Below are 48404 nucleotides of genomic sequence, written 5' to 3' on the forward strand. Positions count from 1 at the left end.
AGCCACAGGGAGCCGACTGAAAGCAAAATTCCGGCGGCGAAAATCAAATTCATCGGCCCTCGGTTGCCGTTAAACAATTTGTCCGAGCCCCAACCCGCTACCAGCGCACCGATAAATCCACCCAGTTCAAACATCGTCACTGCCGTATTCGCCGTGACCAGATCGACGCCCAGCGTCTCGGACATATACAAATTGCCCCAGTCGTTGATCGCCGCCCGGACCACATAGACCAGCACATAGCAAAACGAAAGCAGCCAGATATACGGATTCAGCAACACATATTTGGTGAGGATCTCTTTACGCGTCAGCCCTGCCCCTTCTTGTTGTTGAGCTATCTCCAGCGCGTCGTGTCGCCATTCACCGACCGCCGGTAAACCTAACGCCTGCGGGCGATCGCGCAGCCGCCAGCAGAGAAAAATTCCCACGACGATCGCCATACAACCAGCAATCATCATCCCGGCACGCCAGCCGTAATGTAGTGCAGCCGCTGCCATCACAATGGGAATGAGTGCGCCGCCGACGTTATGCGCCGTGTTCCATAATGCCCACCAACCGCCGCGCTCGGTACGAGAATACCAGGCGGTTAACAGACGCGCACACACCGGTGAACCCCAGCCCTGGAAAAAGGCGTTCAGCACCCAGAGTACGGCAAACGCCCATAGCGACGTCGAGAAGCCAAACAGAATGTTGATAATGCCCGTGGCGATAAGCCCTATCCCCATAAAATAACGGGCATTTGAGCGATCGCTGACAATGCCGGAGACAAACTTCGACACGCCATAGGTAATGTAAAACAGGGTCGCTAACAGGCCGATATCGCTACGGCTGAGCACGCCGTTAGCAAGGATTTCTGGTACCGCGGCGTTAAAACTTTTCCGCGTGAAGTAAAACAGCGCGTAACCCAGCCAGATGGTCAGCAGAATATGCCGACGCCAGTAGCGATAGCGGGCATCAATTTCATATTTATCAGTCATTAATGGCGCATCGGCAGGCGCTTTCAGAAACGGCAACATCATCAAACCTTAGACATAGCGTTGAGGTAGAGAAACGCTGACACGCGTGCCGTGCAGACAGGAAATGTGTAATGTGCCACCCAGCGCCGTTACGCGCTCGCGCATTCCGGTGAGGCCAAAACCTTGTTGCCCGGAACCCGGCGGCAAACCGCTGCCATCGTCTTCAATAACCAGCATCAACCGTTCATCCTGCTGCCAGCCTTGCAGCGTGACCGCGCTGGCATCAGCATGTTTCACAATGTTGTTCAGCCCTTCCTGGCAGACACGAAACAGCGTCACGCGCTGGTTTTCACTTAATGCTGATTCATCGATTCGCCATTCGAGATGGCTGACAATACCGCGCCCTTCCAGCTCCATTTCCCGCATCAGTGAGCGGATGGCCTGCTCCAGGGTGAGATCATCCAACTGGCGCGGACGTAACCGACCCAACAAACGGCGCACCGCGTCGTAAACGCCCAGCGATAGTTGTTCGATGAGCTGCCCGCTCTGCTTCACGCTGGCGTTATCTGCCGCCAGCCGCTGAACAATGCCCGCCTGAGTACGAATAGCAGTGATGGTCTGACCGATATCATCATGCAGCTCACGCGCCACATCACGACGCACGCTCTCTTCGGTTTCCAGCAACCGTTCAGCCAGATGCTGATTGCGCGCCAGTTCCTTTTGCAGCGACTGGTTAAGTTCACGCAACCGCTGGATGCCAGCGCCCAGTAACAACCCTGTCAGACTTTGCACCAGCAACGAGAGCAATAAATCCACCGGATGATCGCGCCAGGTTTGACTGGCGATCAGCGCGATGGCGTTCATCAACGTCGCGATCAGCGCCCCTTGCCAACCGTAGTGCCAGGCCAGCGCGATAATCGGCAGCGCCAGGCAGAATGGCGTAAAGCGCGACAGTTCGTCCGGCAATCCCAACTGGAGCCAGAGACTAATAACAAACAACAGCAAGTACCAGACCAGATGCCGCCCGCGCCAGTTGATCGGTTGAGAAACCAGTGACGGGCCGAGCGGCAGCCAGGTGTTATTGGCGAGATAGTGCCAGAACACCAGACATATCGGGGCCAGCGTCAGGCCGCCAGTTAAAGTCAGCAACAGCGCATTCCACGACTCTTTGCCGTGCCAAAGCCAGGGCAGCGACTGCAACAACGCCGCCGCCGTTAACGCCGCCCCCTGTAACAGCAAGGTGCGCCAGTCACGCTGATGGCGATAGCGCGAGATCAGCGCTACGGGCAGTAACGTCAGTAAACTACCGATCATCAATAACGGAAAATGGGTTAAACCGACCGCCTGCGTTAGCCAGTAAATCAGCAGCCATTCCGCACCCAGCAATACGGGCCAGTATCCGCGCGGGCATTGCAGCATTAGCCCTAGCCGCAGACCAAACGGAAATAACAGCACCGCCATATCAGGGCGCTCAACCAGGTGCAGGCTGATACTCCACAGGCAAAACCATGCGGCAGAGAAGATAAAAAAGCAGGCAATAACGGTAATTAAGCGGGAGAACAACGTCTTCATCACCAGCCATCAAACATGCGGCGCGCCAGTTCTACGTCGTTACTGACGCCCAGTTTTTCCATCAGATTGGCGCGATGGACGTGTACCGTTTTCGGTGACAAGCCCAGTTCGGCGGCAATCTCTTTCACCGCCATTCCTTGCGCCAGTTTTTCCGCCACCTGGCGTTCACGTTTGGTCAGCGGGTCCTGACGACCGGATGCCAGTTTAATGGCAATATCCGGCGTCAGATAACAGCCGCCCGTAGCAACCGTATGCACCGCCGCAATCAGTTCGTCAGGGCTACAGCGTTTGGAGAGAAAGCCGCGCGCCCCCGCGTTAAGCGCCTGCTCAACCAGCGCCGGACTGTCATGAACAGAGAGCATTATTGTCGCCATACCTTTCGGCAGCTGGCTTAGCAGTTCCAGACCGGAGATATCGGGCATGGAGATATCGCAAATACACACCTGCACACCGCGCCCCGGCAGCCCCGCCAGCGCCTCGCGCCCCGAACCAAACTCGGCAACTACCTGCAAATCAGGTTCCAGCCCCAGCAGCTGCGCAAAGCCGGAGCGGACGATGAGGTGATCGTCTATAAGGGCAACGGTGATCATGGTCTTGTCCTGGCGGGTAAAAAAAAACGCGCTTACCTTAACGATAAGCGCGATGTTGTTCAAGCCTTGAGCGGTTACTGAAAAAACACCGCGATCTTGTTAAACATCGTCGGATCGGACTGATTACGCTGCACTTTCACGACATCTTCCAGCTTATCGATTTGGCTTATCATCTGCTCCAGACGCTGGTCGTCATTGACCAGTAGCCAGATATGGCTTTTGTCGCTGTCCTGAATCGGCAGACAAAGAATGCCTTCAACGTTAAAAGCGCGGCGGGCAAAAAGGCCACAAACGTGGGTCATTACGCCCGGATGGTTGCGAACGGTGAGCTCCAGAATTACGTTGTTATGAGTTGTGTTTTGCATGGCTTATTCCCCCACCATTTCAGTATTCGCCGCACCTGGCGGCACCATCGGGTAAACTTTTTCTTCGGCATCAATGCGCACATGGATCAGCGCCGGGCCAGGGCGATTGATGATTTCCTGCAATGCAGCCTGCGGATCGGCTTCGTTATTCAAATCACAGGTTTCGAGGCCGAATCCGGCGGCAATCTGCATAAAGTTGATTTTGCCCGGATAGGTGGCGGCAAAAACGCCTTGCTCGTAGAACAGACTCTGTTGCTGATGCACCAGCCCCAGCGCTTCGTTGTTCATCAGAATGATTTTGACATCCAGCTGATTTTCACTGGCGGTCGCCATCTCCTGAATATTCATCATCAGGCTGCCGTCGCCGGAGAAACACAACACTTTGCGATCCGGGTTCGCCAGCGCCGCGCCAATCGCCGCAGGCAGGCCAAAACCCATCGTGCCCAGCCCACCGGAGGTCAGCCACTGGCGTGGGCGATTGAGCGGATAAGCTTGCGCGGTCCACATCTGATGCTGACCCACATCGGTGGTGATAATCGCATTGTCATCGACACAGGCGGCAACGGCGTTGATCAGGCCGTAATGGCTTAATGGATCGCACGCTTTCGGGATTGGACACGGGAATTCGCGCTGCAAATCCGCTACCAACTGGTGCCACTCTGCACGCGGTTGCGCTTCCACCTGCGGGATCAATTGCGCCAGCACGTCATCAACATCCGCCTGAATCGCCACATGCGGCTGCTTGATTTTACCCAGCTCTGCGCGATCGATATCGACATGAATAATTTTGGCATTCGGACAGAACTGCTCGGTTTTGCCAATCGCCCGGTCATCAAAACGCGCACCGAGCACTATCAACAAATCCGCCTCCTGCAAAATATAGTTGGTGCTGCGCACGCCGTGCATCCCCAGCATACCCAGCGACAACGGATGCGCTTTTGGCAACATGCCCAGCGCCATTAAAGTCATGGTGGTAGGCAGTTGCGCTTTCTCCGCCAGTTCACGCACCCGTGCGGGCGCATTGATCACACCGCCGCCCAGATAAAGCACCGGGCGTTTGGCAGCGTTAATCATCGCCGCTGCGTCACGAATGCTTTCTTCGCTAAAGGCGGGGGCGGCGGCTTTTTCTGCCATAGCGGGCTGTGTTTCAATCTCAAAAACTGCCGTTTGCACATCCTTAGGAATGTCTATCCACACCGGGCCTGGGCGGCCTGATTGCGCAATGCGGAAGGCATCGCTCATGACCTGCGGGAGTTCTTCGATATGTCTGACCAGATAGTTGTGTTTGGTGATGGGGATAGAGATGCCGTAGGTGTCCACTTCCTGGAAGGCGTCGGTGCCGATCATCGAGGCGGGAACCTGACCGGTGATGCAAATCAGCGGGATGGAGTCCAGCCGCGCATCGGCAATGGCGGTCACCAGGTTAGTCGCACCCGGTCCGCTACAGGCCATACAGACCGCCGGTTTACCGTCGGTGCGCGCCATCCCCTGAGCGATAAATCCCGCGCCCTGTTCATGACGGGCCAGAATATGGCGGATTTGCGTGCTTTGGCTTAAGGCATCGTAAACAGGCAGGATAGAACCGCCCGGAATGCCCGTCACAATCTTAATGCCCTGCTGTTCCAGGAAATGAACGATAAATTCTGCGCCGGTAAAGCGCTTACGCGTCGATGTTGTGCCCGAACTTGCCATGCTCCAGTCCTTTTCTTCTGGGCCGACTTTCCGGGAGGTGCTTAAACGAAAAACCCCGCCCGGTTTGCGCCGGCGGGGTTTTGGAATCGTGTGTTGTTCCAGTCCCTACGGCGCATTGCCGACGACCACCACCACACGCACGACGACCACTGCGGCGGATAGCGCAGTTGGTAGTAGTTTTGCGTTGAACATGGAAGTAGTCATTGGGGACCTTGTTGGTTTTGTGTTTAACAATATTTATACAAGCACAGCTTTACAGGGGAGACAATGGAAAATTTTTCAGCAAGGGAAAATTGAGGGGCTGATCACGTTTTGTACTGAATTGCAGGTAACAAAAAACCCCGCCGGAGCGAGGTTTCATCAGCCGCCTGCGGCTGGTAACCGCAAAGCACACTGTATTATGTCAACACTGAAAGTATACGTGTTCCGCGCAGAACGCGCAATTTCGGCACGAATTTTGACGTATTTAGGGCATAGTTGAGTATCGATCACAGTTTGCGTTTTGTCCAAATATTACTGTTTATTTATACAGTAAACTTCTATAATATCACTGTACGCAATGTGTTATGCGGGGGCCGCATCGTTACCCGGCGCACTAAGTCCTGGCTGAAACGGGTGGTGCCGTCAGCGCCTTAACCCCGCGTGAGCACACTGTGTTATGTCAACAAGCACAACGTTTCTCCTTAAGATACCGCGTGCACAACAGCTGGCAACAGGCAGCGGAAAGGTACGTCAGCTGGCAGTGCTCCTGAACCACAGGAGACGCGTATGAGCCTGGTGGATATCGCCATTCTTATCCTCAAACTCATTGTTGCAGCACTGCAACTGCTTGATGCTGTTCTGAAATACCTGAAGTAATTCAGATTCAAGTCGCACCAAAGGGGAGCGGGTAACCGCTCCCCTTTTATATTTAGCGTGCGGGTTGGAGTTGGGGGCTTCTTCTACCAGCAGAATGTTTGCACCTGCGCTGCCTGTGCCCCTCACCCTAGCCCTCTCCCCAAAGGGGCGAGGGGACCGTCCCGTGCAATGTTTAGCTCATTTTCTGAAAGGGAACGGTGGTTTCCCCCTCGCCCCTTTGGGGAGAGGGTTACAGTTCGCACGTAATCCCTCCCGGCAACATTTATTGCCGCTTTTGTTTACATATTCTGCCGCTAAACAATTCCCCATTCCTGGCGTATATCTGGCTAACATTCATCAATGTGATAGATTCCTCTCCCGCATTTATGGGAATGCGTAGTGACTTATTCTAGTTATTTTTATAAAAGCATCCGTGATAATGAAAAGGCAAAGAAACGTCAATTTGTTATTGATGTTGGTATTACTCGTGGCCGTCGGTCAGATGGCGCAAACCATTTATATTCCAGCTATTGCCGATATGGCGCGCGATCTCAACGTCCGTGAAGGGGCGGTGCAGAGCGTAATGGGCGCTTATCTGCTGACTTACGGTGTCTCACAGCTGTTTTATGGCCCGATTTCCGACCGCGTGGGCCGCCGACCGGTGATCCTCGTCGGAATGTCCATTTTTATGCTGGCAACGCTGGTCGCGGTCACGACCTCCAGTTTGACGGTGTTGATTGCCGCCAGCGCGATGCAGGGGATGGGCACCGGCGTTGGCGGCGTAATGGCGCGTACTTTGCCGCGAGATTTATATGAACGGACACAGTTGCGCCATGCTAACAGCCTGTTAAACATGGGGATTCTCGTCAGTCCGTTGCTCGCACCGCTAATCGGCGGTCTGCTGGATACGATGTGGAACTGGCGCGCCTGTTATCTCTTTTTGTTGGTTCTTTGTGCTGGTGTGACCTTCAGTATGGCCCGCTGGATGCCGGAAACGCGTCCGGTCGATGCACCGCGCACGCGCCTGCTTACCAGTTATAAAACGCTTTTCGGTAACAGCGGTTTTAACTGTTATTTGCTGATGCTGATTGGCGGTCTGGCCGGGATTGCCGCCTTTGAAGCCTGCTCCGGCGTGCTGATGGGCGCGGTGTTAGGGCTGAGCAGTATGACGGTCAGTATTTTGTTTATTCTGCCGATTCCGGCAGCGTTTTTTGGCGCATGGTTTGCCGGACGTCCCAATAAACGCTTCTCCACGTTAATGTGGCAGTCGGTTATCTGCTGCCTGCTGGCTGGCTTGCTGATGTGGATCCCCGACTGGTTTGGCGTGATGAATGTCTGGACGCTGCTCGTTCCCGCCGCGCTGTTCTTTTTCGGTGCCGGGATGCTGTTTCCGCTGGCGACCAGCGGCGCGATGGAGCCGTTCCCCTTCCTGGCGGGCACGGCTGGCGCGCTGGTCGGCGGTCTGCAAAACATTGGTTCCGGCGTGCTGGCGTCGCTCTCTGCGATGTTGCCGCAAACCGGTCAGGGCAGCCTGGGGTTGTTGATGACCTTAATGGGATTGTTGATCGTGCTGTGCTGGCTGCCGCTGGCGACGCGGATGTCGCATCAGGGGCAGCCCGTTTAAGCGCACGTCACCGCAGCATCGTCATCAGCTCCATGGGAGAACGATGCTGCTTTATCAGATCACGCATCACCCGCATATGCGGTGCGGAGTAAGAATAAAACGCCTGATAGCCCGCACAAAGCACGCTGTCTGGCGTCTCCTGGCGAGCGTGCGGGCACAGGCGATGCCAGTCGCACGCCTGGCAGTCACGGCGCGGTTGCGGGTTTTCGCTGCCACACCATTTTTGTAAGGTGGCGTCAAAAAGCTCAATCGAGATACGACTGATATCTGCCCGCACCCAACACTCGAACAGGGCAATTAAAAATTTCCCCCACAGCTCTGCTGTCACCGAAGCGGCCGTCAGATCGCCCCGGTCATCAAATTCAAGATAGGGAATGAGCTGTACGGAGCGGATGCCCCGCTGTTTGAAATTGTGATAAAAATCGGCAGGTTGCAGAGCATCCTTGTACTCTACAACCAGTTTATGCCTGTCCTCTTCAGCATCAATGACCTGACTTCCTGTCATGCGACTCTCTCAATAAATACGATAAGTTGATGTATATGCGTTACAGCAAACAGTATTGCGAGAGATAACACCGCGAGGGAGATCAAAAATTTGTCACGGACTACGTGAAATTGGGAAAAATCGCTATTCGTGACATCCATTAAATTGCGATTACGGGTGTAGTGCCAGAGGATCAGCGCCACGATGGCGAGAATGCCAATCGAAATCCAGAATAACATGCCCGCCTGGTGCCAGTTGTGTTTGATAGCCAACGCCATCAACGCGCCGTAGCCCAGCATGGTACGAAACCACGCCAGTGATGTGCGCTCCGGCTGCAGTCCTGGGTCGGCAATGCGTCTGGCTTTGCGGCTATCCGGCATACAACACCAGTCCCATAACGATCACCGCCACGACCATCAATATTAAGCTAATGATTAATAAGCTGTTGGTGTAGGGCAGGTCCTCTTTCAGACGCATCGCTTTTTCATTGCGTAACCAGCGCAGGTAGCCATACATCGCTAACCCGCCGGAAAACAGACACAACAACAACGCCAGCAGTTCACGAATGACGGGCGTGGCGAAATCTGGCGCAAGTTGATCAAGCCCAACCCCCGCCGCCAGAAATCCTAGTGCGGTACGGATCCACGCCAGAAAAGTACGCTCATTAGCCAGCGAGAAGCGGTAATCGGGCGCTTCTCCAAGGCGGGAAATTTTCATTGTTGCTCCTTTGCAATTTCACTAACGCTCTACCTTTAGCGGTTTTTTTTAAGAATTTCGTCCGCCCGTTTCCTGATATGCTTTCGCCATCCGCTACAAGGAGGTCAGATGGGTATCATAGCTCAAAATAAAATCAGTTCATTGGGCATGCTGTTCGGTGCCATCGCTTTAATGATGGGGATTATCCACTTTTCATTCGGCCCTTTTTCCGCACCACCGCCAACGTTTGAAAGCATCGTGGCGGACAAAACGGCTGAAATTAAAAGAGGTCTTCTCGCCGGAATAAAAGGCGAAAAATTACCACCGTGGAGAAAAAAGAGGACGTAGATGTCGATAAAATCCTCGATCAAAGCGGTATCGCACTGGCCATTGCTGCGCTACTTTGCGCATTTATTGGCGGTATGCGTAAGGAAAATCGCTGGGGCATTCGCGGCGCGCTGGTTTTTGGCGGCGGGACGCTGGCTTTCCATACCTTGCTTTTTGGTATCGGCATCGTGTGCAGCATTTTGCTGATATTCCTGATTTTTTCCTTCCTGACCGGCGGTTCACTGGTTTAAGCAGCCTGAATAATGCCCGCCGGGTGTTCATCAGCGGGCATTATCGTCAGAACTTCTGTTTTTTCTCTTCCACTTTCACTCCTTGCGTCGGTAGGCCGGTGTCATAGTCACGTACCACCGGCGAATAGCCATCTTGTGGGCGTGGACGAAATGCCCCCATCCAGCGCGGCAGTGCATCTTTACGCCACGGACGCAGGCTCCATTGGTAACTGCGGAACGGATCGCGAATTTTGTCCATGTAATCCAATAAGGCGTCATGCATTTTGCTGCGAACGTCTGCAAAACGGATATCATCGATCAGGTTATGCATTTCATTTGGGTCATTACGGCGATCGTAAAGTTCATCACTGGTGAAGAGGTTGAGTACCAGTTTAAAGTCATCCGTCACCCAGCAACGCACCGGAATAAAACCGCCAAAGCTGTCATGCTCAATCTCGTAGCGGTTAAATTCCACCATTACACCGCGTGGCTCTTTCACGGCAAGGATATTTTCCCCCGGCAGAATCTCTGGTTTTTCAATATCTGCCAGCGCCATCATTGTCGGCAGTAAATCGATATGACTGACTGGCGTATCGACCTGTCGCCGCTCCCCTTGCGGCGAACGGATGATCAGCGGAATACGGGTGATGTCGTCATACATCGCCGCTCCTTTACTGATCAGCTTATGTGCGCCCATCATTTCGCCGTGATCGGAAGTATAAATGACCCACGTATTTTCACGTTGCTCTGGCGTTAAGGCATTGATGACCCGTCCGATTTGGTCATCAACAAAGTCATTACAGGCAAAATAGAGCGGATGGTGATAAAGCCCGTCATCACCGACTGGCGATGGCATCGCCTGCGCCCATAAGCGGTGATGTTCCGGTTTGTTCGCCAGGTCATCCTGAGCTTTCTCGCCCAGATCGTAGTAAAAATCAGCGTATTTCTCTAAATACTCCACCGGACAGGTGAACGGGTGATGCGGCTCATCATACGAAACCACCATCAGGAAGGGTTCCTCGGCGCGCGCGGGCTGTTGCAGAAAATCTACCGCCCGATTGCTGATGCGGTGCGCCCAGGTGAAGGTTTCGTCGATATGGTTCGCCTGTAAATCCTCAACGCTGTTTAGGCCATTGCGCCACAGGCTGATCTCTTTTTCCGTCAGTTCGCTAAGGTAGTTCGCCCCATCGAACCAGTAATCAGCGTCCCACTCCGGCGGACACTCGCCAGTGCCGAAATAGTCATGACCGTCGAGATGCCATTTGCCGATGTAACAGGTGTGATAGCCGGCATCCTTAAAGTAGCGCCCCATAGTGGAGATGTTTTTGCCTGGCGCGACGTTGTTGGTCCACGGGCCGGACTGGTTAGCGTAGATACCGGTAAATAGTCCGGCGCGTGCAGGCGTACAAACCGGTGAACAGGTGTAGGCGGAATTAAAGCGAATACCTTCCGCCGCCAGACTATCAATATTTTGCGTATTCAGCGGTTTACCGCTATAGCAACCGACCATATTGGTGGCCTGGGTATCGGTCATGATGAACAGAAAATTGGGGCGTTTCATAGGCTATCCTTCGCGTCGGGAGTAAAGGTTACGGCTGGGTCGTGACGATGCCGCCAGCTGTCAAAAATCAGGTAGACAATCACTACGGCGGCAATGAAATAACTGATCATCGCTAACCAGCGCGTACCGTAGCCGCCGAATTCAGCCAGCCCGGCATAGACGCCAATCATCGCGAACAGGATGCCAATTGACGCGATCTTGACGTTTCTCCACGGTTTCATGTCCACCGCAAACGCATCTTTGAAGGTGAACGGCGTGGCGCGCGGTTTGATAAAACCGATCACCAGCATCACGACCACGTTGATGCAGAACGTACAGGCCAGCACATAGAGGAAATGGAAGTCGAACTTCACCAGATAGTTGATGGTGATGTAGCTGATTATGCCAATCCCCATCGCCACTTTTGCCGCCAGCGCCGGGATGCGCGGGAAGAAAAAGCCCATAATGATGATGGTAACCAGCGGCACGTTGTAAATGCCGTTGAGCTGTTTCATCCAGCTATACAGCCCCTGCGGCGCGTTGGCGATCCACGGCGCGACCAGCACCGAAACGATAGCGATAAAGAAACCAAATTTGCGCCCGACGGTGACCAGCTGCTGCGGCTCGGCATTCTGGTTAATGATGCGACGGTAAATACCCATACTGAATAACGTACTGGCGCTATTCAGAAAGCCGTTGAAGGTACTGATCACCGCACCAAATAACACCGCGCCGAAGAAACCCACCATTGGCACTGGCAGAACGTTATTGACCAGCGTCGGGTAGGCCATGTCGGCTTTCGGTAAATCCTGATACAGATGAAACGCAATCAACCCTGGCAGCACCAGTACCAGCGGGTCGAGCATTTTCAGCACCGCCGTTAACAGCGCCCCCTTTTGCCCTTCCGCCAGGCTTTTTGACGCCAGCGTGCGTTGCACGATGCCCTGATTTGTACACCAGTAAAAGGTGTTCACCAGAATCAAACCGGTAAATGCCGCGCCAATCGGCAAGGGATCGGTCGGGCCACCGATTGAGTTTAATTTCTCGGCGTGAACGGTGGTGAGTTGCTCAATGCCCTGCATAAAGCTGCCCTTGCCCATCGCGATCAGGCCAAATACCGGCACCATCAACCCGCCGATAACCAGCCCAATACCGTTGATGGAGTCCGCCACTGCCATTGCGCGCAGTCCGCCGATCACCGCATACAAAATTCCCGCCAGACCAAGCAAAATTACCAGTAGCCAGATAGCCGCACCGTGAGAAATCTGTAGCGATTCCCCGACGTGAAACAGGCTGTTGAGCGCCAACGCGCCGGAGTAGAGAACAATCGGCAGAAAGCAGACGCCGGTGGCAATGAGGAAGCAGAAGTCGATGATAATACGCGTCGTTTTATCATAACGTTCCTCCAGAAAATCGGGGATGGTGGCAATGCCGCGCTTCAGATAGCGCGGTAAAAAGATTAGCGCGAGGAAGATCAGCGTCACCGCTGAAGTCACTTCCCAGCCCATCACCGACATGCCGCTTTTGTAGGCCTGCCCGGAAAGGCCGACCAGTTGTTCCGTGGAAAGGTTGGTTAGCATTAACGAAGCGGCAATAACCGGCGCTTTTAGTGAACGTCCGGCAAGAAAATAGCCTTGTTGCGATCCGGTATCTGTTTTGCGGACCTTCCACCAGGTGATCACCGCCACCAGCAGCGTAAAACCGACAAAACTCAAGATTTGTAACGAATTCATCTCATAGCCCTTATTTATGTTTATGTCCCGGACGCATGAATATAGGGAGAGGTAAAATGCGTCGGGTCAGGCAGTCAGATTCTTAAAATACAAACGTCGTATCCCTGAACGGATTGTTTTCTGTTAAGTTCAGGTTGTGAGCATAATTCGCCGGAGGGATATTAAAATGAATGGAAAATTGCAAAGTTCAGATGTAAAAAACGAAACTCCGTACAATATTCCCTTATTGATTAACGAAAATGTGATCTCCAGCGGAATTTCTCTGATCTCGCTCTGGCATACCTACGCCGACGAGCATTACCGGGTGATCTGGCCGCGGGACAAGAAGAAACCGCTTATCGCCAACTCATGGGTTGCGGTGTATACCGTACAAGGATGTGGGAAAATTCTTTTAAAGAATGGCGAACAAATAACACTGCATGGCAACTGTATTATATTCTTAAAGCCAATGGATATTCACTCTTATCACTGTGAAGGTTTAGTCTGGGAACAGTACTGGATGGAATTTACCCCCACCAGTATGATGGATATTCCCGTTGGTCAGCAAAGCGTTATTTATAATGGCGAAATTTATAATCAGGAACTCACCGAAGTTGCTGAGTTAATAACTTCACCAGAAGCAATAAAAAATAATCTGGCAGTCGCTTTTCTGACGAAAATTATTTATCAGTGGATTTGTCTTATGTACGCAGATGGTAAAAAAGATCCACAACGGCGGCAAATTGAAAAATTAATTGCCACTTTACATGCCAGTCTGCAACAACGCTGGAGCGTAGCTGATATGGCTGCCACGATCCCCTGTAGCGAAGCCTGGTTGCGTCGTCTGTTTTTACGCTATACCGGCAAGACGCCGAAAGAATATTACCTCGATGCGCGTCTGGATCTGGCGCTATCGCTATTAAAGCAACAAGGAAACTCGGTTGGCGAAGTCGCTGATACGCTCAACTTCTTCGACTCCTTTCATTTCAGCAAAGCCTTTAAACATAAATTTGGTTATGCGCCGTCAGCCGCGCTAAAGAATACGGACCAGCACCCAACGGATGCCAGTCCACACAATTAACGTAACTCTGGCCAGTACGCTTTGTTGGCCTCCAGCAACTCATCCAGAATAGCTTTGGCGACCGAGGCGCTCGGTACCGTTTTCGACAACGTAATCGCCTGCCACAGGTGCTGATATGAACGCTGTTCCCAGGCGTCCACGACCAGTTTTTCCACCGCCACTTGCTGACTCATTAACCCTTTCTGAAACTGCGGGATATCGCCGACCACCAGTGGTTCAGGCCGTAGTAGCGCACGCGCATCTGTTTGCGATCTTGCAGCCCAACAATTTGCGCCATCCGGCTTTCAATACCGATTGGCATGTCACAGATGTTGAGGATTTTCGCATTCGGGCGCAGACGACGCGTGGCTTCTGCGACAATGGCTGCCGGGTTGGAGTAGTTGAGCATCCAGGCATTTGGTGAATATTTTTCCATATAATCCACCAGTTCCAGGACGCCGCCAATGGAACGCATGCCGTACGCTATTCCGCCGGGTCCGCAAGTTTCCTGACCAACAACACCGTGGCGCAGTGGGATTTTTTCATCCAGTTCGCGCATCGGGTACTTGCCGACGCGGATGTGCGCCATGACAAAATCAACGTCGCTGAACGCCACTTCAGGATCGGTGGTGTAACTAAACGCAATGTCCGGCGCTTTCTCTTTAAGGATGACTTTACAGGCTTCGGCAATCACTTCCTGCCGCGCGCCATCGTTATCATAAAATTTCAGTGCACGAAGCGGGAAACGCTCCTGATTCGCCAGGAGCATCAACACGATGCCTGGCGTAAAGGTGCTTCCACCGCCTGCGACAACCACTGAGAATTTGGTCATTATACTGCCTCCGTAATGGCAACATTTTCTGCTGATTGATGAGAATTAATTAAGCTATCGAGCTGTTCACGCAGCTGGGATACATGCAGACCAATGATCACCTGAATGGCATCGCCACTACGGAAGACGCCGTGCGCTCCCAGCTTTTTAAAGACTTCGTCATCCAGCGTTTGTGACATGTCATGCAGTGCAATGCGTAGACGCGTCGCACAATTGTTAATGCTGGAGATATTGCCGACCCCGCCCAGGGCTTGCAGGATACCGGCAGCCTGATCCAGCTCTTTTTTTGGCTCTGCCGCGGTGGTTTGGCCTCGCGAGGCTTTGTATTCGGCTTTTGAGTAGAGTTTCACTTCCGCATCTTCACGTCCCGGCGTGCACATGTTGAACTGCAGAATCAGTGTGCGGAAAACCACGAAGTACAGCAGGGTAAAGCACAACCCAATGGCGATTTGGGTCAGCATCATATCCGCGTGGTTGCTGAACATCGGGATCCAGTTTTGCGGTAAAACCTGGTCAATCAGACCTCCGCCCATGTTGCCCACCACACCAAAGAGATACATCACGGTCGACATTGAGGCCGCAAGCACAGCGTGTACCGCAAACAGCAACGGTGAAATGAACAGGAAGGTAAATTCCAGCGGTTCGGTAATTCCCACCAGCATGGCGGTTAAGGTTGCGGGAATCAGCAAGCCCGCCACTTTTACCCGATTTTCCGGTGCGGCAGTGAAGTACATCGCTAAAGAAATGCCCACGGCACCAAAGATTTTTGAGTTACCGTGCAGGGCAAAACCGCCTTCCGGGAACAACGATTTCAGCGGCTCGGCGCTCAGACTGAACTCTTGCAGATGCTGCGCCCAGTACATCTGAATGCCGCCTTCAACAGCTGCCGGACCAAAGATAAACGGTCCGTAGATGAAGTGGTGTAAACCGGTTGGGATCAGAATACGTTCGAGGAAGGTGTAAACCCACACCCCAAGCGCACCCGCCGAACGCAGGAACGCTTGCAGAGATTCAATCCCCATTTGTACTTTTGGCCAGCCGAGCAACGTCAGCCAGGCACAGGGGATCATCACCAGGAAGGCGATAATCACCACATAAGACGTCCCCTGGAAAATGCCGAGAAAAACCGGCAGTTTTTTATCGAACAGACGGTTATGCAGCGCCGTCACAATGCCGGAAATGATAATTGCGCCGATAATGCTGGTATCGAGGGTTTTAATCCCGGCCATCATTGTCAGACCGCTACCTGCCACCGCGTCCTGAGTGAAATCGACGCCGAAGTAGCTTCCCCAGGTCATTCCCATCGCGTTGATGAAATAGTTCCAGGTCAGGAAACTCACCATCACCGCCAGACAAGCACGCCCCTGCGCTTGCTTAGCAAGGCCAATGGGTAAACCGACAGCAAAAATCAGCGGCATATTACGGAACACCGTCCAACCGCCCTCTTCAATAATGTGTACGATTTGCGCGAATAAACTGTTCGGATCGGTCAGTGATTCCCCGACAAACATCGGGTTTTGCAGCAAGATGGCAAGACCCACCACAATCCCGGCGAAGGGAAACAGCAGCACTGGCGTGAACATCGCGCCGCCAAAGCGTTGAATTTGACTGAGCATTTCCACATCCTCTTTTCTCAATTCTGTAAGTAGGAAGCCTGATTGGTTATGCGGCAGGCCTGGAGCGAGGATAGGAAGATGCGATCGGCAGAACATGACGACCCAATGGGATTCGTGATCGCTTTCATGCTTTTCGTTGGGCGGTAGAGATCTACGTTTTCGCGAAAAAGTAGACATCTGTGAGCACAGGTACACAGCATCGAACACATCTTTAAAAAAAAGATGTTTTTTCAATCGATTAAGCAGAACTTGTGGGCGCATTACCCGTGCTTGCAGGCAAAAAAGAGATCTAGAGATGATCTACAAAAGCATTGCGGAGCGGTTAAGAATTCGACTTAATTCCGCAGATTTCACGCTAAATAGCCTTCTTCCCGGTGAAAAAAAGTTGGCGGAAGAATTTGCGGTATCGCGGATGACCATCCGTAAAGCCATTGACCTGCTGGTAGCGTGGGGATTGGTGGTCCGCCGCCACGGCAGCGGCACTTACCTGGTGCGCAAAGATGTACTGCATCAAACCGCCAGCCTGACCGGGCTGGTGGAGGTGTTAAAACGGCAGGGAAAAACGGTCACCAGCCAGGTGCTGATTTTTGAAATCATGCCTGCGCCTCCGGTCATTGCCAGCCAGTTACGGATTCAAATCAACGAGCAGATCTACTTCTCCCGTCGCGTTCGTTTTGTGGAAGGGAAACCGCTGATGCTGGAAGACAGCTATATGCCGGTAAAACTGTTCCGTAATCTTTCGCTGCAACATCTGGAAGGGTCGAAGTTTGAATATATTGAACAAGAGTGCGGGATTTTGATTGGCGGTAATTATGAAAGCCTGACGCCAGTGCTCGCCGATAGACTGCTGGCGCGGCAAATGAAGGTAGCGGAACACACGCCACTGCTGCGGATCACCTCGTTGTCATATAGCGAGAGCGGGGAGTTTTTGAATTATTCAGTGATGTTCAGAAATGCCAGCGAATACCAGGTGGAGTACCATTTACGGCGACTCCACCCGGAAAAGAGTTAACCGATACTCCAGAAGAGCACCGCCAGTAATTGGGGGGTGATAATGCGCAGGAACATCACTAACGGATAGACAGTGGCGTAAGAGAGCGCCGCCGCACCGCTGGTTGGATGAAGATTATTAGCAAACGCCAGCGCCGGAGGATCGGTCATGGAACCTGCCAGCATCCCGCACATGGTCAGGTAATTCATTTTGGCTAACATCCGCGCCAGAATGCCAACAGTAATCAGCGGAACGGCGGTGATCAGGGCACCATAACCAATCCAGCTTAGCCCTTCGCCATTGACCAGGGTATTCACAAAATCCCCACCAGATTTCAGACCAACGACCGAGAGGAACAGCACGATCCCCAGCTCCCGCAGCGCGAGGTTGGCACTTGGCGGCATAAACCAGTACAGCTTGCCGATACTGCCGATACGCCCGAGGATCAACGCCATAATCAGCGGACCGCCCGCCAGCCCCAGTTTCAACGCGGCCGGGAACCCAGGCACAAAGACGGGAATAGAACCTAACAATACGCCAAGCCCGATGCCAATAAACACTGGCAGCATCTGAACCTGTTGCAGTTTTTGCTGCGCATTCCCCAGCACATTGGCAACGGCATCAATTGCGGACGGACGCCCCACCAGATTGAGGATATCGCCGAACTGCAGGCTGATATCGCCACTGGCGACCAGTTCGACCCCGGCACGGTTCAGGCGCGAGATAACAACGTCATAGCGTTCTTTAAAGTGCAGGTCGCGAATACGTTTTCCGAGCACGTTTTCATTGGTGACCACCACACGCTCGACGCGCAAATCAGTGCCTTTCGTGGACAGCGAAGTATCGACCTCCTGACCAATCACCAGTTGCGCATTATGTAAATCCGCTGGCTGACCCACCAGATGCAGCAAATCGCCCAGTTGAATAATGGTATCTGGCGAAGGAACTTTTAGGGTTTCTTCGCGTTTCAGACGCGAGCAGATAATTTTGTCGCCGTTGAGAATCGGTACATCTTTAATGGCTAAATCATGCAGGTTAGGGTTCTCAACGCGAATATTGATAGTCTTGATCAGCGCGCCGCCATTGGTGCGTGAAGACTCGTGCTGCTGAGCTTCTGTCTCGACATTGACGCGGAAAATAACCCGCAACATCCACATGGTGAACAGAATCCCGCAAATGCCGAATGGATACGCCATCGCGTAACTCATCCCCATCTGATCGACCATTTCCATTGGTGTACCCAGGTCGCGCAAAATCTGCTGCCCTGCCCCCAGCGCTGGCGTATTGGTAACCGCACCGGAGAAAATCCCCAGCACTACCGGCAGTGGAATATCAAACAGTTTATGCAGGATGGCGGTAACCAGACCACCGATGATGACGATCAGAACAGCAAACAGGTTGAGGCGTAATCCGGAGACGCGCAATGAGGCAAAGAAGCCCGGCCCTACCTGAATCCCGATAGTATAAACGAACAGGATCAGGCCAAATTCCTGAATAACATGCAGCATATCGCTACTTAATGTCATCCCCGCCTGAGAAACAAAATGGCCGACGATGATCCCACCAAACAGCACGCCGCCAATACCTAATCCTATGCCGCGAAATTTGACATTGCCGATAAACAAACCGACGACTGCCACCAAAGCCAGAATACTGACCGTTAATGCTATATCACTCATCGTCCATTTCTCTTGAGATAACATTTTTAATTGCTACGGATTATGGCTGAATCGGTGAAGCAGATTTGCCTTATAGCGCACATTATCACGGGAAAGAACGTGCCGAAATATCTTAAACAGGCGAAATTTAACGCATTGTTGAAGAAGAAAGACAAAAAAAGCCCCACCAGAATGGCGGGGCAAAGAGAATAGCTAGTTAGCTATTTAACGCGGGACGTTCGCTGATAGCGATACGCTGCGCTGCGATGGGTTCAGGCTCATTACGAATTAAATCAATATGCAGTAAACCGTTTACGAAGGTTGCGCCAGAGACTTCCATATTTTCAGCCAGCGTAAAGCTCAGGCTAAATGGCTGATTCATAAGCCCTTGATGCAGCCATTTTTTCTCTTCTTTTGGCTGCTCCGGCGTGCCTTTTACGCTCAGGCGCGTACCTTCCAGTTGAATCTCTAAATCTTCCTGACGGAAACCTGCCAGCGCAAGGGTAATGCGGTAGTGGTTATCGTCGCTTTTCTCAATGTTGTACGGCGGGAAGCTCTGGCTTTCACCGGCGTTTTGCAGTGCGTTGGCCAGTTTGTCAAAACCGATCCATTGACGCATCAGTGGGGATAAATCGAAGTTACGCATAGTCATTTCTCCTTCTAAGAAGCGAGTAAGTACCTGCAAATCCGAAGATTCGCATATGCTCCCTGACGGCGAGCATGGAGATGTCAGGCCGCGCCAGGCGGCCTTAGGGAATTAGTTGATTTCGATACGGCGCGGTTTTTTCGCTTCCGGAATCACGCGTTCGAGATCGATATACAGCAAACCATTTACCAGGTTAGCGCCACGAACATGAATGTTCTCAGCTAACTGGAATTTGCGTTCAAAGTTGCGTTCAGCGATGCCCTGGTACAGATAGGTGCGCTCTTTTTGTTCGTCGGCGTGAGCACCTTTCACCACCAGCAGATTATCCTGGGCGGTAATTTCCAGTTCGCTCTCAGCAAAACCAGCCACAGCGATAGCAATGCGGTAATGGTTTTCGTCTACCAGTTCAACGTTATACGGAGGGTAGCCGCCATTACTCTGGCTCTGGTTGTTTTCTAAGTGGTTAAACAAACGGTCAAATCCAATAGCAGAACGGTAAAGCGGGGATAAATCAAAGTTACGCATAATCAATAGCTCCTGAAATCAGCGAGAATGTAAGACCTTCCACAATGGACAGGTCAGGTAGCCAGAACACCCATCAGGCGCGTCCTCATCGGCGACGATGTAAAAATGGGTCTGGAAATGAACTTTTCAAGCCTTATCAGCGGACTTTTTTTTGCAGTTTATGGTCTATTGCATAGACTGAGGGGGCAGCACGAAACGTTAAAGTGCGATAGCCGCCACAGTGCGACGTAATGATGATGTTATTTTCAGCAAGGGATCGCTATAACTCATCAGGCCAACACCCACGATCAACAGATGAATTTATTATGATAAGAAATGTGTTGTTAGCGTTCATGATATGCAGCGGAATGACATTACTCGGAGGATGCTCCAGCGTGATGTCCCATACCGGAGGGAAAGAAGGAACGTATCCCGGCACCCGCGCCAGCGCAACCATGATTGGCGACGATGAAACCAACTGGGGCACTAAGTCGCTGGCGATTCTCGATATGCCGTTTACCGCTGTGATGGACACGCTTTTACTGCCGTGGGATGTGTTCCGCAAAGACAGTTCGGTGCGCTCACGCGTTGAAAAAAGCGAAGCCAACGCGCAAGCCACCAATGCGGTTATTCCACCGGCCAGAATGCCTGATAACTGATTTAGCGATCAGTTTCGGTGATCCACAGCTGGCCGCCTTCCATCCACGCCAGCCACTGACCATCCGGCGAGAAGACCACGGCGTCCGCAGAAGGTGGATTGGCGTGGTTTTCGGTTAAATACTCAACCTCGCCGCTTTGCGCATGGGCACAAGCAATTCGATTATCCAGCACAAAGCCCAACCATTCTCCTGACGGATGCCAGTTAAATGCAGACTGAATATCCGTTTTGTTATGGGTTAACTGGCGCGGCTCGCCGCCCTGTGGCGAGATAAGCCACAGTTGCACAATGCCGTTATCATCACGCATTAAAAACGCGATTTGCGTACCCTGCGGATTACAGCGCACCCAGTGGCGCGGGACGTTGACTAACCCCGGATAAGCCCGATGGTGGGTAAAGGTTAAACGTCGCTGCACGACGCCGCGCGGTGGCGCGGGCAGGGTGGTTTCCGTTCCACTTAACGGCGCATCACCTGCTGCTTTCCAGCTAGCTTCATCTTGCGGTAACTCAACGATAAACAGCTCCGGCACTTTCTCGCCCTTTGGCGAAAGTGTGTCGCCAATAAACGCCAGCGCGTGATTTCCTACCCATCCTTCTTCATAAGCACGATTGATTTCATCACTGCCAGGCTGCGGTGTGGGCGTGGTTTTGCTCACCAGTACGCACCAGTGGCTACCGCTGTATTCACGCGGATGCTGCTTTTGTACGTTGACCGGGCCAAACGGTGCGGCAACACCGACGTTTCGCAAATCCAGCGCCGGATCGAGTTCATGCATTACATGGTCGTTATAGGTAAAGCTCACCCTTTCTCCGTTCGGGCTAAAGACATGCACATGGCTGCCGCCGCGCAGCGCTCCTGGCGTATACGGCGCGGTAATATCCATTGCATCGAGATTGCTCACCTTGCCGCCTTCAGCAATGACTCCGCGTCGATGATGGAAGTCGTAATGCCATGTTTCATCAGGATTTTCCGGGCCATGGATGAAAACATATTTCTCTGACTTCGGATGAACGGTCACCACGCCGACGTGTGCGCCCTGTGACGCGCGATAGATAACCTCGACCTCGCCGGTATGGATATTCACACGCTCAATGGTCTCGCCGGTAAACGACGCCCCAGAAGGACGCACGTCAAATACCAGCCACTGGCTGTCGGGCGTCCAGGTATTGGTATTGGTGAGCAGGTGATTACGGGGAGCAAAGGTTATCTGTTTCATGGCGCGGTCCTGATACAAAACGGGTCCCGCCATCATACTTCACAAGGACTTCACTTTCAGACAATAGTCTTTTGCCATCGTGATGAATGTGAGTGAAAAGATGGAACATTTCGACGTGGCGATTATTGGCCTCGGCCCGGCAGGATCGGCGTTGGCGCGAAAATTAGCAGGCAAAATGCAGGTGATCGCGCTGGATAAAAAGCACCAGTGTGGTACTGAAGGTTTCAGCAAACCTTGCGGCGGTCTGCTGGCACCGGACGCGCAGCGATCTTTTATTCGCGATGGACTGACGCTTCCTGTCGATGTGATCGCCAATCCACAGATTTTCAGCGTCAAAACTGTCGACGTCGCCGCATCGCTCACGCGTAACTACCAGCGAAGCTATATCAATATTAATCGCCATGCTTTCGACTTGTGGATGAAATCGCTGATCCCCACCAGCGTTGAGGTTTATCACGATAGCCTGTGCCGAAAAATCTGGCGTGAGGATGATAAATGGCATGTCATTTTTCGTGCAGACGGCTGGGAGCAGCATATTACCGCCCGCTATCTGGTCGGTGCCGATGGTGCCAACTCGATGGTGCGGCGACATCTCTACCCGGATCATCAAATCCGTAAATATGTCGCAATCCAGCAGTGGTTCGCAGAGAAACATCCGGTGCCGTTCTACTCCTGCATCTTTGATAATTCGATAACTAACTGTTATTCATGGAGTATCAGCAAAGACGGTTATTTTATCTTTGGCGGTGCTTATCCAATGAAAGACGGTCAGACGCGTTTCACGACGCTGAAAGAGAAAATGAGCGCCTTTCAGTTCCAGTTTGGTAAGGCGGTGAAAAGCGAAAAATGCACGGTGCTGTTTCCCTCACGCTGGCAGGATTTTGTCTGCGGTAAGGACAACGCCTTTCTGATTGGCGAAGCGGCAGGATTTATCAGCGCCAGTTCGCTGGAGGGGATTAGCTATGCGCTGGATAGCGCAGACATTCTGCGTGCGGTGTTACTGAAGCAGCCAGAGAAGCTCAATACCGCTTACTGGCGCGCCACCCGCAAACTGCGTTTAAAACTCTTCGGCAAGATAGTAAAAAGCCGATGCCTGACCGCACCGGCTTTAAGAAAGTGGATTATGCGCAGTGGTATGGCGCATATTCCACAGTTGAAAGATTAGCCAACGCGCTTCACATCGCCCACCAGCAGGATGTAAGAGAGCGCGCCAATCAACGCGACGGCGGAGATATAAACCAGTGCAGGTGCGAAACCGTAACCCTGCGCCAGGTACCCCACCACCAGCGGAACGGTGATGCCGCCCAGACCACCGGCGAAGTTAAACACGCCGCCGGTTAAACCAATCAGGCGCATCGGTGCCAGAGAAGAGACCAGCGACCAGGTAATCGAAGCAAAACCGTTGCCGAAGAATGCCAGCGCCATCAGGCACATAATCATCATCGGATCGTTGGTGTAGTTAGCGCCCATAATGCAGGTGGAGATCAGCAAGCCGCAGATAATCGGCGTTTTACGCGCAAAGCCCAGTGAAAAGCCCTTACGTACCAGCAGATCCGCGACCCAGCCAGAGAGCAGGACGCCGACAAACGCCGCGAGGAATGGCACCGTGGTCATAAAGCCTGCTTTCAGCGCCGTGATTCCTTTTTCCTGGGTTAAATAGTTCGGGAACCAGGTTAAGAAAAACCACAGTGTAGAAGCCACCGCAAATTGCCCAAGATAAACGCCGATCAGTTTACGATGGAACACCAGTTTCCAGTCTTTGGCTGTTAACGGCTGACGCGCCTCTTTCTTCACCGGCGCATCACCATCCACCAGACCGCCGCCATCACGAATGTAATCCAGTTCAGCTTTGCTGATACCTTTGGTCAGGCGCGGCGGCTGATAAACCTTAAACCAAATCAGCGACCAGATAATGCCGATACCACCAGTGACAATGAACACCCAGTGCCAGCTCAACATCTCCTGAATCCAGATCAGCAGCGGAGTCAAAAACGCCAGACCGACAAACTGACCAGACGTATAAAAACCAACGGCGGAAGCGCGTTCATGTTCCGGGAACCAGCTGGTCACCATCCGGTTATTGGTCGGGAAAGCGGGCGCTTCGAAAATACCGGTTATCGCACGCAGACCAATTAATGACATTAATCCCGTGGCAAAGCCCTGGAATAAAGTCGCCACTGACCAACCAAATATCGCAATAAAATAAGTCACGCGAGAACCTACGCGATCTAAAAACCAACCGCCGGGGATCTGGCATAGCGTATAAAGCCAGGCGAAGGCCGAAAATACATAGCCCATTTCCGCTTTCGTAATGCCGAACTCTTCCTGAATATGGGCGGAAGCCACGGCCAGGTTAGCGCGGTCAACATAACAAATGACCACCGTAATAAAGATCATCACCAGCGTCAGATAACGCCGACGCCCCGGCTTTGCTGCATTAACGGGAATATCCATAGCGAGCTTTCTCCAGATTTTGGGCATAGCGAAGCCGCTCACCATGCCCTGTAATTTACAGAGGGTTATATTTTTGTATTGCTGTTTTAGTGCCCGATGAGGGGCTTACGTGGCAGGAATTACCACTCTGCTACGCTGTTATCTTCATGACGCCAGAGCGGATTACGCCAGTCCGGGGCATTTTTACTGAACTCAATAACTTTAGCTTCGTCGATTTCCACACCTAAGCCCGGTTTCGTTAACGGTTTAAAGAAGCCGCCAACCATACTGAAGTCTTCTTTGTTTTTCACAAAGTCGAGTAACTCCGCGCCTTTGTTGTAATGAATGCCCATACTTTGTTCCTGAAGTACCGCGTTATAGGAAACAAAGTCGATATGCAGGCAAGCCGCCAGTGCAATCGGTCCGAGCGGACAGTGCGGCGCAAGGGTCACATCATAGGCTTCTGCCATTCCAGCAATTTTGTAGCATTCGGTAATACCGCCTGCATGGGAGAGATCCGGTTGCAGAATCGAAATACCGCCTGCCTCCAGCACGCGTTTAAAATCGAAACGTGAGAACATGCGCTCACCCGCCGCCAGTGGAATATGCGTTTGTGCCGCCAGTTTCGGGTAGTATTCGGCTTGTTCCGCCAGCACCGGCTCTTCAATAAACAGCGGGCGATACGGCTCCAGTTCTTTAATCAGCACTTTCGCCATTGGCGCGCTGACGCGACCGTGGAAATCAAGACCAAACTCAATCTGATTGCCAAAAGCTTCACGAATTTGTGCCACGGTGTTGACTGCCGCATCTACCGCGCGGGAGTTATCAATTAGCCCCAGTTCTTCACAACCGTTCAGTTTGAAGGTATCGAAGCCGATTTCGCGCAGGGTTTTAATGCCGTCGATAACATCCGCCGGACGATCGCCGCCGACCCAACTGTAGGCTTTAATTTTGTCGCGAACCAGGCCGCCCATCAGTTGCCAGACCGGCGCATTCAGCACTTTGCCTTTGATATCCCATAACGCCTGGTCGATCCCGGCAATGGCGCTCATCAGGATTGGACCGCCACGATAAAATCCGGCGCGATACATCACTTGCCATAAGTCATTGATGCGCGAAGGATCCTGACCAATCAAATAGTCACCCAGCTCGTGAACTGCCGCTTCCACCGTACGGGCGCGGCCTTCAATCACGGGCTCGCCCCAACCGACCACGCCTTCATCGGTTTCAATTTTCAGGAACATCCAGCGGGGAGGTAAACGATACGTGGTAATTTTGGTGATTTTCATTGCACTGCCTCTCGATACGCCTTAACAAATGCTGCTGCCTGCTGCGCGGTGCGTTCTACGGACTGCCCGGCGCGATAGAGATCGCTGCCTAAGCCCGCCCCAGCACAACCTGCGTCTATCCACTGCGCCAGGTTTTCTGGCGTCACGCCGCCAACGGCAAAGACTGCGATGTCCGATGGCAATACCGCTTTTAACGCTTTGATGTATTGCGGACCAAAAGCCGATGACGGAAATATTTTCAGCGCCTGCGCGCCCGCTTCGAGCGCGGTAAAGGCTTCGGTCGCCGTCGCGCAGCCGGGGCAGACGGTCATGCCGTAGCCCACCGCACGGCGGATCACTTCACTATGGATATTGGGCGTAACGATGAGCTGACAGCCCATCCTGGCGAGCGCATCGACCTGTTCAGGTTTCAGTACCGTACCTGCGCCAATCAACGCCTTGTCGCCATACGCATCAACGATGGCGGGAATGCTTTGCTCCCATTGTGGGGAATTCAGCGGGATTTCAACCGCGTCGAACCCGGCGTCAATCACCGCGCCAACATGCGCCAGCGCCTCGTCGGGCTTAATGCCGCGCAAAATGGCGATCAGCGGAAGTTTAGTTTGCCACTGCATGAGCGATGCTCCTTATACCAGCCTGAAATGCCGTGTCGCCCGCCACCGCCGTCACGTCGCAACCCATCGCCTGAAAGGCTTGCTGGTAGCGCGCGGTCAGCGATGTTCCGGCGACAAGGGTGATGGCGTGTTGATGGGTCACATAGTCGCGCATACTGGCAACCTCTGCGCCAATCAACAAACCAGAGAGAAATTCGCTGACCTGTTCGCGGGGAAGTGTTCCCAGCACATGCGAGGCGCGAACTTCAAAAAGCTGCGGCAATATGGCGGGCGCATTAAGGCCGCGCTCAAGGCCAGCCGCGAAGGCATCGGCAGAGTTTTCCTGCGGCGGCAAACCTGCGCCAATCAATGAGTGATTTAACAGTAAATGATGTAATTCACCGGTCATCACGGTGCGAAAATCGTTGATTTGCTGGCTATCGGCCTGCACCCATTTGCAATGCGTACCGGGCATAACATAAAGAGAGGAAGGAGCCAGAGCTCGCGCGCCGATCAATTGTGTTTCTTCGCCGCGCATCACATTGTGGTTATCGTCATGAGAGACGCATAATCCGGGAATAATCCAGATATTGTCGCCAACAGACGTTAATTGTTCGCCAATAGACGAAAAACGGGCAGGAACAGATAAATACGGAGCAACTTTCCAGCCGACATTGCTGCCGACCATTCCTGCCATCACCACTGGCGTATTTTCTTCACGCCAGTCGGTCGTGACTTCTGCTAACACCGCAGCCGGAGATTTTCCGTTCAGGCGCGTGACGCCTGCTTCTGATTGCCTGCTCTCCAGGCAGTGGTCGCCCTGATAAAGCCAGGCGCGCAGATTGGTCGATCCCCAGTCAATTGCGATGTAGCGAGCTGTCATGTGATTTCCTTTAACCTTCGTGTCGAGCTGGCGATCATGGTAAGCGCCGCCTGCTCTGCCGCATCGCCGTCCTGATGCCGTATTGCATCGAACAGCGCCTTATGTTCCTGGAGCGTTTGCGGCATGTTGGCCTCATCGCCCATCCAGGTTCGTTCAAAAACCGCCCGCTGCAACGAACTGATCGCAATGCTAAGTTGCTGTAACACCGGGTTATGTACCGACTGCAGCACCGCCTCGTGGTAGCGAATATCCGCTTCGTTAAACGCTTCGCGGTCCTGATTGTTGGCAATCATCTCGTTCAGCGCCGATTCAATCTGCGCCAGATCGCTGGAAGTCGCGCGCTCTGCTGCCCAACGGGCAATCGCCGGTTCCACCAGATTTCGCACTTCGCTCATGGCACTGATAAGCCGTGGGTCGTAGTCGTTTTCCAACACCCATTGCAGTACGTCAGTGTCGAGGTAATTCCACTGGTTACGCGGTGCCACAAACGCCCCGCGATAACGTTTCATTTCAATCAGCCGCTTCGCCATCAGCGAACGGAACACCTCACGGATGATGTTGCGCGAGGTTGCAAACTCTTCACAGAGCTCCGCCTCAGCCGGAAGTGGCGAGCCAGGTACGTATTTGCCGTGAACGATCTGTTTACCCAGCGTAATGACAATGCGATCGGTTTTATTGAGAGTCATGGAGAGTCCTTGTGCTCTGTATGTTCTTCTCTACTTTACCCCGATCGATGCATAACGCGGCAACTTTGTAGTACCAGCGTGATGACGTTCGCGTTTGCCGTGTGCGTAATGTAGTACAAACTTATATTGTTGTACTACAATTTAGATCACAAAAAGAACAATGCATAAAAAATGACATGCGTCGGGCAGAAATCTGAAAAGGGATATCAGGCGCTAAACAGGAGGGAAAGAAGAGTATGCTTTCAACGGCTTAGCTACTCGTTTAAAGGATTAATCATGAAGTTGAATTTTAAGGGATTTTTTAAGGCTGCCGGTTTATTCCCACTGGCGCTGATGCTTTCAGGCTGTATCTCGTATGCTCTGGTTTCCCATACCGCAAAGGGTAGTTCAGGAAAGTATCAATCGCAGTCAGACACCATCACTGGGCTATCGCAGGCAAAAGATAGTAATGGAACAAAAGGCTATGTTTTTGTAGGGGAATCGCTGGATTACCTTATCACTGATGGTGCCGATGACATCGTTAAGATGCTCAATGATCCAGCACTTAACCGGCACAATATTCAGGTTGCCGATGACGCAAGATTTGTTTTAAATGCGGGGAAAAAGAAATTTACCGGCACAATATCGCTTTACTACTACTGGAATAACGAAGAAGAAAAGGCACTGGCAACGCATTATGGTTTTGCCTGTGGTGTTCAACACTGTACCAGGTCACTGGAAAACCTAAAAGGCACAATCCATGAGAAAAATAAAAACATGGATTACTCAAAGGTGATGGCGTTCTACCATCCATTTAAAGTGCGATTTTATGAATACTATTCACCCAGAGGCATTCCGGATGGTGTTTCCGCAGCATTACTGCCAGTGACTGTTACGCTGGACATCATTACTGCACCGCTGCAATTTCTGGTTGTATATGCAGTAAACCAATAATCAGTAAGCGGGCAAACGCGTTTATGCTGTTTGCCCGTCCACTGATTAATTCAGCACATACTTCTCAATAGCAAACGCCACGCCATCTTCAAGGTTGGATTTGGTGACAAAGTTCGCCACTTCTTTCACCGAAGGAATAGCGTTATCCATCGCCACACCGACGCCTGCATATTCAATCATTGCGATGTCGTTTTCCTGATCGCCAATCGCCATGATTTCTTCCGGTTTAATACCTAACACGTCGGCCAGTGATTTCACACCCGTACCCTTGTTAACGCGTTTATCGAGGATTTCGAGGAAGTACGGCGCACTTTTCAGCACGGTATATTTCTCTTTCACTTCCTGCGGAATACGCGCGATAGCCTGGTCGAGGATGGCGGGTTCATCAATCATCATCACTTTCAGGAACTGGGTATTGGGGTCCATTTTCTCCGCTTCGCAGAACACCAGCGGAATGGTGGCAACGAAGGATTCATGCACCGTGTAGTAGCTGATATCACGGTTGGCGGTGTACAGCGTGGTGCGGTCCAGGGCGTGGAAATGAGAACCGACTTCGCGAGAGAGTTTTTCCAGGAAACGATAGTCGTCATAGCTGAGAGCAGTTTGCGCCACGGTGCTACCATCAGCGGCCTTCTGTACCAGCGCGCCGTTATAAGTAATGCAGTAGTCGCCCGGCTGTTCCATATGCAGCTCTTTCAGGTAGTTGTGCACACCTGCATACGGGCGACCCGTCGTTAGCACGACATTCACGCCACGGGCGCGAGCTGCGGCAATCGCATTTTTAACGGCGGGTGAAATGGTGTGATCGGGCAGCAGAAGGGTGCCATCCATATCGATAGCAATGAGTTTGATAGCCATGAGTTCCCCAGGTAGATTAGTTCCTGACCCATGCTAACGCGATTCCGCTCAAAAATCAGTACAACACCCGAGGGAAAAGGGGGATGCAACGCGGGTTGCATGCTCCCCATTTGCTTAGCGGAAGAGTTTCCCTTTCAGCAGTTCCATACCTGCGGAAAGCAGATCGTTATTGGCTTGTGGTGACACTTCACCTTGCGGTGAGAGCGCATCAATAATCTTCGGCAATTGCTCTGCCAGTAAACTGGAAGCTGTACTGGTATCCACGCCAAGTTTTTGCCCGAGATCGGACACCGCATTTGTGCCGAGTGCTGATTCCAGTTGCTCGCCGCTAACTGGTTGGTTGCCCTGTTGATTACTCAACCAGGTTGAGAGAATGGCACCTAAGCCGCCACTTTGCAGTTTTTCCAGCAGCACCTGAATGCCGCCCTGCTCCTCAACCCAACTTAAAATCGCCTGATATTTCCCCGCATCGCCTTTCAGAAAGGCACCGACAACTTCATCAAAAAGCCCCATGATAATCACCTGTAAAGCGTTACGTGTTGACCCAAAAAGTATAGATCTGCGGGATGATAATTGCGGATTGCAGAAATAAAAAGGGCGGAGATGATCTCCGCCCTTTTTTTATAGCTTCTTGCCGGATGCGGCGTGAACGCCTTATCCGGCCTACAAAATCATGAAAATTCAATACATTGCAAGATTCTCGTAGGCCTGATAAGCGTAGCGCATCAGGCACGCTCGCATGGTTAACGCCATTAAATATCGATATTCGCCGCTTTCAGGGCGTTCTCTTCAATAAACGCACGGCGCGGTTCAACGGCGTCGCCCATCAGCGTGGTGAACAACTGGTCAGCGGCAATCGCATCCTTAACGGTAACGCGCAGCATACGACGGCTTTCCGGGTCCATGGTGGTTTCCCACAGCTGTTCCGGGTTCATCTCGCCCAGACCTTTATAACGCTGGATGGAGAGGCCGCGACGGGACTCTTTCACCAGCCAGTCCAGCGCCTGCTCGAAGCTGGCTACCGGCTGACGACGCTCGCCACGTTCGATAAACGCATCTTCTTCCAGCAAGCCACGCAGTTTCTCACCCAGCGTGCAGATACGACGATATTCGCCACCGGTGATAAACTCGTGATCCAGCGGATAGTCAGTATCCACACCGTGGGTACGCACGCGAACAATCGGCTCGAACAGGTTTTGTTCGGCATTGGTGTGGACATCAAACTTCCACTGGCTGCCGTGCTGTTCTTTGTCGTTCAGTTCGCTGACCAGCGCGTTCACCCAGCGGGTAACGGTCTGCTCATCAGAGAGGTCGGCTTCCGTCAGCGTCGGCTGATAGATAAGCTCTTTCAGCATTGCTTTCGGATAACGACGCTCCATGCGGTTGATCATTTTCTGCGTCGCGTTGTACTCAGACACCAATTTCTCTAACGCTTCGCCAGCCAATGCCGGTGCGCTGGCGTTGGTGTGCAGCGTTGCGCCATCCAGCGCGATAGAGATCTGGTACTGATCCATCGCTTCGTCGTCTTTAATGTACTGTTCCTGCTTGCCTTTCTTCACTTTGTACAGCGGCGGCTGAGCGATGTAGACGTGACCGCGTTCAACGATTTCCGGCATCTGACGATAGAAGAAGGTCAACAGCAGCGTACGAATGTGCGAGCCGTCGACGTCCGCATCGGTCATGATGATGATGCTGTGATAACGCAGTTTGTCCGGGTTGTACTCGTCACGACCGATACCACAGCCAAGCGCGGTGATAAGCGTCGCCACTTCCTGAGAAGAGAGCATCTTATCGAAGCGCGCTTTCTCGACGTTGAGGATTTTACCCTTCAGCGGCAGAATCGCCTGGTTCTTGCGGTTACGCCCCTGCTTCGCAGAGCCGCCCGCGGAGTCCCCTTCCACCAGGTACAGTTCGGAAAGCGCCGGATCGCGTTCCTGGCAGTCTGCCAGTTTGCCCGGCAGGCCCGCTAAGTCGAGCGCACCTTTACGGCGGGTCATTTCACGCGCGCGACGCGCCGCTTCACGGGCACGGGCAGCATCGATAATTTTGCCAACCACGATTTTCGCGTCGGTTGGGTTTTCCAGCAGGTATTCTGCCAGCAGTTCGTTCATCTGCTGTTCAACCGCTGATTTCACCTCAGAAGAAACCAGTTTGTCTTTGGTCTGGGAGGAGAATTTCGGGTCCGGCACTTTCACGGAAACGACCGCAATCAGGCCTTCACGCGCATCGTCACCGGTGGCGCTAACTTTGGCTTTTTTGCTGTAGCCTTCTTTGTCCATGTAGGCGTTCAGGGTACGGGTCATCGCCGCACGGAAGCCTGCCAGGTGAGTACCGCCGTCACGCTGCGGAATGTTGTTGGTAAAGCAGTAGATGTTTTCCTGGAAGCCATCGTTCCACTGCAACGCCACTTCGACGCCAATACCGTCTTTTTCGGTGGAGAAGTAGAAGATATTCGGGTGGATCGGCGTTTTGTTCTTGTTCAGATATTCAACGAACGCCTTGATGCCGCCTTCATAGTGGAAGTGGTCTTCTTTGCCGTCACGCTTGTCGCGCAGACGAATGGAAACGCCGGAGTTGAGGAACGACAACTCACGCAGACGTTTCGCCAGAATTTCATATTCGAACTCGGTCACATTGGTGAAGGTTTCGAGGCTGGGCCAGAAACGCACCATGGTGCCGGTTTTTTCAGTCTCGCCGGTAACCGCCAGCGGAGCCTGCGGTACACCGTGTTCGTAGATCTGACGGTGAATTTTACCCTCGCGCTGGATAACCAGCTCCAGTTTTTGCGACAGGGCGTTTACAACCGAAACACCAACGCCGTGCAGACCGCCGGACACTTTATAGGAGTTATCGTCAAATTTACCGCCTGCGTGCAGAACGGTCATGATCACTTCCGCCGCCGATACGCCCTCTTCCGGGTGAATACCGGTCGGAATGCCGCGCCCATCATCCTGTACGGAGACAGAGTTATCGGCGTGAATGGTGACGATAATTTCTTTACAGTGACCCGCGAGCGCTTCGTCGATAGCGTTATCTACCACCTCGAATACCATGTGGTGCAGACCGGTGCCGTCATCCGTGTCGCCGATATACATACCCGGGCGCTTACGCACCGCATCCAGCCCTTTCAGGACTTTGATACTGGAGGAGTCATAAGAATTCGACATCAACGTTTCTCGCTCATTTATACTTGGGTTAATCCGTTATTTTACCCTTTTCCACGGTAAACATCTTCGAATTTTCGTCCGACATGTCTATAACGTGTTCAGCACTGATCGCGCTGACAAAGACCTGTGATTGCGTCGCTTTTAAGCGGCTGGCAAGCAGCCCGCGACGCTCATCATCAAGCTCAGAGGCAAAATCATCTATCAGGTAGAGACACCGCCGCCCGCTTTCACGGGTGAGGAACTCTCCTTGCGCCAGACGTAAGGCGCACATCAACAGCTTAAGCTGCCCACGCGATAAGGTATCTTCCACCGGCGCACCGTCGGCGCGAATGCGTAAGTCCGCTTTATGCGGGCCATGCGCGGTGTAGGTTAGCTGGCGATCGCGTTCAAAATTACGTTCCAGCACCTCAGCATATTCTGTCTCTTTCTCCCAGCCGCGCTGGAAAGAGAAAGTCAGAGAAAACTCAGGGAGAAATTGCTTACAGGTATCAGCCATATCGGCCGCGATACCGGCGCTATACTCCGCGCGCCAGGTGCTGATTTGCTCCGCCAGCGGGATCAGTTCTTTATCCCACGGGCGTAGCTGTTCGTAACGTGTCACCTGGCGCAGCGCCGCATTGCGCTGCTTGAGCAATCGCTTGAGATTGCTCCAGGCGGTGAAAAATCCGGGTTCGTTGTGAAAGCATCCCCAGTCGAGGAATGCTCTTCTGTATTTGGGGCCGCCGTTGAGTAAAGTAAACCCTTCAGGCGTTATCAGCTGCATCGGCATCAGGTGCGCCAACTCCGCAACCTTATGCCCGTCAGTACCGTCAATACGGACTTTGCTGTCGCCCTGTTTGTCTTTGGTTAAGCCAATCGCCGTCTCGCGCTCTTCGCCCTGTAATCGCCCATGGAGAACAAACGCCTCCTGCTCATGGCGAATGACGCGACCAATCTGCAAACTGCGAAACGCCCGACCATGGCCGAGCGTATAGATGGCTTCCAGCACGCTGGTTTTGCCACTGCCGTTGGCACCTACCAGAAAGTTAAAGCCGGGAGATAAAGCGAGATCCGCGGTTTCAATGTTGCGGAAATCGCGGATCAACAAGCGGGTGAGGGACATTACAGTCTCATTGGCATGACAACATAGGCAGCCGACTGTGATGCGGCATCTTCAATCTGCACGCTGGAAACCGAATCGGTCAGCATCATGCGGACGTTTTCACATTTCAGCGCGTTCAGGACATCCAGCACATAGCTGACGTTGAAGCCGATTTCCATCTCCGCACCGCTATAGGTAACGTCGAGGATCTCTTCCGCTTCTTCCTGTTCCGGGTTGTTGGCGGTGATTTTCAGCTGGTTTTCGCTGACATAAAGGCGCACACCGCGGAATTTCTCGTTAGAGAGAATTGCCGCGCGAGCAAACGCCTGCTTGAGGAGATCGCAGCCTGCTTCCAGATGCTTGTCCGGATTCTTCGGCAGAACGCGGCGGTAATCCGGGAAGCGACCATCCACCAGTTTAGAGGTGAAGATAAAGTCGCCAACGTGGGCGCGAATATTGTTGCTGCCAATCTGCACACGCAGCGGATTATCGCCGCCGTCGAGCATACGCATCAGTTCAATCACGCCTTTACGCGGCACGATCACCGAATGGCTTGGCAAAGATTGACCAATTGGCATTGAACAGACCGCCAGACGGTGGCCGTCGGTCGCCACGGTGCGCAGTTCTTCACCTTCGGTTTCAAACAGCATACCGTTTAAGTAATAGCGAACGTCCTGATGCGCCATAGAAAACTGGGTCGCTTCAATCAGACGCTTCATCGTCGCCTGCGGCAGGGTAAATTCGACTTCACTCTGCCAGTCATCGAGGTTCGGGAAATCCGCCGCTGGCAGGGTAGACAGCGAAAAACGGCTACGCCCGGAGCGCACCAGCATCCGCTCACCTTCCAGCTGCACGGCAATTTCCGCGCCTTCAGGCAGACCACGGCAGATATCAAAGAATTTGCGCGCCGGAACGGTCGTCGCTCCTGGCTCGTGTGGCTGAACCAGCGCAACGCGTGCCACCATTTCCATCTCGAGATCAGTACCGGTCAGCGACAACGTACCGTCAGCAACCTGTAACAGCAGATTACCGAGAATCGGTAGCGTAGGACGACCACCTAACGGACCGCTCACCTGTTGTAGCGGTTTTAATAAATGCTCACGTTCTACGGTAAATTTCATAGGTTTACGATGACAATGTTCTGATTAAATTTGAAAAATCTTCTTTGATATCGTGGCTCTCTTCACGCAGCTGCTCGATCTTCCGGCAAGCATGAAGCACCGTCGTGTGGTCACGACCACCAAACGCATCGCCAATCTCCGGCAGACTGTGGTTAGTCAGCTCTTTCGCCAGCGCCATCGCCATCTGGCGCGGACGCGCCACCGAGCGGGATCGACGCTTAGAAAGGAGATCCGCGACTTTGATCTTGTAGTACTCCGCCACCGTCTTCTGAATATTGTCGATGGTGACCAGTTTTTCCTGCAATGCCAGCAAGTCGCGCAGCGCCTCACGCACGAAGTCGATGGTGATCGCCCGTCCGGTAAAGTTGGCGTTAGCAATAACGCGGTTCAGCGCCCCTTCCAGCTCACGTACGTTAGATCGTAGACGCTTGGCGATAAAGAACGCCACTTCGCCTGGCAAACGAATGTCATTTTCGTCGGCCTTTTTCATCAGGATCGCCACGCGGGTTTCTAACTCTGGCGGTTCGATCGCCACAGTCAGCCCCCAGCCGAAGCGGGATTTCAAACGATCCTCAACACCGTTGATCTCTTTCGGATAGCGATCCGAGGTGAGAATGATCTGTTGATTACCTTCCAGCAGGGCGTTGAAGGTGTGGAAAAACTCTTCCTGAGATCGTTCTTTATTAGCAAAAAACTGAATATCGTCGATCAGCAGTGCATCTACGGAACGGTAGTAGCGTTTAAACTCTTCGATCGCGTTGTTTTGCAGGGCTTTAACCATGTCCTGAACAAAGCGCTCGGAGTGCATATAAACCACTTTGGCATTCGGCTTGCGCGCCATAATGCCGTTACCCACCGCATGCAGCAGGTGAGTTTTACCCAGACCCGTGCCGCCATAAAGGAACAACGGGTTATAGGCACCGCCAGGGTTATCTGCCACCTGGCGAGCCGCCGCGCGCGCCAGTTGGTTAGATTTACCTTCGACGAAGTTATCAAACGTGTGTTTGACGTTTACGTTAGAACGATAGGTCGGTTCTGCCGGGGCCGGGACGTTATCCCAACCTGAGCGCGTAGAAGGCGCAGCACGTTGCGGCTGCGTTTGCGCCACCTGTGCAGGGGCCGCGACGTTGCTCGTCACTGCCGCTTGTGGCGTTTGCGTCACCGGTTTGGTGCCGACTTCAAAACGCAGCTGTGGGGCATCCGCTCCGCAGAAACTGGTTAGCAGTCCATTGATATTATTAAGGTACTTGTCCCGTACCCAATCGAGGACAAAACGGTTTGGCGCGTACAGGGCCAGCGTGTTATCGCTCAGTTCCGCCTGCAATGGGCGTATCCACATACTGAATTCTGTGGCTGGTAACTCATCCTGCAATCGGGCAAGACACTGCTGCCAAAGCGAAAGTGACACGGCGGACTCCACTCGAACAAAAGTCGATAATGACTAAGGCTGAAACATTCATGATTGTTGACGTACGTCGAAAAGACCCTGCTTGAGGGTGACGCACGAACCGCTGTCTGCGGTTATATGCCCGATCAAGATCCTGCAAAACGATCGGGACCGCGGATCATAGCCTAAACTGCGCAAGAGATCTTCTGTTTCTCACAGATTTTCCCGATTTATCCACAGGACTTTCCAGAACTCGCTAAGTGTAAACGATCCTGCCGCGAGGCGGGCACGATTTACGCCGCATATTGGAAAATTTAATGACCATAGACAAAAATTGGCTTAATCGATCTAATAAAGATCCAGGACGATCCTTGCGCTTTACCCATCAGCCCGTATAATCCTCCACCCGGCGCGCCATGCTGGTTTCCACTGGTGTGAGGTCGTACATTTTCCCTGCGAAAAGGTGCGGAAAAGCGCGGTAAATAAGGAAAGAGAATTGACTCCGGAGTGTACAATTATTACAATCCGGCCTCTTTAATCACCCATGGCTTCGGTGTCCATCGTTTCATTTTTCGGCGGATATCCAATAAAGCCATTGAATTTATTCAAGTTTAGGTAGAAATCGCCATGAAACGCACTTTTCAACCGTCTGTACTGAAGCGCAACCGTTCTCACGGCTTCCGTGCTCGTATGGCTACTAAAAATGGTCGTCAGGTTCTGGCACGTCGTCGTGCTAAAGGCCGCGCTCGTCTGACCGTTTCTAAGTAATAAAGCTAACCCCTGAGTGGTTAAGCTCGCATTTCCCAGGGAGTTACGCTTGTTAACTCCCAGTCAATTCACATTCGTCTTCCAGCAGCCACAACGGGCTGGCACGCCGCAAATTACCATTCTCGGCCGCCTGAATTCGCTGGGGCATCCCCGTATCGGTCTTACAGTCGCCAAGAAAAACGTTCGACGCGCCCATGAACGCAATCGGATTAAACGTCTGACGCGTGAAAGCTTCCGTCTGCGCCAACATGAACTCCCGGCTATGGATTTCGTGGTGGTGGCGAAAAAAGGGGTTGCCGACCTCGATAACCGTGCTCTCTCGGAAGCGTTGGAAAAATTATGGCGCCGCCACTGTCGCCTGGCTCGCGGGTCCTGATAGCCCTCATTCGGGTCTATCAACGCCTGATTAGTCCGCTACTCGGGCCGCATTGTCGTTTCACTCCAACCTGTTCAAGCTACGGAATTGAGGCATTGCGCAGGTTTGGAGTGATAAAAGGCAGTTGGTTGACGGTGAAACGCGTATTAAAATGCCACCCTTTACACCCTGGTGGTGACGATCCCGTCCCGCCCGGACCATTTGATACCAGAGAACACTAACGATGGATTCGCAACGCAATCTTTTAGTCATCGCTTTGCTGTTCGTGTCTTTCATGATCTGGCAAGCCTGGGAGCAGGATAAAAACCCGCAACCTCAGGCCCAACAGACCACGCAGACAACGACCACCGCAGCGGGTAGCGCCGCCGACCAGGGCGTACCGGCCAGTGGCCAGGGGAAACTGATCTCGGTTAAGACCGACGTGCTTGATCTGACCATCAACACCCGTGGTGGTGATGTTGAGCAAGCTCTGCTGCCTGCTTACCCGAAAGAGCTGAACTCTACCCAGCCGTTCCAGCTGCTGGAAACTTCACCGCAGTTTATTTATCAGGCACAGAGCGGTCTGACCGGTCGTGATGGCCCGGATAACCCGGCTAACGGCCCGCGTCCGCTGTATAACGTTGAAAAAGACGCTTATGTGCTGGCTGAAGGTCAAAACGAACTGCAGGTGCCGATGACGTATACCGACGCGGCAGGCAACACGTTTACCAAAACGTTTGTCCTGAAACGTGGTGATTACGCTGTCAACGTCAACTACAACGTGCAGAACGCTGGCGAGAAACCGCTGGAAATCTCCACCTTTGGTCAGTTGAAGCAATCCATCACTCTGCCACCGCATCTCGATACCGGAAGCAGCAACTTCGCACTGCACACCTTCCGCGGCGCGGCGTACTCCACGCCTGACGAGAAGTACGAGAAATACAAGTTCGATACCATTGCCGATAACGAAAACCTGAACATCTCTTCGAAAGGTGGTTGGGTGGCAATGCTGCAACAGTATTTCGCGACGGCGTGGATCCCGCATAACGACGGTACCAACAACTTCTATACCGCTAATCTGGGTAACGGCATCGCCGCTATCGGCTATAAATCTCAGCCGGTACTGGTTCAGCCTGGTCAGACTGGCGCGATGAACAGCACCCTGTGGGTTGGCCCGGAAATCCAGGACAAAATGGCAGCTGTTGCTCCGCACCTGGATCTGACCGTTGATTACGGTTGGTTGTGGTTCATCTCTCAGCCGCTGTTCAAACTGCTGAAATGGATCCATAGCTTTGTGGGTAACTGGGGCTTCTCCATTATCATCATCACCTTTATCGTTCGTGGCATCATGTACCCGCTGACCAAAGCGCAGTACACCTCCATGGCGAAGATGCGTATGCTGCAGCCGAAGATTCAGGCAATGCGTGAGCGTCTGGGTGATGACAAACAGCGTATCAGCCAGGAAATGATGGCGCTGTACAAAGCTGAGAAGGTTAACCCGCTGGGCGGCTGCTTCCCGCTGCTGATCCAGATGCCAATCTTCCTGGCGTTGTACTACATGCTGATGGGTTCCGTTGAACTGCGTCAGGCACCGTTTGCACTGTGGATCCACGACCTGTCGGCACAGGACCCGTACTACATCCTGCCGATCCTGATGGGCGTAACGATGTTCTTCATTCAGAAGATGTCGCCGACCACAGTGACCGACCCGATGCAGCAGAAGATCATGACCTTTATGCCGGTCATCTTCACCGTGTTCTTCCTGTGGTTCCCGTCAGGTCTGGTGCTGTACTATATCGTCAGCAACCTGGTAACCATTATTCAGCAGCAGCTGATTTACCGTGGTCTGGAAAAACGTGGCCTGCATAGCCGCGAGAAGAAAAAATCCTGATTCGGTGAGTTTTCGCTAAAATAAGGGCGGTCAGTTGACCGCCTTTTTTCTTTTCGTAGGGCGGATAAGCACCGCGCATCCGCCACACAAAGCAACAGGAACATCATGAGCGATAATGACACTATCGTAGCCCAGGCCACGCCTCCGGGACGTGGCGGCGTTGGCATCCTGCGCATCTCCGGCTTCAAAGCCCGTGAAGTTGCCGAAACCGTGCTGGGTAAACTACCTAAGCCGCGCTACGCCGATTATCTTCCGTTTAAAGACGCCGACGGCAGCGTGCTCGATCAGGGGATTGCGCTATGGTTCCCTGGCCCGAACTCGTTCACCGGCGAAGATGTGCTGGAACTGCAAGGTCATGGCGGTCCGGTGATCCTCGACCTGCTGTTAAAACGCATTCTGACCATTCCCGGCCTGCGGATTGCTCGCCCTGGTGAGTTTTCCGAACGCGCGTTTCTTAACGATAAACTCGACTTAGCCCAGGCCGAGGCGATTGCCGATCTTATCGACGCCAGTTCGGAACAGGCGGCCCGTTCGGCACTTAACTCGCTGCAAGGCGCATTCTCCGCACGGGTCAACCATCTGGTGGAAGCCCTCACCCACTTGCGCATTTACGTCGAAGCGGCAATTGATTTCCCTGATGAAGAGATCGATTTCCTCTCCGACGGCAAAATTGAAGCCCAGCTTAATGACGTGATTGCCGATCTCGATGCAGTGCGTGCTGAAGCACGTCAGGGTAGTTTGTTGCGCGAAGGGATGAAGGTGGTGATTGCCGGACGTCCTAACGCCGGTAAATCGAGCCTGTTAAACGCGCTGGCGGGCCGTGAAGCAGCAATCGTAACTGATATCGCCGGAACCACACGTGACGTGCTGCGTGAGCATATCCACATTGACGGAATGCCGCTGCATATCATCGATACCGCTGGGCTACGTGAAGCCAGTGACGAAGTGGAACGTATTGGTATCGAGCGCGCGTGGCAGGAAATTGAACAGGCCGACCGCGTGCTGTTTATGGTCGATGGCACCACAACAGACGCCGTGGATCCGGCAGAGATCTGGCCGGAATTTATCGCCCGTCTGCCAGCGAAACTGCCGATCACCGTGGTGCGCAATAAAGCCGATATCACCGGCGAAACGCTGGGAATGAGTGAAGTGAACGGTCACGCGTTAATTCGTCTCTCGGCAAGGACAGGTGAAGGCGTGGAGGTGCTGCGTAACCATCTCAAACAGAGCATGGGCTTTGACACCAACATGGAAGGCGGCTTCCTGGCGCGTCGTCGCCACCTACAGGCGCTGGAACAGGCAGCGGAGCATTTGCAGCAAGGTAAAGCGCAACTGTTAGGTGCCTGGGCGGGTGAACTGCTGGCGGAAGAGTTGCGCCTGGCACAGCAGAACTTAAGCGAAATCACCGGGGAATTTACTTCAGACGACCTGCTGGGGCGGATTTTCTCCAGCTTCTGTATTGGTAAGTAACCGCGCTTACGAAGCCGTATTCTGACTGTCAGATGCGGCTTCGCTTCATTGTTAGCACTCCTGTTATTCCTCAACCCTTTTTTTTAACATTAAAATTCTTACGTAATTTATAATCTTAAAAAAAAGCATTTAGTATTGCTCCCCGAACGATTGTGATTCGATTCACATTTAAACAATTTTAGAATAGACAAAATTCTTGAGTATTATACTGTAGCCTCGTGTCTTTCGAGGATAAGTGCATTATGAATATCTTACATATATGTGTGACCTCAAAATGGTTCAATATCGACAATAAGATTGTCGATCACCGCCCTTAATTTACCCTTCTGTAGCCATCACCAGAGCCAAACCGATTAGATTCAATGTGAACGATTAGTTTGCTATATCTTAATTTTGCCTTTTGCAAAGGCCATCTCTCGTTTATTTACTTATTTTAGTAAATGATGGTGCTTGTATATATACATGGCGAATTAATGGATATTGCAGATGTAATATTCACAGGGATCACTGTAATTAAAATAAATGAAGGATTATGTAATGGAAAACTTTAAACATCTCCCTGAACCGTTCCGCATTCGTGTTATTGAGCCAGTAAAACGTACTACTCGCGCTTATCGTGAAGAAGCAATTATTAAATCCGGTATGAACCCGTTCCTGCTGGATAGCGAAGATGTGTTTATCGATTTACTGACCGACAGCGGCACCGGGGCGGTAACCCAAAGTATGCAGGCAGCGATGATGCGCGGCGACGAAGCCTACAGCGGCAGCCGCAGCTACTATGCGTTAGCCGAGTCAGTGAAAAATATCTTTGGTTATCAATATACTATTCCGACTCACCAGGGCCGTGGCGCAGAGCAAATCTATATTCCGGTACTGATTAAAAAACGCGAGCAGGAAAAAGGCCTGGATCGCAGCAAAATGGTGGCATTCTCTAACTATTTCTTTGATACCACGCAGGGCCATAGCCAGATTAACGGCTGTACCGTGCGTAACGTCTATATCAAAGAAGCCTTCGATACTGGCGTGCGTTACGACTTTAAAGGTAACTTTGACCTTGAGGGATTAGAACGCGGTATTGAAGAAGTTGGCCCGAATAACGTGCCGTATATCGTTGCGACCATCACCAGTAACTCTGCAGGTGGTCAGCCGGTTTCACTGGCAAACTTAAAAGCGATGTACAGCATCGCGAAGAAATACGATATTCCGGTGGTAATGGACTCCGCTCGCTTTGCCGAAAACGCCTATTTTATCAAGCAGCGTGAAGCAGAATATAAAGACTGGACCATCGAGCAGATCACCCGCGAAACCTACAAATATGCCGATATGCTGGCGATGTCCGCCAAGAAAGATGCGATGGTGCCGATGGGCGGCCTGCTGTGCATGAAAGACGACAGCTTCTTTGATGTGTACACCGAGTGCAGAACCCTTTGCGTAGTGCAGGAAGGCTTCCCGACATATGGCGGCCTGGAAGGCGGCGCGATGGAGCGTCTGGCCGTAGGTCTGTATGACGGCATGAATCTGGACTGGCTGGCTTATCGTATCGCGCAGGTGCAGTATCTGGTCGATGGTCTGGAAGAGATTGGCGTTGTCTGCCAGCAGGCGGGCGGTCACGCGGCATTCGTTGATGCCGGTAAACTGCTGCCGCATATCCCGGCAGACCAGTTCCCGGCACAGGCGCTGGCCTGCGAGTTGTATAAAGTCGCCGGTATCCGTGCGGTAGAAATTGGCTCTTTCCTGTTAGGCCGCGATCCGAAAACCGGTAAACAACTGCCATGCCCGGCTGAACTGCTGCGTTTAACCATTCCGCGTGCAACATATACTCAAACACATATGGACTTCATTATTGAAGCCTTCAAACATGTGAAAGAGAATGCGGCGAATATTAAAGGGTTAACCTTTACCTACGAACCGAAAGTATTGCGTCACTTCACCGCAAAACTGAAAGAAGTTTAATTAATACTACAGAGTGGCTATAAGGATGTTAGCCACTCTCTTACCCTACATCCTCAATAACAAAAATAGCCTTCCTCTAAAGGTGGCATCATGACTGATCAAGCTGAAAAAAAGCACTCTGCATTTTGGGGTGTTATGGTTATAGCAGGTACAGTAATTGGTGGAGGTATGTTTGCTTTACCTGTTGATCTTGCCGGTGCCTGGTTTTTCTGGGGTGCCTTTATCCTTATCATTGCCTGGTTTTCAATGCTTCATTCCGGGTTATTGTTATTAGAAGCAAATTTAAATTATCCCGTCGGCTCCAGTTTTAACACCATCACCAAAGATTTAATCGGTAACACCTGGAACATTATCAGCGGTATTACCGTTGCCTTCGTTCTCTATATCCTCACTTATGCCTATATCTCTGCTAATGGTGCGATCATTAGTGAAACGATATCAATGAATTTGGGTTATCATGCTAATCCACGTATTGTCGGGATCTGCACAGCCATTTTCGTTGCCAGCGTATTGTGGATAAGCTCGTTAGCCGCCAGTCGTATTACCTCATTGTTCCTCGGGCTGAAGATTATCTCCTTTGTGATTGTGTTTGGTTCTTTCTTCTTCCAGGTCGATTACTCCATTCTGCGCGACGCCACCAGTTCCACTGCGGGAACGTCTTACTTCCCGTATATCTTTATGGCTTTGCCGGTGTGTCTGGCGTCATTTGGTTTCCACGGCAATATTCCCAGCCTGATTATTTGCTATGGCAAACGCAAAGATAAGTTAATCAAAAGCGTGGTCTTCGGTTCGCTGCTGGCGCTGGTGATTTATCTCTTCTGGCTCTATTGCACGATGGGGAATATTCCGCGCGAAAGCTTTAAGGCGATAATCTCCTCAGGCGGCAACGTTGATTCGCTGGTGAAATCGTTCCTCGGCACCAAACAGCACGGCATTATCGAGTTTTGCCTGCTGGTGTTCTCTAACTTAGCTGTTGCCAGTTCGTTCTTTGGTGTCACGCTGGGGTTGTTCGATTATCTGGCGGATCTGTTTAAGATTGATAACTCCCACGGCGGGCGTTTCAAAACCGTGTTGTTAACCTTCCTGCCACCTGCGTTGTTGTATCTGATCTTCCCGAACGGTTTTATTTACGGGATCGGCGGTGCCGGGCTGTGCGCCACCATCTGGGCGGTCATTATCCCCGCGGTGCTGGCAATCAAAGCTCGCAAGAAGTTTCCCAATCAGATGTTCACAGTCTGGGGCGGCAATCTTATTCCGGCGATTGTCATTCTCTTTGGCATAACCGTAATTTTATGCTGGATCGGTAACGTCTTTAACGTGTTACCTAAATTTGGCTGATCCCTTCAAGAAGCCAGCCATTTCGCTGGCTTCTTTCCTGTCAGGAAATCTCTTTTGTCCAAATGGCAACTCGCCTGATTCTCCTTCACCACGTATGCTTTGCGTCACCTTACTATCAGGACGCTTTAGCCCATGTCCCGCTTTTTAATTTGTAGTTTTGCCCTGGTTTTACTTTATCCCGCCGGGATTGATATGTACCTCGTTGGTTTACCGCGCATCGCCGCCGATCTCAATGCCAGCGAAGCGCAGTTGCATATTGCGTTCTCCGTATATCTGGCGGGGATGGCAGCTGCGATGTTATTTGCCGGTAAAGTGGCCGATCGTTCAGGGAGAAAGCCGGTCGCCATACCCGGCGCGGCGCTATTTATTATTGCCTCGGTGTTCTGTTCACTGGCTGAAACCAGCACGTTATTTCTTGCAGGCCGATTTCTACAGGGGTTGGGCGCAGGCTGTTGTTACGTAGTGGCGTTCGCCATTTTGCGCGACACGCTGGATGATCGACGTCGGGCTAAAGTGCTGTCATTACTCAACGGTATTACCTGCATCATTCCGGTGTTAGCGCCAGTGCTCGGACATCTGATTATGCTTAAATTCCCGTGGCAGAGTCTGTTCTGGGCGATGGCAATGATGGGCATCGCGGTACTGATGTTGTCTTTGTTTATTTTAAAAGAAACGCGCCCAGCGTCCCCCGCTGCTTCGGACAAACCACGAGAAAATAGCGAGTCGCTGCTTAATCGGTTTTTCCTCAGCCGTGTTGTTATCACCACCCTCAGCGTTTCGGTGATCCTCACTTTCGTCAATACATCGCCGGTATTGCTGATGGAAATCATGGGTTTTGAGCGCGGAGAATACGCCACCATTATGGCGTTGACTGCTGGCGTCAGCATGACCGTTTCATTCTCCACGCCATTTGCGCTGGGAATTTTTAAGCCACGTACGTTGATGATCACCTCGCAGGTGTTATTCCTTGCAGCGGGGATCACCCTTGCCGTTTCACCTTCCCATGCGGTTTCTCTGTTTGGTATCACGCTGATTTGCGCCGGTTTCTCGGTAGGTTTTGGCGTAGCGATGAGTCAGGCGTTAGGACCATTTTCATTACGCGCGGGCGTAGCCAGCTCGACCTTAGGTATTGCGCAGGTTTGCGGTTCGTCACTGTGGATTTGGCTGGCAGCGGTGGTTGGTATCGGCGCATGGAATATGCTGATCGGGATTCTGATTGCCTGTAGCATAGTGAGCCTGTTGCTGATTATGTTCGTCGCGCCTGGACGCCCCGTTGCCGCTCATGAAGAAATCCATCACCACGCTTGATCTCAATCTGCTGCTCTGTCTGCAACTGCTGATGCAGGAGCGCAGCGTGACCAAAGCGGCGAAGCGGATGAACGTGACCCCTTCAGCGGTGAGTAAGTCGCTGGCAAAGTTAAGAGCGTGGTTTGACGACCCGCTCTTTGTGAACTCACCGCTGGGCCTGTCGCCCACACCGCTAATGGTCAGCATGGAGCAAAATCTGGCGGAATGGATGCAAATGAGCAATCTGCTGCTGGATAAACCGCACCACCAGACACCGCGCGGCCTGAAGTTTGAGTTGGCGGCGGAATCGCCGCTGATGATGATCATGCTTAATGCGCTGTCGAAACGGATCTACCAACGTTACCCGCAGGCGACCATCAAACTACGTAACTGGGATTACGATTCCTTAGATGCCATTACTCGTGGTGAAGTGGATATTGGTTTTTCCGGTCGCGAAAGCCATCCTCGCTCGCGGGAGCTGTTAAGCTCGCTACCATTAGCCATTGATTATGAAGTGCTGTTTAGTGATATACCCTGCGTCTGGTTACGCAAAGATCATCCGGCACTGCATGAAACGTGGAATCTGGACACCTTTTTACGTTATCCGCATATCAGCATTTGCTGGGAACAGAGCGACACCTGGGCGCTGGACAATGTGTTACAGGAGCTGGGGCGCGAACGCACGATTGCTATGAGCCTGCCGGAATTCGAGCAGTCACTGTTTATGGCAGCGCAACCCGACAATCTGCTACTGGCGACCGCGCCGCGCTACTGTCAGTACTACAATCAACTCCATCAACTGCCGTTGGTTGCTCTTCCTCTCCCGTTTGACGAAAGCCAGCAAAAAAAGCTGGAAGTTCCTTTTACCCTGCTGTGGCATAAACGGAACAGCCATAATCCGAAGATCGTCTGGTTACGGGAAACCATTAAAAACCTTTACGCGTCGATGGCATAACCGAATCGTATGAAACGCGACCCAATTTCACAATAAAATGTAAAAAAGTTGTAATAAGCTTGTCTGAATCGAACTTTTAGCCGCTTTAGTCTGTCCATCATTCCAGTAAATGATTACTCTTGTATTCATAATGGACCATTAAGCATGGAGCGAAAAATGGCGACTCACTTTGCCCGAGGGATTTTAACGGAAGGACATCTGATTTCTGTTCGTCTCCCCTCCCAGTGTCATCAAGAAGCCCGAAACATTCCCCCTCATCGTCAAAGCCGTTTTCTGGCGTCTAGAGGTTTACTCGCAGAACTGATGTTCATGCTGTATGGCATTGGCGAATTGCCGGAAATCGTCACCCTGCCGAAAGGTAAACCGGTTTTCAGTGATAAAAATTTGCCTTCGTTTTCTATTTCCTATGCCGGGAATATGGTTGGCGTGGCGTTAACAACCGAAGGTGAATGTGGCCTCGATATGGAACTACAGCGTGCGACGCGCGGGTTTCATAGCCCACACGCGCCCGATAACCACACCTTTTCCAGCAATGAATCGCTATGGATCAGTAAACAAAACGATCCTAACGAAGCGCGGGCGCAGCTCATCACGCTGCGCCGAAGCGTGCTAAAACTAACCGGTGATGTTTTGAATGACGATCCGCGCGATCTGCAGCTGCTGCCCATTGCCGGACGCCTGAAATGTGCTCATGTAAATCATGTAGAAGCGTTATGCGACGCGGAGGACGTGCTAGTGTGGTCCGTGGCGGTCACGCCCGCGATTGAAAAGCTCAGTGTCTGGGAGTTAGATGGCAAACACAGCTGGAAAAGCCTGCCAGATATTCACAGCCGCGCCAACAATCCTACCAGCCGGATGATGCGTTTTGCCCAGCTCTCTACCGTGAAGGCTTTTTCGCCAAATTGATAGACAACCACAGGAGTCATTATGTCTGAAAAATTGCAGGTGGTTACGTTACTGGGGAGCCTGCGCAAAGGCTCATTTAATGGCATGGTTGCACGTACCCTGCCGAAAATTGCTCCGGCAAGCATGGAAGTCAATGCGTTACCTTCCATTGCCGACATTCCTCTGTATGACGCTGACGTACAGCAGGAAGACGGTTTTCCAGCAACGGTTGAAGCTCTGGCGGAACAGATCCGTCAGGCTGACGGTGTGGTGATCGTCACGCCGGAATATAACTACTCGGTACCGGGTGGGCTGAAAAATGCCATCGACTGGCTTTCCCGCCTGCCGGATCAACCGCTGGCAGGTAAACCGGTGTTGATTCAGACCAGCTCAATGGGCGTGATTGGCGGCGCGCGCTGTCAGTATCACCTGCGCCAGATTCTGGTTTTCCTCGATGCAATGGTGATGAACAAGCCGGAATTTATGGGCGGCGTGATTCAGAACAAAGTTGATCCGCAAACCGGAGAAGTGATTGATCAGGGTACGCTGGACCACCTGACCGGGCAATTGACCGCATTTGGTGAGTTTATTCAGCGAGTTAAGATCTAAATAAAAAACCCGCCAGTAATCATGCATGGCGGGTTTTTAATGCGCTATCGATTTTAATGAGCGTCGATAAATACAATCTTCAGGATAAACATCAGCGCAACGATGATTACGCACGGGCTAAGGTCACGCAGACGCCCGGTACCAATCTTCATCACGCAGTAGGAGATAAAGCCCAGCGCAATACCTTCGGTAATCGAAAAGCTGAACGGCATCATCACGGCGGTAATAAACGCCGGAACAGATTCAGTAAGATCCTGCCAGTTCACGCGAGCAAGACTTGAGGTCATCAACACGCCAACGTAGATCAACGCGCCAGCTGCAGCTGATGCGGCGCGAGATAAATAACACAAAAAAGCGAGATAAATGGAACAAGCTTTACGTTACGGATATTGAAAAAGAATTGCAATTTTACACAATAGCTTCAAACCTTAACCCTGGCCTCATCACTTGTAAATATCCATGTTATTCTTTTGTATCAACTAACCTGTAACAGAAATGCATATATTCAGACATACACCAGCCTGTACTCATGGATTTTACCGCCATCATGAGTACAGGCCGTAATTGTAGATAACTATTCAGGTTTCTGAGGGAATTCGATGTCCTGGTTTATTTCTGGATTAACGTCACTAAGTCTTATTGTGTAGATCTCCCACGC

The 48404-nt window shown here is 52.2% G+C and carries 48 protein-coding genes, 4 pseudogenes and 1 other annotated feature; of the genes and pseudogenes, 22 read left to right on the forward strand and 30 right to left on the reverse strand.

Going from position 1 to position 48404, the window contains the following annotated elements:
- The 6 genes from uhpC to ivbL all read right to left on the reverse strand — a co-directional run.
- The coding region (gene uhpC, locus QZF50_RS05515) for an MFS transporter family glucose-6-phosphate receptor UhpC (RefSeq protein ID WP_290388833.1) at positions 1-1013 on the reverse strand (1013 nt) is incomplete at its 3' end.
- A 9-nt stretch (positions 1014-1022) separates the two neighbouring features.
- Entirely contained in the window at positions 1023-2525 is a 1503-nt protein-coding gene (gene uhpB, locus QZF50_RS05520) for a signal transduction histidine-protein kinase/phosphatase UhpB (protein WP_001295243.1), read from the reverse strand.
- Complete coding sequence (uhpA, locus tag QZF50_RS05525) at positions 2525-3115, reverse strand: transcriptional regulator UhpA (protein WP_000633668.1); 591 nt, start codon at positions 3113-3115, stop codon at positions 2525-2527. The genes uhpB and uhpA overlap by 1 nt, the downstream gene beginning before the upstream one ends.
- Before the next feature lie 74 nt (positions 3116-3189).
- A complete protein-coding gene (ilvN, locus tag QZF50_RS05530; protein ID WP_001181713.1) occupies positions 3190-3480 on the reverse strand; it encodes an acetolactate synthase small subunit in 291 nt (96 codons plus the stop codon).
- Between the two features lie 3 nt (positions 3481-3483).
- Positions 3484-5172, reverse strand: coding sequence for an acetolactate synthase large subunit (ilvB, locus tag QZF50_RS05535; protein WP_000168480.1), 1689 nt, complete (start codon positions 5170-5172; stop codon positions 3484-3486).
- Between the two features lie 105 nt (positions 5173-5277).
- Positions 5278-5376, reverse strand: a complete 99-nt coding sequence (gene ivbL, locus QZF50_RS05540; RefSeq protein ID WP_001315912.1) for an ilvB operon leader peptide IvbL — start codon at positions 5374-5376, stop codon at positions 5278-5280.
- Between the two features lie 564 nt (positions 5377-5940).
- Between ivbL and tisB the strand changes: the two genes are divergently transcribed.
- Positions 5941-6030, forward strand: a complete 90-nt coding sequence (tisB, locus tag QZF50_RS05545; protein ID WP_000060506.1) for a type I toxin-antitoxin system toxin TisB — start codon at positions 5941-5943, stop codon at positions 6028-6030.
- A 262-nt stretch (positions 6031-6292) separates the two neighbouring features.
- On the opposite strand, the gene ysdE is transcribed toward tisB, so the two are convergent.
- A complete protein-coding gene (ysdE, locus tag QZF50_RS05550) occupies positions 6293-6367 on the reverse strand; it encodes a protein YsdE (protein WP_211180519.1) in 75 nt (24 codons plus the stop codon).
- An 81-nt stretch (positions 6368-6448) separates the two neighbouring features.
- On the opposite strand from ysdE, the gene emrD reads away from it, so the two are divergent.
- Positions 6449-7633, forward strand: coding sequence for a multidrug efflux MFS transporter EmrD (emrD, locus tag QZF50_RS05555; protein WP_000828746.1), 1185 nt, complete (start codon positions 6449-6451; stop codon positions 7631-7633).
- Positions 7634-7640: 7 nt separating this feature from the next.
- Here emrD and QZF50_RS05560 read toward each other — a convergent pair whose 3' ends face one another.
- From QZF50_RS05560 to QZF50_RS05570, 3 genes are read right to left on the reverse strand one after another with little or no spacing between them, the layout of a single operon-like run.
- Positions 7641-8138, reverse strand: a complete 498-nt coding sequence (locus QZF50_RS05560) for a radical SAM protein (RefSeq protein ID WP_000148063.1) — start codon at positions 8136-8138, stop codon at positions 7641-7643.
- On the reverse strand, positions 8135-8497 hold the full coding sequence (locus tag QZF50_RS05565; RefSeq protein ID WP_001113432.1) for a DUF202 domain-containing protein: 363 nt from the start codon (positions 8495-8497) through the stop codon (positions 8135-8137). The genes QZF50_RS05560 and QZF50_RS05565 overlap by 4 nt, the downstream gene beginning before the upstream one ends.
- Positions 8487-8834, reverse strand: a complete 348-nt coding sequence (locus QZF50_RS05570; RefSeq protein WP_000703959.1) for a YidH family protein — start codon at positions 8832-8834, stop codon at positions 8487-8489. Before QZF50_RS05570 ends, QZF50_RS05565 begins: the two co-directional genes overlap by 11 nt.
- Positions 8835-8942: 108 nt before the next feature.
- Here QZF50_RS05570 and yidI point away from each other — a divergent pair.
- A pseudogene (yidI, locus tag QZF50_RS05575) lies at positions 8943-9391 on the forward strand (protein YidI).
- 46 nt (positions 9392-9437) lie between these two features.
- Here yidI and QZF50_RS05580 read toward each other — a convergent pair.
- Together QZF50_RS05580 and QZF50_RS05585 are read right to left on the reverse strand one after the other, a co-directional pair.
- Positions 9438-10931 (reverse strand): sulfatase-like hydrolase/transferase, encoded by a 1494-nt coding sequence (locus tag QZF50_RS05580; protein WP_000828483.1) that lies wholly within the window; start codon positions 10929-10931, stop codon positions 9438-9440.
- Positions 10928-12643, reverse strand: coding sequence for a solute:sodium symporter family transporter (locus tag QZF50_RS05585; RefSeq protein WP_001087147.1), 1716 nt, complete (start codon positions 12641-12643; stop codon positions 10928-10930). The genes QZF50_RS05580 and QZF50_RS05585 overlap by 4 nt, the downstream gene beginning before the upstream one ends.
- A 166-nt stretch (positions 12644-12809) precedes the next feature.
- Between QZF50_RS05585 and QZF50_RS05590 the strand changes: the two genes are divergently transcribed.
- Entirely contained in the window at positions 12810-13703 is an 894-nt protein-coding gene (locus QZF50_RS05590; RefSeq protein ID WP_001380156.1) for an AraC family transcriptional regulator, read from the forward strand.
- On the opposite strand, the pseudogene QZF50_RS05595 reads toward QZF50_RS05590, so the two are convergent.
- Positions 13700-14514: pseudogene (locus QZF50_RS05595) on the reverse strand (hypothetical protein). The gene QZF50_RS05590 and the pseudogene QZF50_RS05595 overlap by 4 nt on opposite strands.
- Positions 14514-16130 (reverse strand): PTS sugar transporter subunit IIB, encoded by a 1617-nt coding sequence (locus QZF50_RS05600; RefSeq protein WP_000952127.1) that lies wholly within the window; start codon positions 16128-16130, stop codon positions 14514-14516. The pseudogene QZF50_RS05595 and the gene QZF50_RS05600 overlap by 1 nt, the downstream one beginning before the upstream one ends.
- A gap of 295 nt (positions 16131-16425) precedes the next feature.
- Here QZF50_RS05600 and QZF50_RS05605 point away from each other — a divergent pair, with 295 nt between their 5' ends.
- On the forward strand, positions 16426-17142 hold the full coding sequence (locus tag QZF50_RS05605; RefSeq protein ID WP_001315913.1) for a GntR family transcriptional regulator: 717 nt from the start codon (positions 16426-16428) through the stop codon (positions 17140-17142).
- Here the strand turns inward: QZF50_RS05605 and QZF50_RS05610 are convergent.
- The 3 genes from QZF50_RS05610 to ibpA all read right to left on the reverse strand — a co-directional run bounded on the left by QZF50_RS05610 (position 17139) and on the right by ibpA (position 19950).
- Positions 17139-18800 (reverse strand): putative transporter, encoded by a 1662-nt coding sequence (locus QZF50_RS05610; RefSeq protein WP_001279752.1) that lies wholly within the window; start codon positions 18798-18800, stop codon positions 17139-17141. The genes QZF50_RS05605 and QZF50_RS05610 overlap by 4 nt on opposite strands.
- A gap of 196 nt (positions 18801-18996) precedes the next feature.
- Positions 18997-19425 carry a small heat shock chaperone IbpB gene (gene ibpB / locus QZF50_RS05615; RefSeq protein ID WP_001243431.1) on the reverse strand — a complete coding sequence of 143 codons (429 nt, stop codon included), beginning with the start codon at positions 19423-19425 and terminating at the stop codon, positions 18997-18999.
- 111 nt (positions 19426-19536) lie between these two features.
- Positions 19537-19950: a small heat shock chaperone IbpA gene (ibpA, locus tag QZF50_RS05620; protein ID WP_001243437.1), complete on the reverse strand. Its 414-nt coding sequence runs from the start codon at positions 19948-19950 to the stop codon at positions 19537-19539.
- Positions 19944-20016 (reverse strand) — a sequence feature (ROSE (Repression Of Heat Shock gene Expression) occurs in the 5'-region of heat shock genes and acts as an RNA thermometer to modulate expression.). Its footprint overlaps the gene before it by 7 nt.
- A gap of 239 nt (positions 20017-20255) precedes the next feature.
- On the opposite strand from ibpA, the gene QZF50_RS05625 reads away from it, so the two are divergent.
- On the forward strand, positions 20256-20588 hold the full coding sequence (locus tag QZF50_RS05625) for a YceK/YidQ family lipoprotein (RefSeq protein ID WP_000620888.1): 333 nt from the start codon (positions 20256-20258) through the stop codon (positions 20586-20588).
- Position 20589: 1 nt separating this feature from the next.
- Here the strand turns inward: QZF50_RS05625 and QZF50_RS05630 are convergent, their stop codons facing one another.
- Complete coding sequence (locus QZF50_RS05630; RefSeq protein ID WP_001355848.1) at positions 20590-21804, reverse strand: DUF3748 domain-containing protein; 1215 nt, start codon at positions 21802-21804, stop codon at positions 20590-20592.
- Positions 21805-21904: 100 nt separating this feature from the next.
- On the opposite strand from QZF50_RS05630, the gene cbrA reads away from it, so the two are divergent.
- Positions 21905-22969, forward strand: a complete 1065-nt coding sequence (gene cbrA / locus QZF50_RS05635; protein WP_001298958.1) for a colicin M resistance lipid reductase CbrA — start codon at positions 21905-21907, stop codon at positions 22967-22969.
- On the opposite strand, the gene QZF50_RS05640 is transcribed toward cbrA, so the two are convergent.
- The 5 genes from QZF50_RS05640 to dgoR form a co-directional block, all read right to left on the reverse strand.
- Positions 22966-24303, reverse strand: coding sequence for an MFS transporter (locus tag QZF50_RS05640; protein ID WP_000253455.1), 1338 nt, complete (start codon positions 24301-24303; stop codon positions 22966-22968). The genes cbrA and QZF50_RS05640 overlap by 4 nt on opposite strands.
- A 74-nt stretch (positions 24304-24377) precedes the next feature.
- Positions 24378-25526, reverse strand: coding sequence for a galactonate dehydratase (gene dgoD, locus QZF50_RS05645; RefSeq protein WP_000705001.1), 1149 nt, complete (start codon positions 25524-25526; stop codon positions 24378-24380).
- Complete coding sequence (dgoA, locus tag QZF50_RS05650; protein ID WP_001198699.1) at positions 25523-26140, reverse strand: 2-dehydro-3-deoxy-6-phosphogalactonate aldolase; 618 nt, start codon at positions 26138-26140, stop codon at positions 25523-25525. The genes dgoD and dgoA overlap by 4 nt, the downstream gene beginning before the upstream one ends.
- Positions 26124-27002 (reverse strand): 2-dehydro-3-deoxygalactonokinase, encoded by an 879-nt coding sequence (gene dgoK / locus QZF50_RS05655; protein ID WP_000127105.1) that lies wholly within the window; start codon positions 27000-27002, stop codon positions 26124-26126. The genes dgoA and dgoK overlap by 17 nt, the downstream gene beginning before the upstream one ends.
- Positions 26999-27688 carry a D-galactonate utilization transcriptional regulator DgoR gene (gene dgoR, locus QZF50_RS05660; protein ID WP_000174305.1) on the reverse strand — a complete coding sequence of 230 codons (690 nt, stop codon included), beginning with the start codon at positions 27686-27688 and terminating at the stop codon, positions 26999-27001. The genes dgoK and dgoR overlap by 4 nt, the downstream gene beginning before the upstream one ends.
- A 276-nt stretch (positions 27689-27964) precedes the next feature.
- On the opposite strand from dgoR, the gene yidX reads away from it, so the two are divergent.
- The gene (gene yidX / locus QZF50_RS05665) at positions 27965-28621 is read left to right on the forward strand and encodes a protein YidX (protein WP_000772934.1); all 657 of its coding nucleotides are present in this window, start codon (positions 27965-27967) and stop codon (positions 28619-28621) included.
- A 45-nt stretch (positions 28622-28666) separates the two neighbouring features.
- On the opposite strand, the gene yidA is transcribed toward yidX, so the two are convergent.
- Together yidA and QZF50_RS05675 are read right to left on the reverse strand one after the other, a co-directional pair.
- Positions 28667-29479, reverse strand: coding sequence for a sugar-phosphatase (gene yidA / locus QZF50_RS05670; RefSeq protein WP_000985549.1), 813 nt, complete (start codon positions 29477-29479; stop codon positions 28667-28669).
- 114 nt (positions 29480-29593) lie between these two features.
- Positions 29594-29992, reverse strand: a complete 399-nt coding sequence (locus QZF50_RS05675; RefSeq protein ID WP_000522200.1) for a YidB family protein — start codon at positions 29990-29992, stop codon at positions 29594-29596.
- Between the two features lie 117 nt (positions 29993-30109).
- On the opposite strand from QZF50_RS05675, the pseudogene QZF50_RS05680 reads away from it, so the two are divergent.
- Positions 30110-30208, forward strand: a pseudogene (locus QZF50_RS05680) (hypothetical protein); the annotation flags it as partial.
- Positions 30209-30231: 23 nt separating this feature from the next.
- Here QZF50_RS05680 and gyrB read toward each other — a convergent pair.
- Genes gyrB through dnaA form a run of 4 tightly spaced genes read right to left on the reverse strand, consistent with a single transcriptional unit; the run spans position 30232 to position 36256 of the window.
- On the reverse strand, positions 30232-32646 hold the full coding sequence (gene gyrB, locus QZF50_RS05685; protein WP_000072067.1) for a DNA topoisomerase (ATP-hydrolyzing) subunit B: 2415 nt from the start codon (positions 32644-32646) through the stop codon (positions 30232-30234).
- 28 nt (positions 32647-32674) lie between these two features.
- The gene (gene recF, locus QZF50_RS05690) at positions 32675-33748 is read right to left on the reverse strand and encodes a DNA replication/repair protein RecF (RefSeq protein WP_000060112.1); all 1074 of its coding nucleotides are present in this window, start codon (positions 33746-33748) and stop codon (positions 32675-32677) included.
- A complete protein-coding gene (dnaN, locus tag QZF50_RS05695) occupies positions 33748-34848 on the reverse strand; it encodes a DNA polymerase III subunit beta (RefSeq protein ID WP_000673464.1) in 1101 nt (366 codons plus the stop codon). Before dnaN ends, recF begins: the two co-directional genes overlap by 1 nt.
- Positions 34849-34852: 4 nt before the next feature.
- Positions 34853-36256, reverse strand: coding sequence for a chromosomal replication initiator protein DnaA (gene dnaA / locus QZF50_RS05700; RefSeq protein WP_000059111.1), 1404 nt, complete (start codon positions 36254-36256; stop codon positions 34853-34855).
- Positions 36257-36552: 296 nt separating this feature from the next.
- Between dnaA and QZF50_RS05705 the strand changes: the two genes are divergently transcribed.
- From QZF50_RS05705 to yieF, 13 genes are all read left to right on the forward strand, one after another.
- The gene (locus QZF50_RS05705) at positions 36553-36633 is read left to right on the forward strand and encodes a protein YsdD (RefSeq protein WP_120795392.1); all 81 of its coding nucleotides are present in this window, start codon (positions 36553-36555) and stop codon (positions 36631-36633) included.
- A 229-nt stretch (positions 36634-36862) separates the two neighbouring features.
- Positions 36863-37003, forward strand: coding sequence for a 50S ribosomal protein L34 (rpmH, locus tag QZF50_RS05710; protein WP_000831330.1), 141 nt, complete (start codon positions 36863-36865; stop codon positions 37001-37003).
- 16 nt (positions 37004-37019) lie between these two features.
- The gene (rnpA, locus tag QZF50_RS05715; RefSeq protein WP_000239730.1) at positions 37020-37379 is read left to right on the forward strand and encodes a ribonuclease P protein component; all 360 of its coding nucleotides are present in this window, start codon (positions 37020-37022) and stop codon (positions 37377-37379) included.
- The gene (yidD, locus tag QZF50_RS05720) at positions 37343-37600 is read left to right on the forward strand and encodes a membrane protein insertion efficiency factor YidD (RefSeq protein ID WP_001307474.1); all 258 of its coding nucleotides are present in this window, start codon (positions 37343-37345) and stop codon (positions 37598-37600) included. Before rnpA ends, yidD begins: the two co-directional genes overlap by 37 nt.
- Positions 37601-37602: 2 nt before the next feature.
- Positions 37603-39249 (forward strand): membrane protein insertase YidC, encoded by a 1647-nt coding sequence (gene yidC, locus QZF50_RS05725; RefSeq protein ID WP_000378258.1) that lies wholly within the window; start codon positions 37603-37605, stop codon positions 39247-39249.
- A 105-nt stretch (positions 39250-39354) separates the two neighbouring features.
- Positions 39355-40719: a tRNA uridine-5-carboxymethylaminomethyl(34) synthesis GTPase MnmE gene (gene mnmE / locus QZF50_RS05730; protein ID WP_001282347.1), complete on the forward strand. Its 1365-nt coding sequence runs from the start codon at positions 39355-39357 to the stop codon at positions 40717-40719.
- Positions 40720-40961: 242 nt separating this feature from the next.
- Entirely contained in the window at positions 40962-41036 is a 75-nt protein-coding gene (gene tnaC / locus QZF50_RS05735) for a tryptophanase leader peptide (protein WP_001364348.1), read from the forward strand.
- A 220-nt stretch (positions 41037-41256) separates the two neighbouring features.
- A complete protein-coding gene (gene tnaA / locus QZF50_RS05740) occupies positions 41257-42672 on the forward strand; it encodes a tryptophanase (RefSeq protein ID WP_001295247.1) in 1416 nt (471 codons plus the stop codon).
- A gap of 90 nt (positions 42673-42762) precedes the next feature.
- On the forward strand, positions 42763-44010 hold the full coding sequence (gene tnaB / locus QZF50_RS05745; protein WP_023569030.1) for a low affinity tryptophan permease TnaB: 1248 nt from the start codon (positions 42763-42765) through the stop codon (positions 44008-44010).
- Between the two features lie 132 nt (positions 44011-44142).
- Positions 44143-45318: a multidrug efflux MFS transporter MdtL gene (mdtL, locus tag QZF50_RS05750; protein ID WP_000085987.1), complete on the forward strand. Its 1176-nt coding sequence runs from the start codon at positions 44143-44145 to the stop codon at positions 45316-45318.
- Positions 45293-46252 carry an HTH-type transcriptional regulator YidZ gene (gene yidZ, locus QZF50_RS05755; protein WP_001472548.1) on the forward strand — a complete coding sequence of 320 codons (960 nt, stop codon included), beginning with the start codon at positions 45293-45295 and terminating at the stop codon, positions 46250-46252. The genes mdtL and yidZ overlap by 26 nt, the downstream gene beginning before the upstream one ends.
- 156 nt (positions 46253-46408) lie before the next feature.
- The gene (locus QZF50_RS05760; RefSeq protein ID WP_001472549.1) at positions 46409-47158 is read left to right on the forward strand and encodes a 4'-phosphopantetheinyl transferase superfamily protein; all 750 of its coding nucleotides are present in this window, start codon (positions 46409-46411) and stop codon (positions 47156-47158) included.
- Positions 47159-47179: 21 nt separating this feature from the next.
- Positions 47180-47746, forward strand: a complete 567-nt coding sequence (yieF, locus tag QZF50_RS05765) for a class I chromate reductase YieF (RefSeq protein WP_001291261.1) — start codon at positions 47180-47182, stop codon at positions 47744-47746.
- Between the two features lie 53 nt (positions 47747-47799).
- On the opposite strand, the pseudogene QZF50_RS05770 reads toward yieF, so the two are convergent.
- Positions 47800-48069 (reverse strand): annotated as a pseudogene (locus tag QZF50_RS05770) (NCS2 family permease); the annotation flags it as partial.
- Positions 48070-48404: the final 335 nt, after the last annotated feature.

Source organism: uncultured Escherichia sp. (assembly GCF_948475835.1).
Classification (GTDB): domain Bacteria; phylum Pseudomonadota; class Gammaproteobacteria; order Enterobacterales; family Enterobacteriaceae; genus ECMA0423.

Excerpts from the sequence above, each read along its gene's own strand:
- QZF50_RS05580 (WP_000828483.1), bottom strand. The coding sequence starts at position 10,931 with ATGAAACGCCCCAATTTTCTGTTCATCATGACCGATACCCAGGCCACC.
- dgoK (WP_000127105.1), bottom strand. The coding sequence starts at position 27,002 with ATGACAGCTCGCTACATCGCAATTGACTGGGGATCGACCAATCTGCGC.
- rpmH (WP_000831330.1), top strand. The coding sequence starts at position 36,863 with ATGAAACGCACTTTTCAACCGTCTGTACTGAAGCGCAACCGTTCTCAC.
- dgoA (WP_001198699.1), bottom strand. The coding sequence starts at position 26,140 with ATGCAGTGGCAAACTAAACTTCCGCTGATCGCCATTTTGCGCGGCATT.
- yidA (WP_000985549.1), bottom strand. The coding sequence starts at position 29,479 with ATGGCTATCAAACTCATTGCTATCGATATGGATGGCACCCTTCTGCTG.
- tnaB (WP_023569030.1), top strand. The coding sequence starts at position 42,763 with ATGACTGATCAAGCTGAAAAAAAGCACTCTGCATTTTGGGGTGTTATG.
- dgoD (WP_000705001.1), bottom strand. The coding sequence starts at position 25,526 with ATGAAAATCACCAAAATTACCACGTATCGTTTACCTCCCCGCTGGATG.
- cbrA (WP_001298958.1), top strand. The coding sequence starts at position 21,905 with ATGGAACATTTCGACGTGGCGATTATTGGCCTCGGCCCGGCAGGATCG.
- uhpB (WP_001295243.1), bottom strand. The coding sequence starts at position 2,525 with ATGAAGACGTTGTTCTCCCGCTTAATTACCGTTATTGCCTGCTTTTTT.
- ilvB (WP_000168480.1), bottom strand. The coding sequence starts at position 5,172 with ATGGCAAGTTCGGGCACAACATCGACGCGTAAGCGCTTTACCGGCGCA.
- QZF50_RS05605 (WP_001315913.1), top strand. The coding sequence starts at position 16,426 with ATGATCTACAAAAGCATTGCGGAGCGGTTAAGAATTCGACTTAATTCC.
- yidZ (WP_001472548.1), top strand. The coding sequence starts at position 45,293 with ATGAAGAAATCCATCACCACGCTTGATCTCAATCTGCTGCTCTGTCTG.
- QZF50_RS05675 (WP_000522200.1), bottom strand. The coding sequence starts at position 29,992 with ATGGGGCTTTTTGATGAAGTTGTCGGTGCCTTTCTGAAAGGCGATGCG.
- QZF50_RS05560 (WP_000148063.1), bottom strand. The coding sequence starts at position 8,138 with ATGACAGGAAGTCAGGTCATTGATGCTGAAGAGGACAGGCATAAACTG.
- ibpB (WP_001243431.1), bottom strand. The coding sequence starts at position 19,425 with ATGCGTAACTTCGATTTATCCCCACTGATGCGTCAATGGATCGGTTTT.
- QZF50_RS05630 (WP_001355848.1), bottom strand. The coding sequence starts at position 21,804 with ATGAAACAGATAACCTTTGCTCCCCGTAATCACCTGCTCACCAATACC.
- yieF (WP_001291261.1), top strand. The coding sequence starts at position 47,180 with ATGTCTGAAAAATTGCAGGTGGTTACGTTACTGGGGAGCCTGCGCAAA.
- dgoR (WP_000174305.1), bottom strand. The coding sequence starts at position 27,688 with ATGACTCTCAATAAAACCGATCGCATTGTCATTACGCTGGGTAAACAG.
- yidX (WP_000772934.1), top strand. The coding sequence starts at position 27,965 with ATGAAGTTGAATTTTAAGGGATTTTTTAAGGCTGCCGGTTTATTCCCA.
- QZF50_RS05565 (WP_001113432.1), bottom strand. The coding sequence starts at position 8,497 with ATGCCGGATAGCCGCAAAGCCAGACGCATTGCCGACCCAGGACTGCAG.
- QZF50_RS05610 (WP_001279752.1), bottom strand. The coding sequence starts at position 18,800 with ATGAGTGATATAGCATTAACGGTCAGTATTCTGGCTTTGGTGGCAGTC.
- QZF50_RS05705 (WP_120795392.1), top strand. The coding sequence starts at position 36,553 with ATGACCATAGACAAAAATTGGCTTAATCGATCTAATAAAGATCCAGGA.
- recF (WP_000060112.1), bottom strand. The coding sequence starts at position 33,748 with ATGTCCCTCACCCGCTTGTTGATCCGCGATTTCCGCAACATTGAAACC.
- uhpA (WP_000633668.1), bottom strand. The coding sequence starts at position 3,115 with ATGATCACCGTTGCCCTTATAGACGATCACCTCATCGTCCGCTCCGGC.
- tnaA (WP_001295247.1), top strand. The coding sequence starts at position 41,257 with ATGGAAAACTTTAAACATCTCCCTGAACCGTTCCGCATTCGTGTTATT.
- QZF50_RS05585 (WP_001087147.1), bottom strand. The coding sequence starts at position 12,643 with ATGAATTCGTTACAAATCTTGAGTTTTGTCGGTTTTACGCTGCTGGTG.
- ilvN (WP_001181713.1), bottom strand. The coding sequence starts at position 3,480 with ATGCAAAACACAACTCATAACAACGTAATTCTGGAGCTCACCGTTCGC.
- QZF50_RS05625 (WP_000620888.1), top strand. The coding sequence starts at position 20,256 with ATGATAAGAAATGTGTTGTTAGCGTTCATGATATGCAGCGGAATGACA.
- QZF50_RS05590 (WP_001380156.1), top strand. The coding sequence starts at position 12,810 with ATGAATGGAAAATTGCAAAGTTCAGATGTAAAAAACGAAACTCCGTAC.
- yidC (WP_000378258.1), top strand. The coding sequence starts at position 37,603 with ATGGATTCGCAACGCAATCTTTTAGTCATCGCTTTGCTGTTCGTGTCT.
- mnmE (WP_001282347.1), top strand. The coding sequence starts at position 39,355 with ATGAGCGATAATGACACTATCGTAGCCCAGGCCACGCCTCCGGGACGT.
- gyrB (WP_000072067.1), bottom strand. The coding sequence starts at position 32,646 with ATGTCGAATTCTTATGACTCCTCCAGTATCAAAGTCCTGAAAGGGCTG.
- tisB (WP_000060506.1), top strand. The coding sequence starts at position 5,941 with ATGAGCCTGGTGGATATCGCCATTCTTATCCTCAAACTCATTGTTGCA.
- dnaN (WP_000673464.1), bottom strand. The coding sequence starts at position 34,848 with ATGAAATTTACCGTAGAACGTGAGCATTTATTAAAACCGCTACAACAG.
- QZF50_RS05570 (WP_000703959.1), bottom strand. The coding sequence starts at position 8,834 with ATGAAAATTTCCCGCCTTGGAGAAGCGCCCGATTACCGCTTCTCGCTG.
- yidD (WP_001307474.1), top strand. The coding sequence starts at position 37,343 with ATGGCGCCGCCACTGTCGCCTGGCTCGCGGGTCCTGATAGCCCTCATT.
- QZF50_RS05600 (WP_000952127.1), bottom strand. The coding sequence starts at position 16,130 with ATGCTCAGTCAAATTCAACGCTTTGGCGGCGCGATGTTCACGCCAGTG.
- mdtL (WP_000085987.1), top strand. The coding sequence starts at position 44,143 with ATGTCCCGCTTTTTAATTTGTAGTTTTGCCCTGGTTTTACTTTATCCC.
- emrD (WP_000828746.1), top strand. The coding sequence starts at position 6,449 with ATGAAAAGGCAAAGAAACGTCAATTTGTTATTGATGTTGGTATTACTC.
- QZF50_RS05760 (WP_001472549.1), top strand. The coding sequence starts at position 46,409 with ATGGCGACTCACTTTGCCCGAGGGATTTTAACGGAAGGACATCTGATT.
- ibpA (WP_001243437.1), bottom strand. The coding sequence starts at position 19,950 with ATGCGTAACTTTGATTTATCCCCGCTTTACCGTTCTGCTATTGGATTT.
- QZF50_RS05640 (WP_000253455.1), bottom strand. The coding sequence starts at position 24,303 with ATGGTGAGCGGCTTCGCTATGCCCAAAATCTGGAGAAAGCTCGCTATG.
- ivbL (WP_001315912.1), bottom strand. The coding sequence starts at position 5,376 with ATGACTACTTCCATGTTCAACGCAAAACTACTACCAACTGCGCTATCC.